Origin of the sequence: Mesorhizobium sp. M2A.F.Ca.ET.046.03.2.1 (assembly GCF_003952425.1) — a bacterium.
Taxonomy (GTDB): Bacteria; Pseudomonadota; Alphaproteobacteria; order Rhizobiales; family Rhizobiaceae; genus Mesorhizobium.
This window is the reverse complement of the sequence record NZ_CP034449.1, coordinates 1483533-1541203: the sequence shown is the minus strand read 5'-3', so window position 1 is coordinate 1541203 and position 57671 is coordinate 1483533. Positions and strand designations below refer to the sequence as shown.

The window sequence follows — 57671 nt, the reverse complement described above, 5'->3', positions numbered from 1 at the left end:
TAATTGTGCAGATAGTCGGCCGCGCAGCCCGCGAGCAGACCGGTGCCGAGAAGGACGAGCAGGAGCTTACTTTTTGACATAGAGCAGCTTGTCCTTCGATTTCACATCCAGCATGTGGCCATAGGGCCCGGTGACGCCGTCGCCATGCTCGTACATGCGGATCATGTCCTTGCTGACTTCCAGTTGGCCGAGCAGCATGAGTTCCGGATCGTTGGCGGGCTTGGTCTTGTCGAAAGGCGTCGCCAGTTGCTCGCCGGGTTTCACCGGCCGCACGAGATGTGGCGTCACAATGACGACGAGCTCTGTCTCTTCCTTCTGCGTGCTCGAATTGCGGAACAACACGCCGACGATCGGCACCTGGCCAAGCCATGGCACCTGGTCTTGCTGTATTGTGTTCTTGCTCGAAAGCAGGCCACCCACGGCGAAGCTCTGGCCGTCACGCAGGTCGACGACGGTCGAAAGCTTGCGGTTGGTGAAGATCGGATCGCCGGCGGCGGTGAAGCCGGTCAGGTCGCTGACTTCTGGTGCCAGCTTCATGTGAATCTTGCCGTCGTCCAATACCACCGGCGTGAAGTTCAGATTGACGCCGAACTGCTTGAACACAATCTCGACTTCGCCTTGCGCGTTGACACTGCGCACGGGCACTTCACCGCCGGCATTGAAGCTGGCCGTCTCGCCGGAAACCGTGGTGAGATTCGGTTCGGCAAGAGTTCGCACGACACCCTTTGCCTCCAACGCCTCGATGATCAGATCAACCTTTAGGTTGTTGTCGATTACCCTCGTTATCAGCGCTGCAAATGGGCTGGTGTTCGATAGAAGGCCGGAGAGGATATCTCCCGGGCCGAGCACCTTATTGTCCTCATCGACTGCCGCATCGCCGGTACCGGTTCGAGTCGTGCCGCGGCTATTCGTGCTTCTGATCGACACCCCGAGATCGCGGCCGGCATTTCGCTTCGCCTCAAGGATGCGCACCGAAAGATTGACCTGCTCGCTGTCATCGATCGTAACCGAATTGATGATCGCGTCGGGACCATATTGCTGGGTGACCTCGACGATGGATGCCAACGTCGCCGCGTCCTTGACGTGGCCGGAAAGCCTGACCTTGCCGTTGATGGAGCCGATCTCGATGCGTGCTTTCGGCGCTACCTGGCGAATGGCGACCGCCATGTCGCTGACATCCTGGCCGACCTCGATCTGAATGGCGCCAAGCGAGCGCTTGTCCTCGGAAAACAGATTGACCGTGGTGGTGCCGACACTCTTGCCGATGATGTAGAGCGTCTTGTCGGTCATCGGCTGCGCGTCGGCGATCTTCTCGTCGCCGACGACGATGTCGCCCAAAGTGGCGTTCACCTGGATCGTGGCCGATTGGGAGATCGGTACGAAGACGCGGTGCAGCGACGGGCTCGACACGTCGATGAAGCGGTCGGCAGCCCTGGCCGAATGGCCAAGCATCGCCGGTGCAACCACGAAGGATAGCGCGACCGCCACTATCCTGAGCCAAAACCCCTGCATTCCCCGTCTCCCCGTTTGCTGCCCTTGGCAGCCCGCCGCGCCGACCTTCGTCAGTCTTGTCGCGGCACCTCGTATGTTTCCAGCTTGATGCCCCGGAACACGCCGACCGTCGCTTGCTTCGGCGGCTCCGGCTGGACGTATTTGATCACTTCTTTCACTTGCGGCTGCGCCTGAGGTGCGGCGGCCACGACCGTGACCGGCTTTGCCTTGCTCATCTGATCGATCTGGCTGCCGACTCGTTCCACCGCCTTGGCCAGGCCATCGATCTTCTCGTCGGCCTGCTTGCGCGCCGCTTCTTCGGCGGCCTGCCTGTCAAGCTCGGCCTGGCGCTTGGCGACATCCTCCGGCGTGTCGCCGGTCAAGTCCGCAAGTGTCACCCTCTCATTAACCTCGCCCCTGCTGCCGGCAGCCTGGCGCAACGCCAGTGACAACTGCCCCGCGCCCGCCGCGAGCGTCAGCTTCTGGGCGTCCTTGGTGCTGACTTCGACCGTGACGGCCTTTACGACCTGCGGGTTGTCCTTGCTTTCATCGGCGACCTGGTCGACGGCAAGCACTTTCACGCTTTGCAGCAGAACATCGACGAAGCTTTTGTCGGCGCCATCTTCGCCGCGTGTGGTGCGGGTCAGCAATACGTCGACCCTGTCGCCCGGAAAAACAAAGCCCGCGACACCGAGCACGTCGTTGACGCGGATGGAGACCGCCTTCATGCCCTCGCTAAGCACCGCCGACAATGTAGCACGCTGGCCCGGGCCGGTGATCTTGGTCGCAAGAATAGGTTCATTGGCGCTGATCGCTTGGAGCGCTTGGCGCGCGCCGCTGCCGGCCATCGCCTCTTTGACGGTCTTGAACGAGCCCGCCGGAACCGCCCCCGCCGGCCAAGGAATTTCGCGCAGCTTGTCCGCGCTGAGCGCGTCGCCGAATTTCAGCGGCATGGCCGCGACCACGACGCTGCTTGCTTGCACGCCGTTCGATTGGGCCAGTGCGTTGCGCTGGCCGGCCAGCCAAATGTTGACGAGGACAACCGCCAGCACACCGAATATGCCGGCGAGAACGATCATGATGAGTGTGTTGGCGCGCATAACCCAAGCCCCGAGCCAATAATGCGGGATTCGCCCCGCCATCACTTAAGTTCAGGCCCGGATTGCATAGCCCGGGCCTGATGTTGATCAAGCGATCAAGAACCGGCGCCGCTAGCGCAGGAGCCGACGCCCGAGTTATCCATGGCGGTGCACAGTTGGGTGAAGCGACCCGTGACCCAACCGCCGATGCCGATGATGATTCCGATCGCCGCGACCGCGATGATGCCGATCAGGATCGAATATTCGACCATAGCAGCGCCGTTTTCATCGTCGCGGAACTGCCGGGTCATCGTCATGAGCTTTTTCATGCCAATTTCTCCCTTTGGAGGTTTGAACCCGACGAGACAGAGCAAAGGAATGAACCCCAAACCCAAGCATCCCCCGTCACGTTCAATCCTAGGTCGCACGAAAAAGCCGAGTCAAACGGATTAACAGTTCCTTAACCCTCCAATACTCGATTTGAGACTTTCCCAATTTCGACAACAGCTTGATTCGGCTCGTTTTTCAAGTCATCTTAACCATTCATTCACAATTATGCCACGCCCGTGGCCAGTGGCTGCCACATTAGAAGCACGACATATCCGTTTATATTAAGTGGGTTAGCAGGGCGACTCCGCGGGAGTCGTCAAAGGTCTTAGGACTTTGGTCCATGTTCGCGAAGCAAACGAAAAATAGAACGATTTATCAGACTTTGATTTCTTAACTATGTCGCAAGTAATACCTTTAGTGTGTCCTCCAAGCCGCTTGTGCCCCCCGTGGTTAACGCTTAGTTTCGCGCTGGGGAAAATATAAGGGGGTAAGCGGCATGCTGGGTCGCTTCATCAAAGGGCCGAACGAACACAACACGTCGTTGGCGCCGATCATCGCCGCCGCGCCGAATGGAGCGGCCACGGCTCCCGCAGCCGAAGCGGAGCCGCAGGGCGCTGATTTCCTGACCCTCAAGGTCGAGCTGCATCGCCATCTTATCGACCGCTTTAATCTGACCGCGCTGGAAAATGCGTCGAAGGACGAGATCCTGAATGAGATCCGGCCGATCGTGCGCGAGTTCGTCCGCGGCCGCAACGTGCCCTTGAATGCCCGGGAGCTCGATCAGCTGACCAGCGACACGGCCGATGAGATGCTGGGCCTTGGTCCCATCGAGCCGCTGCTGAAGGACGACTCGATCACCGACATCATGATCAACACGCATGAGCGCGTCTTCATCGAACGCCGCGGCATCATCGAGGAAACCTCCATCCGTTTCCGTGACGAGGCGCATCTGCTGCGCATCATCAACAAGATCGTCTCGGCCATCGGCCGCCGCGTCGACGAATCAGCGCCGATGGCGGATGCGCGCCTGGCGGACGGCTCGCGCGTCAACATCGCCGTGCGGCCGGTCTCTGTCGACGGCCCGCTGGTCTCGATCCGCAAATTTTCGAAGAACCCTTACTCGCTGGAACGCCTGATGGCATTCAATTCGATCCGCCAGCCGATGATCGACATGCTCAAGATCGCGGTGCAGGCGCGCAAGTCGATCCTGGTTTCGGGCGGCACCGGCAGCGGCAAGACGACGCTTCTCAACGCGCTGTCCAGCCATATCCCGGCCAAGGAACGCCTGGTCACCATTGAGGACGCGGCGGAATTGCAGCTGCAGCAGCCGCATGTCGGCCGGCTGGAAACGCGCCCGCCCAATGTTGAGGGCAAGGGCGAGATCCGCCAGCGCGAGCTGGTGAAGAATGCGCTGCGCATGCGCCCCGACCGCATCATCGTCGGCGAGGTGCGCGGCGAGGAAGCCTTCGACATGCTGCAGGCCATGAACACCGGCCATGAAGGCTCGATGACCACAATCCATGCCAACACCCCGCGTGATGCCATCTCGCGCCTGGAGCAGATGGTTGGCATGGCCGGCATGCCGATGACCCACGAATCCATCCGGGCTCAGATCGCTTCCGCCATCGACATCATCGTGCAGACGCAACGCCTTTCCGATGGTGGGCGGCGCGTGATCTCGATTTCAGAGATCACCGGCATGGAGGGGAATGTCGTCCAATTGCAGGAAATCTATCATTTCGTCAGGCGTGACGTGACCGCCGACGGATCGATCATTGGTGATTTCCGTGCGACCGGCGTGCGTCCACGCTTCGCGTCGGAGGCCGCGACGCTTGGTCTCCACTTTGCCAAGGACGCCTTTAACCCGCAGGTGGCGCTGTAATGCTCACAGGACAGGCGCTACTCTATTTTATCTACGCCGTTGCAGCGGCGTCTGTCATTCTGGCCGGTGAAGCTTTCTATCTTTCACTGACCAGTCGGCGCTCACGTTTCGCCGCGGTCAATTACAGGCTACGTCGCCTGGCTGACGAAGCGCCGGCGGAAAAGACGTTGAAGAGCTTGCTGCGTGAACGCGGCCTGACCGAGTCCGGAGACTTTGTCTTCGGTTTCGTTTGGTTGAACCGGCTCTATACGCAATCCGGCATCACCGGGAACCCGCTGATTTTCGCGGCGGTATTCCTGCTCGCCGGGTTGGCGATTGCGCTGACGCTGACACTGCTTTTCGGCTTTTCGGTTGTCGCGGCTCTGATCGCGTTTTTGATCGTGGGTCTTGCTCTGCCCCTTGTTGTCCTTCGGCGCGCGCGCAACAAGCGAATCGAAAAGTTCGCCAAGCAGCTCCCCGATGCCCTGGACATGATCGTTCGTTCGCTGCGCGCAGGGCACCCCGCCTCCGTTGCCATAGGTCTCGTCGCCCGCGAAATGGCTGACCCGCTCGGGACGGAATTTGGCATAGTTGCCGACGAAATCACTTTCGGGCTCAGCATGGAGCAGGCTGTAAAAAAGCTGTCGGAACGAGTGGGTTTCGAAGGATTGCATTTGCTGACGGTTTCTCTTTCGATCCAGTCGAAAACCGGCGGCAATCTCACCGAAATTCTCGCCAATCTTTCATCCGTCCTTCGTGAGCGGCAGAAATTGCGGCTGAAGATCAGAGCGCTCTCAGCCGAAGGGCGAGTTTCCGCATGGATAATCTCGTTTTTCCCGGTTGCAATGTTTCTGATACTGCAGGTCATTGCGCCCTCTTTCTATGGAAAGGTCTGGCACAGTCCGGCTATCGTCCCGATATTCACCGTCTTCGGTTTTTGGGCGTTGCTTGGTGATTACATTATGTATCGGATGGTCAACTTCGATTTTTAGGGGTGGCCATGAGCCTGCTTTCGAACATTAACGATCTGACCTTTCTGGTCTCCCTTGCCGTCTTCGCGGCGGCGGTGGCTTTGTTCCTGTTCGCGGCGCTGGTCCTCATGCCTGCAATGCAGACTCGTAAGCTTGTTTCGGACAGCCTTTTGGGTGAGCGCTCAGTCGACCCGCGATCCATACTGGCCCGGGACGAGCGCGCCAGGCTTGCGGCGCAGAAACCGATCGAGGCCTATTTCAAAGCTGTCGAAAAGGAACACAGGCAGCCGGATGCGCTTGAGGCAAAACTGTTCCGCGCCGGCTTCTATCAGAAGAGTGCGCCTTTAATTTACACGCTCAGTCGTCTCGCTGCTGTCGCCACAGGTTTTCTGGTGATGTACGCGCTTCTATCGAACGTCTTACCATCGAAATTGCCCGGCTTCTTCACTTTCGCCGGCGCTGGCCTGATTGGTCTCGGCTGTATCGTCATCCCGAGCATCATGCTCGACCGGTTCGAGAATACGCAAAAGAAAATCTATCGTCGCGCCTTTCCGGATTTCATGGATATGATGATCACCTGCGCCGACGCGGGCATGAGCCTCGAGGCGGCGGTCGAGCGGGTCAGCCACGAACTGGCCGGTACCCATAAGTGGCTTGGCATCCAGCTCTCGATCATGAATCTGCAATTGCGCGCCGGCAAGCCGCTGCGTGAGGCGCTACGCGAGCTTGCCGATCGCATCGGCCTGGATGAGGCAAAGGCCTTGGCGGTGCTGTTCCGGCAATCGGAAGAACTGGGCACCAGCCTGACCGATGCTTTGCGCGTCTACAGCGCCGAGATGCGCGACCAGCGCGTTCTTCAGGCCGAGGAGCGTGCCAATTCCTTGCCGGTCAAAATGATGATTCCGCTGGGGCTTTGCATTTTCCCTGTGGTGATGATGGTGATCATGCTACCGGTCATCATTCGCATGAGGGGCATTTTCTTCTGAACCGTCATATGATTAGGTTCTAAATTGAGTCGGAGGGCTTCTTGGGGCACAAGATGACAAAGCCGATGCGCCTAGCCGCCGCAGCCGGTGTGCTGCTGGTCATGCTTGCTGGTTGTCAGTCGACCGACACCACGGGCGGGGTCGTGCGCACCAACGAACCCGCCAAGGGCGACTACACAGCTTTTGGCGATACCTTCGACGGCCTGAAGACCATCAGCGATGTCGACTACTACGCCTCCGATCAGGCCATCACCGAGGCCAAGACCCAGTTCCGCTCCGAAAACTACGGCAATGCTGGTGCGCTGTTCTACAAGGCGACCCGGCTGGCGCCGAATGACGGCGTTGCCTGGCTGGGCCTTGCCGCCTCCTGTGATCGCATCCGCCGCTTCGATCTCTCCGATTTGGCCTATAGCCGAGCCTTCAAGCTGCTCGGCGCGACGCCGGAATACTACAACAATCTCGGCTACTCCTATCTGCTGCGCGGCAAGCTGCAGGAGGCGCGAACGAATTTCCTCAAGGCCTACGAGCTCGCGCCCAACGATCCGACCGTGGCCAACAATCTGAAGCTTCTGTCGTCAAGCGTGCGGAACATCGAGCGGTCATGAGCCTTTTGCTCGCCGCGTCGCTGTTGCTCAGGGCGCTGGCCATCCCGCTCCTCGGCAGGATCGCCTGGACCGATTTCACGACGCAGAAGATTGCCAACCGTGACGTGCTGCTGCTGATATGCCTCGGTCTCGGCTCACTCCAGCTCGTGTCCGTGCAGAGCGGATCATGGTGGGACATGGGCCTGAGCGCGATCGGCTGCGTGCTGCTGTTCGTGGCGCTGTTTCCATTCTGGGTCCTGCGCAAGCTCGGCGCCGGCGACGTGAAGCTGATGGCGGCGGTGCCGCTTCTGATTGGCGGAAACGGCCTTGTCGTGTTCACGATTTTCCTGCTGGTCTTCGCGCTGGCAACCGCGGCATTGGTCAAGAACCCCTTTCTCCTGCCGGCGGGCGCGTTCCGTCTCTATGTCCAGCACATGGACAGGAAAGGCGTCGTGCCGTTCGGCGTGCCGATCTCGGCCGCCGCGATCTGCGCGATCCTGTTCCAGGTCTATGGCGGTGTGATGCTGGCCAGCAGCTCGGGAGAACTGCAGCAGCTTAACTAGCGTTTAGGTCCGCGGGGTCCTTCCATGTCAATAGCGAGGCTGGCGGCTCGCAGCAGTTCGGCGGTGTGGCGCGCCAATCAATTCTTCTTCTTGACGGTAATTACCTATATCCTTGTCGCGCTTATCGCTGCGGTGCATTGGAAAATTGCCATCGATGTAAAATTATACAACAAAAATTTCCTGTTTTTTGGGTCCGTAGTAACTCTCATTCTTGTTGTCATGGTTTCCGGTCGGTTGCTCATTGAGCGGCCAGCGGAGCCGTTGCGCGCCATAAGGAATCTTATGATTTCCAACAGGCTGGCGGACCGAATTATAGTCGGATTGCCGGTTGCGCTCGTCTTCCCGATCTTTTTCTCGGTGTTCACCAGCATCAAGGGAGGCATCGGCAAGATCCAGCCATTCTATGCCGACCCGGGCCTGACCGCGGTCGACAGGGCAATTCATGGCGGGATCGAAGCCTGGAGGTTTTTTCATCCTATCCTCGGCTTTGGCCCCGTCACCTTTTCACTGAACGTTCTTTACAATCTCTGGTTCGCAGAGGTTTTCATCGTTCTGTTTTGCGTCGTTTTTTCCACCGGGAACGAGCGGCTGCGTTCCCAGTTTTTGGTCACGTTCATCCTGAGTTGGGTGCTGCTCGGCAATGTCTTGGCGGCGGCCTTCGCATCGGTTGGACCGGCATTCGTTTCGCCATTTTACAGCGACAGCACGTTTTCTCCCCTGATGGACTACCTTCGGACGACTAATATTACCTACCCTGTCTTGGCGTTGGACACCCAGAATTACCTGTTGGCCGACGCCAGCCTTGATGGCCCTCGCTTGGGTAGCGGCATTTCGGCCTTTCCATCTGTGCATGTGGCGGTGGCTACCCTCAACGCAATTTACTTGTGGCGCTTTGGTCGAGTGCTGCGGTGGGTTGGCCTGATCTTCTTGCTCTGCATTCAATTGGGTTCAGTGCATTTGGCCTGGCACTACGCCGTCGATGGGTACGCGTCTATGCTATTGACGCTAGCCATCTGGATCTTCGTCCGATGGCTTCAAAGGGCGTTAAGCCTGTCTGCCGACAAATATGTGAGATCCGGTGCCGATTTCGGCTGACCCTGCCTTCAAGCCGCTTATGTCGACGGCATAGCGCCATCCCCGATGCGCTGCCCGCTATAGCGCCATATCAGAACGGTCGCGATGATCGAGAAATAACCTGGCATAGTGCCAGCCGAAATAGACCGACCCGAAGAGGATCACGCCGGCATAGGTCCACGCTAAAGCGCCGACCCGTCGATTGAGGCTTGAAAGGAAAAGGGCGTTCAGCACGGCAATAGCCACGTGGAAGCTGGGCATCGCCGAAATGCCTGTCCCTATCGAGGCTCTGTGGGTCGTATACGACGCATACAGGTGATCGGTGATCAGCAGGGTGTCCGGTCCGGAATCGCTTGCCTTGAGCGATCGGATAAGGTCCTCGAATCTGTCTGGATCGAACAGCCGATCATAGAAGATCGGTCCTGCCGATGAAGCGGCCAGTCTCACGATCACACCCAGAACGACTGCGGTGGTGATAAGCGACAGGAAATAGCGCTGGCGCTTCGATGCATCGTCCAGCCAGGCCGCCACGACGACGACGGTGGCAAGCACGACGAACCAAAGCTGCGAATACAGAATGTAGAGCGCTCGATCCGCGATGCCTGGAACCGGCAGGGCGCGCGCCCATCTCCACGGATCGCCGAAATGCAGGTCAGCGTCGATCCTTGCCAGGAATTGATCGGCGAAGAACGGCACCATCTGCGAGAATTCATGCTTATAGGCAGTGAATGCAGCCAGACAAAGTATGAAGACCCCAAGCGTTGATGCCGCTCCGACGCCTCGCGATGCGAGTTTGTGCAGCAGCCAGCTTGCCGGGGCCCGTGGTTGGCTGACGACTGCTGCGACGATCAGCCCGATCAGGATCAGAAAGGGCAGCAACAGATAAAGCAGCAGGAGCCTGAAGGTGCCCAGCGCGGCGAAATAGGTATCGGGGTACAGATAGGCCGCAAGCCCGGCATAGCACAGGCAAGCAACCGCGAGCTTTGCGGAGACCGAGAACCTTGATTGTTCGGCAGCTATGTCAGGCGCCATTTCCATTGCCGCACCGGCTTTTTCTTGATGACGGGCAAAGGCGGCGGCTCGCCCGAAACGGCTGGTTTGGGCGAGTCGAATATGAAGCGTTCGGTGAGGGCCACCGCGCCAGCCGCCACCGCGCCCACAACAGCCAAAATGAGAAGCGTTCGAAGAAAACCCAACGAGACCCCCAGAGCCCGATTTTAGAGCGATTCAGCGTTTGATGGAATCGCCAACCCGCTCTAGCTCTTTGTTTTTAAGCAATCCGGACAGCAAACCGCTGCGCACTTTTCCTGGAATTGCTCTCAAAACCCCGACGTCTGCTTCTCTACCAGCTTCAGCTGGCCCTTCTCCAACTTGAAAAACGGCATAGACCTTTGGCTTGAGCCGTCGCTGCGGAAGCGGAACAGGCCGGTCGAGCCGCGGAAGCCGATCGCGTTTTCCAGCACCTGCTTGCTGAAGCCGTCGGGGCCGGCGGAGCTCGCTATGCCCGCGCTCAGCGCCACCATGTCGTAGGCATAGGCCACGTTGACGTCTGGCTGGTAGTTGTAGGTCGCCTTGAAGCGGTCGGCGATCGGCCCGGTCTCGCTCTGGTCGAGCGTGGCGATATAGGCGCCCTCATAGAGCGGATCCATCGGGCGCTCGAGCCAGCGGTCGGTGCCGATCAGCGTCACCGTCTTGCCGGGAATGCCCTTGGCCTTCAGCGCCGCAAGCACGGCGGCCGGGCTGCCGTCGCCGCAGGCGACGACCACGGCATCCGGCGCCTCAACCAGCGAGCCCATGTCGGACACCACCTTGGCGCCGCCATCCGTCGGCGAATAGGGCAGCGTCACCGCAAGCGTGGCGCCATAGATGCTGAGCGCGTTGGCCACCCGGGATTCGACGGCGCTTGAATTCGCGCCCGCCGGCACCATCAGCACGAATTTCCTGGCGCCCTTGCCGGCGATTGCCGCCGCGCCGGCCGCGGCACTATCGGCTTCGCTGAGCCGCACGGAATAGACGCCGGGGCCGCCGGCGAAATTGTCGGCCAGCGCCAGCACCGGCGGCCGCTTGGAGCCGGAGAGCTTGGCAAGGTGCTGCGCGGCCGCAAGCTCGGAGGGGCCGAGGACGACCTTGGCCGTGCCCGAGGTGATCGCCTTCACCGCGAGGTCCTTGGCGTAGCCGCTGTCGCCGCGCGTATCCTGGATCGTCAGCGTCAAAAGCTTGTCGCCGAGATCGGCCATTGCGAGCCGCGCGCCGTCATACATCTTCCGGCCGTTCTCGCCGGTGCTTTCGGGCGCCGAAAGCGGCAGCAGCATGGTCACCTTGGTCGGCCCCGTGCCGAGCGTCAGGTTGGCCTTCGCTGCCACGGCCGAGGTCGGGCCGCTCGACGTCGCGCTGGTCGCGGTTCCGGCGCCCTGTGCCGCGGCGGCCGGGTTGCCAGGGGCCGCGCTGCTTGCCTGCTGCGCCGCGGCGGCGCCCGCCCGGCCAGCCGGCGCCGCGATCGCCGACGGATCGAGCACGTCCGACGCGCCGCTCTTGGACTGGCATCCAGACGCTGCCGCCGAGACTGCAAGGGCGAGCGCCATGGCCCGCCAACGCTCGCGTCGGAGATCAGTTGGCGGCGTCCTGCCGGCATGCGCGGCAGCCGGCCGCGCGGTCGCCGAGGCGTCCGCCCGGGCTTGCATCGTCATCATTGCAAACGGTCGGCGCGGCGCACGCCCGTCAGCTCAGTGCATGTACTCGACCATGCGGTCGTGGAAGCACTCGCATTTGTTGAGCGTGTCTTCGTCCTTGTAGTTCGTCTTGAGGTAGCCATAGGCCATGCCGCAGGCGACCTTGGCTTCCGACGCCCAGACGAAGGCGGGACGCGACGAGTTGATCCATTCCGGGCTGTTGGCGACGGCGACCGATTCGTCCATCAGCTTCACCACATGGTCCTTGAGCTCGACCATGTTGTCGGTCAGCACCAGGTCCGATGTGCCGACGGTGCGGCAATAATTCACCGCCGGCTCGCCGATGATGTCGGCGGCGAAGCCCGTCGACCCGGCCAAAAACAGCGCCGCGGCCGAGGCCAGCAATCGTGCGGAATGTCTCATGTAAGCCCCTCTTCGAATTGCGAATTCACGTTTCGCTAATGTCTAGCATGGAAGCGTGGCTTTGCGCCACGCCCCCGAGCCACCAAAGTTTGCGTCATCCAGACGATCGCATCGTCAGGTCACAGTCTCCGTATGGGTCGGCTGATTGTGATCATAGAGGATGCTGATTACAGAGCCGCTTGCAACTCCCGTCAACGAGGCCACCTCGACCATGCTTCCGCCAGCCGCCGTGCCATTGTTGTCAACCATCACATGAGCCGCGCCGCCCGAGAAGGTAACATCGATCGAGGAACCTGCCTGCGCATCGGTAGTCGGCGCGCCGGCACCTAGTGATTTGAGGAGATCAGACAGGTCAATAACATCCTGGCCGGGTGTGTAGTCCGCGATTACATCGGCCACGTGGACCGAAAGCTTGGATGGATCGATCACAAACGTATCGTTGCCCGAGCCGCCGGTGAGGTGATTGAAGCCCAGCCCACCGATCAGGATGTCGTTGCCAGCGGCACCGTCCAGGAAGTCGTTGCCTGCGCCGCCGACCAGCGTGTCATTGCCGCCGGTGCCAAGGAGATTGTCGTCTCCGGAAGTGCCCGCGATGGACTCGACCGTCAGCTGACTGCCTGCTGTGCCATCGATGTGGACATTGAAGGTCTGCGTCGAGACATCGCCGTCGCCATCCGTGATCGATACGTTGATGCCGTTGAAGTCCAGATCTGACGGCGGCGCTTCTGACTGCGAGCCGACCTCGACGCCGTTTAGACGGAATCCGCCGCTATTTGAGGCATCGCTGAGGACTTTGACCGCGTAAATGTCGTCGCCGACTACATAATTGGCGGTACCCGCGACAGCCGACCAGTTAAGCTGGCTGATCTGAATTACCTGGCCGGACGTCACGTTGAGCGTCACCTGGTCATAATGCGTGGCATCGGTGTAAACCAGGACGGTGATCTGGCCGTCGACATGCCGCCGTGTAGCCCTCGGTCGTGAACTTGAAATCGTCGACGCTATGGGGGGTCGTATTGTTACTATCGGTTGACGATGCGTTATGGATCGCCGGAGATTCGCTGTTGCCGGCCGCTCGCTGCCCGCCGGCAGCCTTCTATGACCAGCGCGTCGGTGGGGGCCGGTGACGGTGACGTTGTGACAGTGATGTCGGCGTCACGTCAGGTGTCGGTCGCCGTCGGTGATGGTGTAGACGAAGTGGTCGACCGCATTGCGGTGACCGCGTTGGGTGGCTGTATAGTGTAGGAGCCGTTGGCGTGAGCACCAGCGTGCCGTACTGGCCACGATGCGGCGCGCCGAGATTGCCGCTCACCGTTGGACGTTCGAGCCGTGGCAGCGGTCACCGCGCCGCCGGTCCGCGCCGTCGGCGCAACTGCCGTTCGTCGGTCAGACGTGCCGGACTTGCGACCTTCCGAGACGCTGTTGTGTCGGCATGCGCGTCGGCACGTCGTCGACGATGTCGACCAGGATGGTGCCGGTGGTGGTGTTGCCGTGAGCGTCGGTCACCGTATAGGTGAAGCTGTCCTTGTCCTGTTCGGTGGTGATGCCGTTGTTGGCGGTCGCGCCGTCATAGGTCTTGGTCAGCGTGTAGGTGTAGGTGCCGTCGGCGTTGAGCACCAGGTTGCCGTAGCTGCCGGTGGCCGATGAGTTGAGCGTGTAGGTATATGGTCCAGTGCCGCCGGCCGGCGTGATGGCGCCGTTGAAGATCTCGCTGTTGCCGGCCGCGTCGCTGCCCGCCGGCAAGCCCTTCTCATAGACCAGCGCGTCGGTGTCGGAGGCGGTGACGGTGACGTTGTTGACAGTGATGTCGAGCGTCACGGTCGAGGTGTCGCCGTCGCCGTCGGTGATGGTGTAGACGAAGTGATCGACCGCATTGGCGGTGACCGCGTTGGGGTTGGCTGTATAGGTGTAGGAGCCGTTGGCGTTGAGCACCAGCGTGCCGTACTGGCCCAGATGCCGGCGCCGCCGAGATTGCCGCTCACCGGGTTGGAGACGTTCGAGCCCGTGGCCACGCCGGTCACCGCGCCGCCGGGTGCCGCGCCGTCGGCGCCAAGCACGTCCGCCGTTCCGTCGGTCAGCACGTTGCCCGAGACTTGCGAGCCTTCCGAGACGCTGTTGGTGTCGGCATGCGCCGTCGGCACGTCGTCGACGATGTCGACCAGGATGGTGCCGGTGGTGGTGTTGCCGTGAGCGTCGGTCACCGTATAGGTGAAGCTGTCCTTGTCCTGTTCGGTGGTGATGCCGTTGTTGGCGGTCGCGCCGTCATAGGTCTTGGTCAGCGTGTAGGTGTAGGTGCCGTCGGCGTTGAGCACCAGGTTGCCGTAGCTGCCGGTGGCCGATGAGTTGAGCGTGTAGGTATATGGTCCAGTGCCGCCGGCCGGCGTGATGGCGCCGTTGAAGATCTCGCTGTTGCCGGCCGCGTCGCTGCCCGCCGGCAAGCCCTTCTCATAGACCAGCGCGTCGGTGTCGGAGGCGGTGACGGTGACGTTGTTGACAGTGATGTCGAGCGTCACGGTCGAGGTGTCGCCGTCGCCGTCGGTGATGGTGTAGACGAAGTGGTCGACCGCATTGGCGGTGACCGCGTTGGGGTTGGCTGTATAGGTGTAGGAGCCGTTGGCGTTGAGCACCAGCGTGCCGTACTGGCCCACGATGCCGGCGCCGCCGAGATTGCCGCTCACCGGGTTGGAGACGTTCGAGCCGGTGGCCACGCCGGTCACCGCGCCGCCGGGTGCCGCGCCGTCGGCGCCAAGCACGTCCGCCGTTCCGTCGGTCAGCACGTTGCCCGAGACTTGCGAGCCTTCCGAGACGCTGTTGGTGTCGGCATGCGCCGTCGGCACGTCGTCGACGATGTCGACCAGGATGGTGCCGGTGGTGGTGTTGCCGTGAGCGTCGGTCACCGTATAGGTGAAGCTGTCCTTGTCCTGTTCGGTGGTGATGCCGTTGTTGGCGGTCGCGCCGTCATAGGTCTTGGTCAGCGTGTAGGTGTAGGTGCCGTCGGCGTTGAGCACCAGGTTGCCGTAGCTGCCGGTGGCCGATGAGTTGAGCGTGTAGGTATATGGTCCAGTGCCGCCGGCCGGCGTGATGGCGCCGTTGAAGATCTCGCTGTTGCCGGCCGCGTCGCTGCCCGCCGGCAAGCCCTTCTCATAGACCAGCGCGTCGGTGTCGGAGGCGGTGACGGTGACGTTGTTGACAGTGATGTCGAGCGTCACGGTCGAGGTGTCGCCGTCGCCGTCGGTGATGGTGTAGACGAAGTGGTCGACCGCATTGGCGGTGACCGCGTTGGGGTTGGCTGTATAGGTGTAGGAGCCGTTGGCGTTGAGCACCAGCGTGCCGTACTGGCCCACGATGCCGGCGCCGCCGAGATTGCCGCTCACCGGGTTGGAGACGTTCGAGCCGGTGGCCACGCCGGTCACCGCGCCGCCGGGTGCCGCGCCGTCGGCGCCAAGCACGTCCGCCGTTCCGTCGGTCAGCACGTTGCCCGAGACTTGCGAGCCTTCCGAGACGCTGTTGGTGTCGGCATGCGCCGTCGGCACGTCGTCGACGATGTCGACCAGGATGGTGCCGGTGGTGGTGTTGCCGTGAGCGTCGGTCACCGTATAGGTGAAGCTGTCCTTGTCCTGTTCGGTGGTGATGCCGTTGTTGGCGGTCGCGCCGTCATAGGTCTTGGTCAGCGTGTAGGTGTAGGTGCCGTCGGCGTTGAGCACCAGGTTGCCGTAGCTGCCGGTGGCCGATGAGTTGAGCGTGTAGGTATATGGTCCAGTGCCGCCGGCCGGCGTGATGGCGCCGTTGAAGATCTCGCTGTTGCCGGCCGCGTCGCTGCCCGCCGGCAAGCCCTTCTCATAGACCAGCGCGTCGGTGTCGGAGGCGGTGACGGTGACGTTGTTGACAGTGATGTCGAGCGTCACGGTCGAGGTGTCGCCGTCGCCGTCGGTGATGGTGTAGACGAAGTGATCGACCGCATTGGCGGTGACCGCGTTGGGGTTGGCTGTATAGGTGTAGGAGCCGTTGGCGTTGAGCACCAGCGTGCCGTACTGGCCCAAGATGCCGGCGCCGCCGAGATTGCCGCTCACCGGGTTGGAGACGTTCGAGCCCGTGGCCACGCCGGTCACCGCGCCGCCGGGTGCCGCGCCGTCGGCGCCAAGCACGTCCGCCGTTCCGTCGGTCAGCACGTTGCCCGAGACTTGCGAGCCTTCCGAGACGCTGTTGGTGTCGGCATGCGCCGTCGGCACGTCGTCGACGATGTCGACCAGGATGGTGCCGGTGGTGGTGTTGCCGTGAGCGTCGGTCACCGTATAGGTGAAGCTGTCCTTGTCCTGTTCGGTGGTGATGCCGTTGTTGGCGGTCGCGCCGTCATAGGTCTTGGTCAGCGTGTAGGTGTAGGTGCCGTCGGCGTTGAGCACCAGGTTGCCGTAGCTGCCGGTGGCCGATGAGTTGAGCGTGTAGGTATATGGTCCAGTGCCGCCGGCCGGCGTGATGGCGCCGTTGAAGATCTCGCTGTTGCCGGCCGCGTCGCTGCCCGCCGGCAAGCCCTTCTCATAGACCAGCGCGTCGGTGTCGGAGGCGGTGACGGTGACGTTGTTGACAGTGATGTCGAGCGTCACGGTCGAGGTGTCGCCGTCGCCGTCGGTGATGGTGTAGACGAAGTGGTCGACCGCATTGGCGGTGACCGCGTTGGGGTTGGCTGTATAGGTGTAGGAGCCGTTGGCGTTGAGGATCAGCGTGCCGTACTGGCCCACGATGCCGGCGCCGCCGAGATTGCCGCTCACCGGGTTCGAGACGTTCGAGCCGGTGGCCACGCCGGTCACCGCGCCGCCGGGTGCCGCGCCGTCGGCGCCAAGCACGTCCGCCGTTCCGTCGGTCAGCACGTTGCCCGAGACTTGCGAGCCTTCCGAGACGCTGTTGGAGTCGGCATGCGCCGTCGGCACGTCGTCGACAATATTGACGGAGAGCGTGCTGTTGGCGCTCTGGCCGTCAAGGTCGGTCAGAGTGACGTCGAAATTCTCGAACAGGCTGTTGGTGCCCTGAATGGCGGAATGCTCTTCATTATCGACGAGCGTGTAGGTGTAGGTGACCTCACCGGTGGCGGCATTGTAGGCCGTCACCTCCAGCGTGTTGCCTAGCGCCGTCGTGAAGGAACCGCCGGTAAACTGGCCATTGGTGATGAAGTCGTGTCCGCCGATGTTCAGCGAGGCAATGCCGTCGGGCGAGTGAATGGTGAAGGTGCCGCCCTGGGTGGTGCTTTCCTTTGAAGGGTCGGAGCCGGCTGACTCGCCGGGGCCGCGGCCGGCCAAGAGGTCGTCCTCGTTGACGACGACGTCGCCGCCGTTGGCTTCCGGCGTCAGGTCGCTGATCTCCGGGGTCGAATTGCCGATCGAGATCGTCAGCGTAGTGTGCGAGGTGTCGCCGTCGCCGTCCTTGATCGTATAGGTGAAGACGTCGTTGACGCCTCCCGGCGTGTTGGCGTCACGCACATAGGTGTAGGTGCCGTCGGCGTGGAGCGTCAGCTTGCCGTAGGCGCCCTGGACCTGCACGTCGAGCGTGCTCGCGTCGTCCAGATCGGCGTTTGTCGTGCCCTTGGCAACGCCGACGACCTTGGCCCCGTCCGCACCCTGGACGTCCTTGACGCCGTCCGTAGTGTTGCTGTCGCCCGCATCGGTGCCGCCGAGTAGCACATTGCCGGTCGCCGGGCCGAGCTGGCCTGCCGCCACGCTGTCGGTGTCGGCGACCGCCGTCGGCACGTCGTCGATGATGGCAACGGCAAACGTGGTGCTGGCCGTATCGCCGTCGGAATCGGTGACGGTGATGCTGAAATTGTCAGGAATCGTGTCGTTCTGGTCGTATCCGTCCGTATTTACAGGATGCGTGACCGATTCGGTGACGGTATAATTGTATTCGACGACCCCGGTGCTCGTGTTCAGCGAGACGATGGTGATGTAGCCAAACTGGCCCTGGATCTGCTGTCCGACGGCGGTGACGGCAACGCCGTTGATGACGATCGATCCGATGCCGTCCGGCGCGTCGATGGTGATCGTTCCATTGCTTGACGTTTCCGCGTCGCTCGGCGCGTCGCTGCCCGGCGACTGTTGCGGCCCACCGTTCAAGCCGGTTTCGCTGGCCGCCTCGGTCGGGCTGAGCAGCGACACCGCTACGACGGAAATGCCCCTGTCGACGAGCCCCGGGAACAGCTCGCGATGCTCGGGCTGGCCGAACTGCAATGCGGTGGGCGGCAACAACGCCGTCAGGCCGAAGCCGTCGCCGATACCGCCGGGAGGTACCGAAAAGTTTCCGCCCGCGCTACCTGGCGCGCCATTTCCGCCGGCCGAGATCGAGCCGTCGGCGCCGAAGGCGACATCGACATGGCTTGTCTCCAGCGCGGCGATGAGCGCGACGCGCGGCACCTCGACATCGCCGAGGATGAAGGTCGGCACGTTGAGTGCGCCGTCCTTGATGACGATCTCGGATCCGTCGGGCTGCACCAGCACCAGATTGTGTCCGTCGACCTTGATGTTGTCGATCGAGACATTGGCCGGGAGCTTCACGACATTGCCGGCTTCGGCGTGATATTCATGCGGCACGTTCGCGGCCGCGGCATTCGTCGCCGGCGCGTTTGCGGCCGGTGCGTTTCCTTGGACGGCATTGGAAGCCGGAGCGTTCGAGGCAGGCGCATTCGCATCGGCTGCCGGCTGGTTCGCTGCCGGCGCATTGGCCGCGCCCTGCGTCGGCGCGCCGCTGCCGACATCGACCGGCACGGGCTCGCTCGCCGCCTGGCCGGTGGTCGCCTGCGCCACCTGGACACCCGTCGAGTTATGGTTTTCAGCGGCGCTGCTGTGCTCGTCCCAGGAATTTGAAACGGCGTCGAATTCGATATTGGTCGTCATAGCTCAAGCCCCTCCGGCATTTCCCGGCAAGAGACATGTGAGGCCCGGACTTTGCAACAGACCTTCCATCTATTTCATATATCCAAATATGTAGAGAATCGCATTTTTTACACTTGGTAAATTGCGATGATATATCCAGTTATGCACGATCCTAAGCGGCGCGGGATAGGCCGCGGCGCGCGGTGCTGGTTTGGTAAATGAAAGTATAAATTTGAATAAAATTTGACAAAAAATGGAATAGCGTGATTCGCCGAAACTTACCCACCTTCCTTTCCGATAATTTGAGACAAGATTGGTAGTGTCCACAGTCAAAGGTGGGCGTTATGAAAATACAAAAAGCAGCCCCGGGAATGACGGGGATCAAGGTACTCTTGCTGGCTGCCGGCCTTGCCGGCTTCGCAAATCCATCATCCGCCAGCGCGAATTCGAGCCCGGAACCGGCCCTGCAGAAGGTGGTTGCGCCGGCGAGCCTCGGTGGCGTTTCGCTGGCCCGGCCGCAGCCCTGGCAGCCAGCTGTCGCATACCGCACCGCGGACATTTCGACTGGCTACGCGCCGGCGGCCGAGGTTGAAGCGCTTTCCGCCGCCAAGGCCGAACCCGGCATAGACCCGATCCATACCGCCGCGATCATCCCCGGTGTCTTCGGCTCCGTCGCCTTGTCGATGCGCAACTTCCCGGTAGCGGCGCGCTGGGCTCCCGTCTACAAGGCCATCGTCGACTGCACGGCGGGCAGCCCTTGCGACCATGAGAGTCCGGCTTTCTCCGAGATCATCGACATTGCCGCCGGCAAGGGCTTTCGCGACAAGCTGTCCTTCGTCAACTCAAGCATCAACCGCCTGATCGCCTATCGCAAGGACAGCGCCGTCTACGGCAAGCTCGACTATTGGGCAAAGCCTTCGGAAATCCTCGAGCATCGCGCAGGCGATTGCGAGGACTTCGCCATACTCAAGATGGCGGCGCTGCTCAGGGCCGGCATTCCGGCGCAGAGCATGTCGCTGGTGGTGCTCCAGGATCGCCGCCGCAAGTTCTTCCATGCCGTGCTGTCGGTCAGCACGGGAAGCGGCGCCTTCATCCTCGACAGCCTGGGCAATGCGGTCCTGCGCGACAGCGACCTGCCCGACTATGTTCCGCTCTATTCCTTCAGCACCGATCGCGCCTGGATCCACGGATCGAAGTCCGGCGCGCAGATCGCCGACATCGCCGGCGGCTTCGCGACGGTGGCGCCCGGCGAAGGATCGCCGGAATCGTCATTGGCTTCGGATATGAGGCAATAGACTGGGGCGGGTCGCCTTTTCGCGACACGCAGAAGCACAGGAAATCGCTGCGCGTTCTTCCTGAGGTACGCTACCCGTTGAAGACAAAGGCCATCAGAAGTTCCGGCTCGGCGACAGGCGCGCGCACGGCGCTGAGCTGGCCACGATAGCGCCGCTCGCCGGCGCCGATGACGAAGCCGCTGGTGACCGGCGTTTCGCCATTGGCGTCGAGCCTGGCGAAGATATCGGTGACGTTGAGATCGAGCGCCAGCTTCAAATCCTGCCGCCCATCCTCTCCGGGCGCGCTCGGCAACTGTCGCCTGACCAGTTGCTGGAACGGCGTGTTGAAGGCCAGGATCTTCTTCGACGACGACAGCGCGAAAGCCGGTGATGGGCAGGCGACCAGGATCGCGTTGATCGTGCGGATCGAGGCGAGCTTGCGCAATTTCATGCTTTCCTCGGCAAGACCGCGCATGCAGGCGACCCGGATCGCCGAGGTGAGGTTGCCCTCGGGATGATGCTCGGCGATCTCCTCGACCAGCATACCGATCGTGCATTTGCGGCTTTCCGCCATGTGCTTCAGCGACACCCAGAAGGCGCGCTCCAGCCGGATGCCGCGACGTACGCCGCCGCGCGCCACGACGCGGAATTCCGGGCCGAAATCCTCGGCCGCGAGCGCCGGCAGCAGCCGTTCGCGCGGAGTGTCCGGGCGCATTGCGCTATCGTTCACTCATCGCCTCCTGACGCGCCTTGTTGATCGGCTTCAAGAGATAGTTGAGGATCGTCTTGCGTCCGGTCTTGATGTCGACCGAGCAGATCATGCCGGGGATGATCGAATAGGTCTTGCCGTTCCTCGTCAGCGTCGACTTCTCGGTGGCGACGCGCACCTGATAATAGGGCTCGCCGGTCTTCTGGTCGACGAGACTGTCGGCGGTGATGTTGGAGACCTTGCCCTCGATGCCGCCGAAGATCGAGAAATCATAGGCCGTGACCTTGATCAGCGCCTCCTGGTTCGGCTGGATGAAGGCAACGTCGCGCGGCGAAACCCGAGCCTCGACCAGCAGCGTCTCGGATGTCGGCACGATGCCGGCCACGACCGCGCCCGGCTGCACGAAGGCGCCGAGCGTGTTGACGTCGAGCGTGTTGACGATGCCGTCGACCGGCGAGCGTATATCGGTGCGCGCGACCTTGTCGGTGGCGCCGCGGATGGTTTCGTCGACGACGGAAAGGTCGGCAAGCGCCTGCGTCAGGTCGCTCAGCGCCTCTTGCTGCAATTGCAGGCCGAGCTCGTTCACCTGAAGCTGCGCTTCGGTGATTGCCGCCTGGGTCTTCTTGATGGTCTCTCCGGCGAGTGCCAGCTGTCCGTGCAGGTCGGTCTGCTCGCGCTCGACGCGGATCTGCTCGGTCCTGGCCATCAGGCCCTTCTTGACCATGGGTTCCACCAGCGCCGCTTCCTGGTCGGTCACGGCCAGGCTCTTGGCCAGGCGGTCTGAATTGGCGGTGGCCTCGTCCAGCTCCTTCTCGCGCTGGTCGAGGCGCGATTTGAGAACCGACAACTTGACCTCGAAATTGTCGCGGCGCGCGACGAGCAGCTTTTGCTCGTTGTCGCAAATTTCCGGCGCAACCGTCTGGATTTCCGTGGGGCAGGGGAAGGCCCCTTCGACATTGCCGCTCTGCTCGAACTGCAGCCGCGCGATGCGTGCCTGCAGCGCTCGCGCCTTGGCCTTCTCCTCGCCCAGGCTCGACGTGTTGCCCGAATTGTCGAGACGGATGATGAGGTCGTTCTTCTTGACGGTCTGGCCGATCTGGACGGCGATCTCCTGCACGACGCCGGGTTCGCTGGCTTGGATGACCTGCGTCTTCGAGGCGGGTATCACCTTGCCTTCGCCGCGCGCGATCTCGTCCACCTCGGCAAATGATGCCCAGCCCGTGAAGCACACGAACAGGGCGCCGACGATGTAGACGGACGCGGAGGCGAAAAGAGGTGGCCGGTCTTCCCTTGCAAGCATGTCTGCGTTCCGGTCAGGCACTGCCTTTCTGCAGCGCCTGGATGACTTGTTCCTTTGGCCCGTCGGCGACGACGCGGCCTTGCTCGATGACGATGAGGCGGTCGGCAAGCTCCAGCATGCTGTAGCGATGGGTCGATACGATCAGCGTCGTGTTGCGGTCGAACGCCACCTTGAGCTGCTTGATCAACTGCCGTTCCGAGGCGAGGTCCATCGAACCCGACGGCTCGTCGAGGAAGACGATCGTCGGCTTCGTCAAAAGCAGCCGGGCGATTGCCACCGACTGTCTTTGCCCGCCCGAGAGATTGGTGCCGCGCTCGCCGACATTCATGTCGTAGCCGCGCGGGTGCCGCGAGACGAAGTCGTCGACGCCCGCGGCCTTCGCCGCGTCGATGATCTCCCCGTCGGTCGCTTCCGGCGCCGCCATCAGGAGGTTCTCCTTGATGGTTCCCGAAAACAGGTCGCCGGCCTGCGCGACGATGCCGACCGCGGCGCGAACCTCCGACGGATGGTATTGGCGGATGTCGATGCCGTCGATGAGCAGTTCCCCCGACGTGGGCAGGAAAAGCCGGCCGATCAGGCGGCCCATCGTGGTCTTGCCGGAACCGATGCGGCCGATGATGCCCACCCGCTCGCCGGGCCTGACCGTGATGTTGAGCCCGCTCAGAACCTCGTTTTCCGTGCCGGGATAGGCGAAACCGACATTCCTGAAGACGAGCGCGCCGCTGCGGATCGGCCGGTTGACGAAACCGACCGTGTCGGGGCGGTCCTCCGGCTGCGACATGATCGTGTTGATGATCCTGAGCGACAGCATGGCCTGCCGAAAACGCGCAAGCGTGATCGCGATCTGGCCGAGCGGCGCCACGGCGCGGCCGGCGAGCATCACGGTGCCGATGATGGCGCCCGTCGAGACCTGTCCCTCGGAGAAGGCATAGGCGCCGGCCACAACCAGGGCGACTGTCACGAATTGCTGGATGGCGCCGGTGATGTTGCCTGCCGCCGCCGAGAGCTCCTTGATCTTCTCCGAGGTGTTGGCCGCGTTCTTCGAGTGCTCGCCCCATTTGCGCAGCAGATAGGCCTCGGCGCGCAGCGACTTGATCGTCTCCAGCGTGGAAATGGATTCGACCAGCAGGGCCTGGCGCTGCGATGCCTCGTTCATCGAGGCCGCGACCCGCTTGCCGATCCGCCGCTGCGTCATCAGCCCGACGATGACGGAGATGATGAAAGCCAGCGCCGGTATGATCACCAGCCAGCCGCCGATGGCATAGATCACAGCCAGGAAGACGAACACGAACATCGTGTCGATGAAGACGCTGATGGTGTTCGAGGTGAAGAACTCGCGCACGAACTCGTATTGCGTGACACGGTTTGCGTATTCGCCGGTCGATCCGGGCCGGGCCGAAAGCGAGGAATTCAGCACCTTTTCGAACAGCAGATAGGATATCCGCAAATCCGCCTTGCGTCCGGCATAGTCGATCAGCGACGCCCTGGCCGTCTTGAGCAGCAGGTCGAACAGGATGGCCGCGCCGATGCCGAGCGCCAGCACCCAAAGCGTGGAGATCGCCTTGTTCGGCAGGATGCGGTCGTAGACATTCATGGTGAAGATCGGCGAGGCGATCGCCAAAAGATTGATGAAGACCGCCGACAGCACCACCTTGGAATAGGTGCGCCAGAACGCCCCCATGGTGCCGGTCAGCCAGTGGCGCCTTTCGATCCGCGCGGCCGTGCCGACGGTCATCTCTTCGGCCGTGTTGCCATAGGTGATCGAAAAGGACGTGCCGCCGCTGATGTAGTTCTCGGCGAGTTCCGCCCTGTCGATCGTGGTGCGGCCGTTTTCCTGGGGCGCCGTCAGATATTGCCCGCCCTCCACTTCCGCCAGCAGCGCGATCGGCAATTGGCTGACGCGGAAGACAATCGCCGGGAGATCGAAGCGGCCGCGCAGGAAATCGCGATGGCTGAAATCCTGGACCTCCAGTCCGATGCGCTCGGCCAGATGGCGGATTTCATCCGGCTCGATGCGCGTCTCCGAAATCGGCACGCCGGCAAACAGCACCGTTTCCGCGCTCGGCCTGCCGAGATAGGCCGCAACAGCGCAGAAGCAGGCTTTGAAAGCCTCCTTGGGCGATAAGATATGAGGTTGTTGGTTCACGATCCGCCCCGAAGGACTGCAAGATCGATGCTTACATCGTCTACTTTTTCCTGACCGGCGCGAGGATGTCGAACGGCAGATCGTTCTTCTGCTCCGACGGCGTGCGCGCATAGGTCTCGGTATCGGCCGTGGCCGGCACACCGAATTCCTCACGAGCGTAGGCCGCGGACTGCTTGGCCGGCTGGATGTTGAGCGTCTTCAGCAATTCGCCGGTCGCGGCCAGCAGCCGGTATTCCGCGAACAGCGATGCGTAGGACGACGTGTCGGCCAGTGTCGCGGTGTTGAAGCGCGTGTTCTGGGCATCGAGCACATCGAGCAGCGAGCGCTGTCCGACCTTGAACTGTTCGCGATAGGACGCGACGAGCTTTTCGTTGGTGGCTGCCTGCTGCCGCAGCGTCTTTGCGAGATCCGCCTGGCGGAAGCGTCGGTCCCACGAGGTGCGGACGGCTTCCTCGATTTCGCGCAGCACCTGGTGCAGCGCAAGACGCTGCTCGCTGGTGCGGCGGATCTGTTCCTGCTCGTTGGCCTTGTCGATGCCGCCGCGGTACAGATTCCAGCGCAGCACCACCCGAGCCTGCAGGTCGCTGGTGTCGCCATTATCGCCATCGATATCAGACCCGCCGCGGGCAACACCCTCGGCGGTGATCGTCGGACCGTATTTCGCCCGCGCCGCATCGACCAGCGAGGCCGCGGCGTCGATATCGCTGTTGGCCATATGGACACGCGGATTGTTCTGCCTGGCAAGCCCGATCGCGTCGTCCAGCGACCGCGGCAGGGCGGCCGAGACATCGGCCGGCCGCGATGGGCTGGTCAGCGGCTTGCCGACATTCTTGAAGAAGCGGATCTTGGCCGCCTCGAGTTCTTCGGTTGCCTCCTGCATCCGCGCCTTGGCGGCAAAAAGGCGTTCCTCGGCCTGCTGCCGGTCGGCGTCGTTGAGCGCGCCGCCCGCGATGCCTTGCTTGATGTCGCTGAGAATGGACTGATGGAAGCCAAGGTTCTTCTTGGCCTCGGCCACGATCGAAGCCTGCAGCATGTATTCCAGATAGTCCTGGACGACCGCGAGCCCGATGAACTCGGACCGCTCCAGAACCCTGAAGGAAGCTCCGTCGACCCGCGAGGCCTGGCGGTTCAGCTCCGCGCGTCGCGCGCCGCTGTCGTAAAGCGTCTGCGAGACGGTGAGGTCGGCCTCGTTCGGATAGAGGGCTCTGTGATCCTCGTCGAGCGCGCGCCGTGTGTCATTGTCCAGGCGGCGAACGCCGGTCGAGGCTTCCAGATCGACGCTGGGAAGATAAAGGCCTTTCGCCTGGCGCAACTCGAATTCGATCGCTTCGCGGTTTTCGATCGCCTGGCCAATCTCCGGATTGGATTCCACTGCGACGGCAACGGCTTCTTTGAGTGTGAGTGCGCTGGCGCTACCGCAAGCCAACATCGACACCGTGACGGCAAGCGCAAGGCGCCAGCCGACGGTCACTTTACCCGTCCTGGTCATATCTACCCCGTGACTATCCCCGCGCCATTGTTTTTTATTGGCGCTTATTTGCCCAAGCCTGCCACCGGAGCTTTCGACCAGTGTCTATCAGATTTTTCGCGGTTGTGAGCATATAATGGATTAGACACCCCTCAAAATTGCAATTCCAGGCATTAGGGCCGGAGCCTGTAGCAAAAATGGCACAGAAACCGAGTGCGCCCGTCCGAGCTTTTCCAGCTCAAAGCGCGCTGCAATGGTTAACGGTCTGAAAGAAACGGCGAATCGTGCGGCCGCCATGCACAAGCTCCCGCGAAATCTGCCGCGGCCTTGCAAAGCATTCGCAAGAAATCGCCATCTCGGGCTGGTTTGATTTGGCAAACGCGGATCGTTCCCTGTATTGCGGGCCGGAGCAAAAAGCCGTGAGTTTTCTTGCATGACCAATATCGCCTTGACCGGGCTTGCCCGCGATCTCGCCCGCCGCGCCGCCGAGGGCAGGCCGGTGCGCGTCGGTGTCATCGGCTCCGGCGAGATGGGGACCGATCTGGTTACCCAGGGTATGCTGATGCCGGGCATATCGATCGCCGCCATCTCCACGCGGCGCCCGCATACCGCCCGCGAGGCGGTCCGCATCGCCTATGGCGACGAGGCGATGGCGGTAGAGGCCGAAACCGCTTCCAAGGTCACCCGGGCGATCGAAGACGGCCGGATCGCCATCACCTCGAACGAGATGCTGGTCACCAACCCGCTGATCGACGTGATCATCGACGCCACCGGCAAGCCGGGCGTCGCCGCCGATTTCGATCTGATGGCCATGGAACATGGCAAGCATCTGGTGATGATGAATGTCGAGGCCGACGTGACCATCGGCTGTTACCTGAAGCAGCAGGCCGACCGGCTGGGAGTGGTCTACTCCGTCGGCGCCGGCGACGAGCCGTCAAGCTGCATGGAACTGATCGAATTCGCCTCGGCGCTTGGGTTAAGCATCGTCGCGGCGGGCAAGGGCAAGAACAATCCGCTCAACCATGACGCCGTTCCGGACGACTACCGGGAAGAGGCCGCGCGCCGGAACATGAACCCGCGCATGCTGGTCGAATTCGTCGACGGCTCGAAGACCATGGTCGAGATGTGCGCCATCGCCAATGCCACCGGCCTGGTCCCGGATATCCCGGGCATGCATGGCCCCAGGGCCGATCGCGATCAACTGGCCAAGGTGCTGATCCCGAAAGCCGATGGCGGCCTCCTCTCCCGGAAAGGCGTCGTCGACTACACGATCGGCAAGGGCGTGGCGCCCGGCGTCTTCGTCATCGTCGAGGCGATCCATCCCCGCGTCGTCGAGCGCATGGACGATCTCCATGTCGGCAAGGGCCCTTATTATGGCCTGTTCCGGCCCTATCACCTGACTTCTCTGGAGGTTCCGCTGACCGCCGCCCGCATCATGCTCTATGGCAAGCCCGACATGGTGCCGCTGCCGAGGCCGGTGGCGGAGGTCTGCGCGGTGGCCAAGCGCGACCTTGCCGCCGGGGAGACCTTCGATGCCATCGGCGAGACCTGCTACCGCTCCTGGACCATGACCGTTGGCGATGCCCGGGCAAGCCGCGCCGTGCCGGTCGGCTTGCTCGAAGGCGGCAAGGTGCTGAAGCCGGTGAAGAAGGGCGAGTTGTTGACCGAGGACAATGCCGCGCCGGACCGGACGACGAGGCTCTACGCCCTGCGCCGGCTGCAGGACGACATGCTCCACGGAGCGAAGATCGCTTCGCCGGCCCTGTCAGGCTGAACCGGCTCTATCCCTTTGTTTTGACGCAATTCCGGACGGAAGGTTACGGCGAAGGCGCCGAATTTAACCGCTCACACTTTTTCCTGGAATTGCTCTATTTGCGCAGTTCCGCCTCGATCTCGTCCAGCGCCTTGTCCTTGCCGATGCCGGTGAGGAAGGGGAGCCCCTTGATCACCGGCTTCTTCACGGATGCCGAGATCGGTGTGGTGGCAACGATGAAATCGACGTTGTCGGCCAGTCCGGGCACTTCCGTTGCCTTGGCCTGCTGCGCATGAAAGGTGAGGCCGCGCTTCTTCATCGCTTCGGTCACCGCCGCATTGACCGCGGTCGAGGTCGCGACGCCCGTGCCGCAGGCAAAAAGAATGGTTTTCTGTCTGGACATGTTCTTTCCTTTGTCAGCCGAGAATGGCGCGGACGTCGTCGAAGGTCCTGGCCGTCCTCAAGCCATCCAGCGCCGCGGGATTCTGGATGGTGACCATGACGGTCTGCAGCGTGTCAATCTGCTTGTCCTTGTCATTGATGGCAAGCAGGAAGACGAGGCCCACCGGCAGCTTCTCGTCGGGATCTTCCATATTGGCGAAGGTGACGGGCCGCTTGAGCGTGCCCATCGCGACACCCGGCTTCAGCACATGTTCGGGGTCGGTATGCGGAACCGCGACATTGTCGGCGCGCTCCAGCGGCAGGCCTGTCGGGATCGTCATCTCACGCCGCACGACAGCGTCGGCGTAGCTGCTCTTGACGTAGCCCAACGCCTCCAGCCTGGCGGCCAGGATGCGGATGATCTCCTCATTGGTCGAGGCGTCGGAGCCAAGGACGACTGCCTCGGGGTCCAGGAGTTGGATCAGGCCGTTCGACAAGGGTCACTCCATTGATGCGGACCGTGCGCCCGCCGTGTGGCTCGGGCGCACAGGTCATTGTCAGTTCAGGATGGGGCCGGCTCAGGCGGTGCCTTCGGCCGGCTCGTCCTCGGCGCCTGCCGCGCGCTCCCAGCCGAGCGGATTGCGGCGGTAGAACAGGAACAGCGCAGCGATCACCACCGCGATGACGACGATGCCGATCACGCCGAGCCCCTGGATCGCTTCGATGATCACATAGGGAACCCAGAGGAAGCCGTCGACCACCGAGGTGATCTGCAGCGCATCCGCCGGCAGCTTGAAGCCGGAGGCGACGGCTGCACTCGTGAACAGCGGCGCCAGCGCGTTGGCGACGTAGAAGCCGACGGCGAGCGTCACCGTGCCGATGACAACCATGCGGAAGACATTGCCCCTGACCAGCGGCGCGGTCATCGCGACGATGAACGGGATGACGGCAAGGTCGGCGAACAGGATGACGCGGTTGCCGGGCAGGATGATCGACAGGATGATCGCGATCGGCACCAGGATCAGCGACGACGAGATCGCGGCGGGGTGACCGATCAGGATGGCCGAGTCGAGCCCGACCTGCAGCTCGCGGTCGCCTGTGCGCTTGCGCACGAATTCCTGTGCGGCGTCCGAGACCGGCAGCAGGCCCTCCGTCAGGATCTTCACCATGCGCGGCAGGAGCAGCATCACCGCCGCCAGCGTCATGCCGGTGCCGAGCACCTTGGCCAGCACCGTGCCGAGATCGCCAGCGTTGTAGAAGGCGATCAGGCCGAGCACCAGGCCAATGATCAGCCCGAGTATCACCGGCTCGCCGAACACGCCGAAGCGGCGTTCGATGGTTTCGGTGCTGATGTTGATGCGGTTGATGCCCGGGATGCGATCCATGATCCAGTTGAGGATGATGGCGATCGGGAGGATCTGCGCCGAGGCGAGATGCGGCACGGAAATGCCCGGCACGCCGTAGAACTGCTGCACCGCGCGCGCCGACCAGTCGGCGAAGAGCAGCGCAAGTGCCGCGACAAGCGCCGCGATGATGATGCCGTAGGCCAGATTGTTGGTGGCGGCGACGACCAGCGAGCCGACGAAGGCGAAATGCCAGAAGTTCCAGACGTCGACATTGAGCGTGCGTGTCATGCGCGTGAGCAGGAGCGCGATGTTGACCAGGATGCCGACCGGGATGACCCAAAGGCCGACCGACGAGCCGAAGGCGATCGCGGCGGCAGACGGCCAGCCGACATCGATGATGTCGCGATGGATGCCGGTGTTGGTGACGATCGCCTTGGCCACGTAGCCGATAGAGGCGAACATCAGGCCGAGCACGAGGTTGATGCCGATGAAGGCGACGCCGATCGTGATGGCGGCGCGGAATGCCTTGCTGACCTTGGCTCCAAGGATCACGGCGATGATGAAAATGACGATCGGCAAGAGCACAGTCGCGCCGAGCGTGTCGATGGCTCCCTTTAAGCCTGCAAGTATGGTGTCCATTCTACCTCCCCAGGGGCATCGGCTTCGGCTCGAAGCGTGAATGATGCCCGCAACTCAATGACGCCTCGACCCTCCCGGCCAAGGCACTCCCCACTCGCCGACGAGGACGGAATGCTCAGTCAAGATGAGTGAACATTTGCCTTTGTCAGCGAACGAAAGTTTTATCTGGGCGGTCTATGCCAAAGTCAATCGGCAATCCTTTGGGCCAAAGGGAAACCCACCGATTGTTCGGGAAATCGGTTAGCCGATATGGCAATCGTCGATCAGGCCTGGTGGATTTGGCGCATCCCAGGCTGGATTGTTTGTCGGATCGCTACTTGCCGAGCTCTATCGACCGCAGCCGCGCCGCTTCCACGGCTTCGGTGACGAGCTTTGTCAGGCGGTCGCCGCCCATCAGCACGCCGAGCGCGGCGGCGGTCGTGCCGTTGGGGCTGGTCACCTGCTGACGCAGCACGCCCGGCTCCTCGTCGCTTTCAGCGGCGAGCGAGGCGGCGCCGAAGACGGTCTGCATGGCGAGCAGCTTCGCGGTCTCGGCCGGCAGGCCGGCCTTCTCGGCCGCAACGGTCAGCGCTTCGATGAAGTGGAAGACATAGGCCGGGCCGGAGCCGGAGACGGCCGTCACCGCGTCCATGAGGCCCTCGTCGTCGATCGTCGTCACGACGCCGCTTGCCGAAAGCAGCTCAAGGACGAAGCGCCGGACGTCATCGGAGACCAGCGGGTTGGAAAACACCACCATCATGCCCTTGCCGATCGCGGCCGGCGTGTTCGGCATGCAACGGATGACCGGCGCGAGCTCGCCCAGGATTTCCTCGAAGGTGGCGACCGGCGTGCCGGCGGCAATGCTGACGAAAGTCGTCCTGCCATCGCCGAAGCGCTTGTACTGCGCCGTCACGTCGCGGATCACCTGCGGCTTTACTGCGATGACGACGAGGTCTGGCACGGCATCGGCCGGAATGGCCCCGGCGTCGGCGGAAACGCGGCAGCCGAGATGTTCGGCCCGCTGGCGCAGTTCCGCGTTGGGCTCGACCACGAACACCGCCGACGGCTCGAGCCTTGCGGACTTCAGCCAGCCCGAGAGCATGGCGTAACCCATATTGCCGCAGCCGGCGAGAACGAGCCTGATCGTCATCAAGATCTCCTTAGCATGGCTCTCCTTAGACGCTTGCGCGGCCAGCGAAAAGCCCAGCATGAGGAAGATCGATCGTCCAGGATTGAGTGCAATTCCGCGGAAAGGGCGAGCGGCTTTCCGCACGCAACTGCGTCAGGACGGAGATAGCGGGGTTCGCCGTTCCGGTGAAATGGTGAAACGCTCTATCGCGACAGGCGAACCGGGATCGGCCGCAGCGAGACTTGCCTGAGGCCAAGCACGCCGAGAACGAAAAACAGCCAGACCGGATCGCCGCGATGGAAGAAGAAGCTTTCCAGGAAGCCGTTCAGCGCCGTGAACAGCACCACCATCATGAAGAAGTCGCCGAGGAAGATGTTTTCCTTGCGCGGCAGGATGCGCATGTAATCGCGCAACGGGGCGATCAGGAAGGTGTAGACGGCGACGCAGAGCGCCGGGATGCCCATCAGCACGGCGATGTCGAGATAACCGTCATGGCCATGCACGATGGTGCGGATGTCCCAGGGCCTGTCGAAGGGCTGGTCCTGGTTGAGCAGCAGTGGCGTCCCCCAGAAGCTTTCGTAGCCGTAGCCGGTCCACGGCTTCTTCGCCAGCATCTCGCCGGCGAACTCCCAAAGCGTCGTACGCCCCGTATAGGTGAGATCGGGGAAATAGATCGCCGCCAGATGCTTCACCGGCGGGATGAAGACGATGCCGAGCGTGCCGACCGCGGTCGCGACGATCGCCAGCGCGAACAGGATCGGCGTGCCGAGCCGCATGCCGATGAGGCTGGGCAGCACGACGATCATGATCGAGAACGGCACAAGTCCGGCGGTCGTCTTGGAGCCGGTGTGGAGCATGAAGATCATCGCGGCGCAGAAGATGCCGGCGCCCCACCAGCGCTGGCCGCGTCGGAACAGATAGAGCCCGGCGAAACTGAAACAGGCCATCACCGGCCCGGCGATGTTCTTGTGCGTGAAGACCCCGCGCCACAGGCCGGCATGCTCCGGCTCCTGCGAGTCGGCGGTGTGCAGGGCCTCATGCGGGAAGACGACCAGGCCGATATAGGAAAGGCCGATCACCACGACGGCGGTGAAGATGATCACGCGGGCGAAGGAATCGGCGTCGCGCGGCAGCACCAGGATCGTCGCCATGGTGATGATGCCGATCATGGTGAAGGAGGCGGCGCGCATCGCCACCGGCGGATCAGTGGCGAGCACCACCGACAGGAAGAAGAAGCCCAGCATCAGCGCCCAGGAGGGGCTGACCAGCGAACGCACCACGCGCGGATCGGCAAAGGCGAGCAGCGAGAAGATCGAGATCGCGCCGAGCGAGCCGAAGCCGAGCTGGTTGACGATGTCGCCGCCGTCGCCGGTGAGTTCCGCTCCCGCCGGCTGGAAAGGCCGGAACGAGACCATGATGACGGTGAACAGGAGCGCGGCGATCGCCGTCGCCACACCTTCCTTGGTGAAGGCGGCGCCGAGCGGCGCGCGCTCAATTCTTCTCAGGCTGTCGGTACTGCTCATTGGCATATCCGAATTCGGCAAGCACCCGGCCGAGCGCGACATAGACCGGGTAGAGGCCGGTCGTCAGCGAGCCGGTTCGCGCCAGCCGGATGGCGCCACGGAGCGGTGAGGCCGCGAGCAGCGCCAGGCTTTTGAGAAACACTTTGAGGCCGGCAAGCGGCGTGCCGGCGCGTTTCTTCTTTTCGACCAGCGTCGAGATCACGCCATTGCGCAGGCTGCGGGCGCGGATCCAATCGGCCTCGACGCGCCGGGCCGGCACGGTCTCGTTGACTTTTGCCTCGGCGCACCAGCCGAGCACGAAGCCTTTCTGCGCGGAACGGCTGAGGAAGTCGGAATCGCCGCCGCCCATGAAATTGAACCTGAGATCGAGGAAGGGCGGTCCCATGGCCTTCAGCACGTTGCGTCCCACCAGCAAATTGCCGGACGAATAGAGCGCCGGAACGCGACCGGTTTCCCGGTAGGGCGGCGCGAACACCGGGTGCTCGGCCCATCGGGCGTGGCTCGGATCGGCGAAGACCGGCACTTGCGGGCCACCGACGATGTCGGCGCGAAGCGTCTCGGCGGCCTTGCACATGCGCTCCAACCAGTCCGGCTCGGCGATCTCGTCATCGTCGATGACAAGAAGGTGCTTGAAGTTGGGAAACTGCAGGATCGCCGTCTGCCAGCCGGCATTGTAGGCGCTGCAATTGCCGCGCTCATGCGCGACGATCACAAGTCCCGGCATCTCGCCGCTCTCGAACAGCGGCAGCACGGCGGCGGCACCCTCGCGCGCCTCGGCCTCGTTTTCCATGACGATGACGGCGAAGCGCCGGCCGGTACGCTGCGCCTTGAGCGAAGCCAGGGTTTCCAGCACCTGCTGCGGCCGCTTGAAGGTCGGCAGCGTCACCACCGCCTCGACAGTCTCGGCGGCAAGCTCCGGCGACCGTCCCGCGATCGATACAGAAGCGTCGGACGGCAAAGGGATCATCCGTTTTTGAGCAGCGTGGGTTTGCGCCCTCGATAGCATCGCGGTGATAACGTTTCGTTAATCACCTTCTCGCCCGGCTGTCGGAAAAGCCGGGTCTTTGGCCTTTGACGGTGCCATTTAATCAAGGCTTCACCGCGTTTTGCTACCGGCTGCACCTAAGGATAGGTGAGATGCATCTGCTGTTCGCCACATCGATCGTGCCCGATGGCGCTCTCGCCTCAGGCTACGAGATTGCCAATGCCGCGACCATCGACGCGCTGCGGCGCGCCGGCGTGCGCGTGACCGTGATCGGCTTCATCTGGCCAGGCAAGACCCCGTCCGATCCGCAAAACACCATCGTGCTCGACGCCGTCGAGGTCCGCACCGAAAGCGCTTCGCCGCTGCAAAAACTTGTCTGGCTCGGCAAGGCGGTTTCCTCCGGCCTGACCTTTTCGTCGGTCAAGCTGCGTGTCGTCTCTGAGGCGCAAACCCGCGCCGCCATCGATCGCGCCGGTCCCTTCGACGGCTATATCCTGAATTCGGTGCAGTTCGCCGGCGCGTTCGAGAAGGTTCTCGCTGACCGTCCATTCGTCTTCGTCGCGCACAATGTCGAGCATCGCTCGGCCGAGGAAAATGCCGCCGCGGCGGGCAGCGCGCTGCAGCGCTGGATGTTCCGCCGCGAGGCCAGGCTGCTCAAGGTCATGGAGGAGCGCCTTTGCGGCGCGGCGCGCTTCGTCTTCACGCTGGCCGAGGAAGACCGCGCGGCACTTGGCGTCGCCTCCGACACACGCTCGGCGGTGCTGCCGCTGGTGACCCGTGCGCAGGCGCCGATAAAGGCGACGCGACATATCGATTGCGACGCCGCGCTGATCGGCACCTGGACCTGGCAGCCCAACCGCATCGGGCTCGACTGGTTCCTGACCAAGGTCGTGCCGCATCTGAAGCCGGATTTCCGCATCAGGATCGCCGGCAGCATACCTTCCAGCATCAGTTCGCCGCATCCTGGCGTCTCCTTCGTCGGCAGGGTTCCGGACGCGCAGGCCTTCGTGCGCGGCGCCGCCGTTATTCCCCTGATCAGCACCGCCGGCAGCGGCGTGCAGTTGAAGACCATCGAGGCCTTCGAGCTCGGCCTGCCGTCCGTCGCCACCAGCCGCTCGCTGCGCGGCATCGGCTATCGCCCCGACAATTGCGTGGTGACCGACGACCCGATCGCTTTCGCCGCCGCCCTCCAGGCGGCCGCGGCCAATATCCGCGACGTCGATGGCAGCGCGTTCCACCGCCGCCAGCTCAAGGCGCTCGACGCCGCGATCGGGCATGGCCTGGAGAAGCTCGGCGCCGTCAGGCAGGAGGTCGCCGCATGAACATGCACACCGCGCGCGCCGCCTTCGGCTTCGATACGCTCAAGACCATCCTGGGCATTCCGGTGCTGGCCATACGCTGGGACGAGGCCATCGCCTTGCTCACCAGGCTGATCGACGAGCGCCGCTTCACCAAGGTGAGCTTCCTCAACGCCCACAACGCCAACCTGACCTGCACCGACCCGGTCTTTGCCGAGGCGCTGGAAAACTTCCTTATCCTTCCCGATGGCGTCGGCGTCGACATGGCGGCCAAGCTGCTTTACGGCGCCCCTTTTCCCAGCAATCTCAACGGCACCGATTTCATTCCGGCTTTCCTGCAGGCCGCGTCGCACCCGCTGACGGTGGCGCTGCTCGGCACGACGCGCGCCAATGCCGAAGCTGCATGCGCGAAGCTGTCGACGCTCGCCATGCAGCACAATTTCGTCGTCATCCATGACGGCTTCTTCTCTGCCGCTGAGGAGCCGGCGATCCTCGAGCGCATCGCCAGGCTGCGGCCGGACGTGCTGCTTGTGGCGATGGGCGTGCCGCGCCAGGAATTGTGGATCGAGCGCCATATCGACAGTCGCCATTGCACGCTGCCGGTCGCCGTCGGCGCGCTGCTCGATTTCATGAGCGGCTCGGTGCCGCGCGCGCCGTTATGGCTGCGCTGCCTGCGGCTGGAATGGCTGTTCCGCCTGTGGATCGAACCCGGCCGCCTGTGGCGGCGCTACATCGTCGGCAATCCGCTCTTCCTGTGGCGTGTCGTCAAGCAGAAGCTGTCGCTCGGGCCACGACCGCTGGGGGCACGCCGGTGAACAGCCGCTTCGTGCCGGATACGTCTACCGCAATCGAACCGCTGCCGCGCGTACCCCTGGCCGCGATCGTCACGGCAAGCTACGCCCCCGATTTCGAACGCTGCCGGCTTTTGTGCGAAACCATCGACCGCCACGTCGCCGGCATGGCGCATCATTACATCCTGACCGAACATCGCGACGTCGCGTTGTTTCGCCAGCTGGAATCCGGCCGCCGCAGCGTTGTCGACGAGCGGGACCTGTTGCCGCGCTGGCTGCGCGCGTTTGACGATCCGCTGAGCGGTTTCCGCCGCCGCATCTGGCTGAGCCTGAAAACACAGCCGCTGCGCGGCTGGCATGTGCAGCAGCTGCGCCGCATCGCCATTGCCGGCCACGCCAAGGAAGACGTGCTCGTCTTCTGCGATTCCGATGTCGCCTTCCTGAAACCCTTCGACGCGAACGCCTTCTGGCGCGACGGCAAGGTGCGGCTGTTCCGCCGCGACGGCATGCTATCGAACGACGGCCATGACCAGCATCGCATCTGGTCGCGCAATGCGGGCACAGCACTCGGCATCGATCCCGCCAATCCATCGTGCCACGACTACATCTCGACGCTGATCGCCTGGCGCCGCGAGACGGTCAACGCGATGTGCGAGCGCATCGAGAAGGTGCATGGCCGCGAATGGGTCAGCGTGGTCGGTTCGGCGCGAAAATTCTCCGAATGCATGATCTATGGCCGCTACGTCGACGATGTGCTCGACGGTGCCGGCCATTTCCACGGCTCGGAGGAGTTCTGCCGCGTCCACTGGAACGGCGCGCCGCTCTCGGATGACCAGTTCCGCCGCTTCGTCGACACCATGGCGCCGGAACAGGTGGCGATCGGCATGCAGTCCTTCATCGGTACCGACATCGGCCGCATCCGCCGCCTGATCGGGCTTGCTGCGTAAGGCTCAGATGGCTTTGGCCGGCCGGCGCATCGCCGAATAGGTCAACAATGTCGAGGCAAGATAAAGCAGCAGGAAGACGATGTTGAGCGACAGGACCAGATTGGCCGTGTCGGGGATGGTCGTCAGCACATAGGTGAGCAGAACCGCCTTGAATCCGGCGAGCAGGCCAAGATTGATTGCCCTGACCGCCGTCTGGCCACGCGCGAACAGAAGCTCGGCCTGGTATTCGACAAGGTTGCGCAGTCCCGGCACGCAGACGGCGAGCGCCACCAGCGGCGCTGCCTCGGCGACATTCCTGCCGAGCGCGTTGGGGAAGAAGTGCAGCACGATGCCGAGCGACGCCAGCGCCAGCGTCGAGACCAGGAACACGCCGCACTCGATGCCGCTCTTCACCGCCAGCCGCGACAGCAGCTCCGGCGCCCGCATCATGCGCTGCACCAGCATCATCGAGAAAGTGCGGATCGGGATCGCGGTGAGATCGACCAGCCGCATGATGATGGCGTAGATGCCGGCCAGATGCGGCCCGCCGATCGACAGCACCAGCAGCTTGTCGAACTCCATCTGCAGGTAGAACAGCACTTCGGATCCGGCGACATAGATGGAATCGGCGAGCCGCCGGAAATACAGCTCGGCGCGCAGCCTCAGCCGCTGGCCCGGATAGAAGAAGGCGAAGGCGACGATCAGCGAAGCGGCATTGGCGCCGATGTAGAACAGCGACCAGACGCCGATCGTATGCTGCGCGGCTAGCATGAACAGGATGGCGCCGACTGCCCGAAGCGCTGTCGCCAGAATGGCGAGCACCGCCGCCCGCCCGAACTTGCCGAGCCCGTTGTTGACGATCAGGGCCACCTCGACCGGCCGCCACAACAGCGCCTCGGCGAAGACGATCGCCGCAAAGGCCGTCAGCGGCACGGTGTCGGCAAAGAAGATCAGGTAGACGATGTAGGAGGCGGCGGCGAGGAATGGCAGCGAGAGGACGCCGAGAAGCAGGAAACCGGCGGTGAATGTGCCGATCAGGTTGGGGCGGATCGTGGCGGTGCGGTAGAGCGCCGAGATGAAGCCGAAGGCGAGGATGCGTGACAGCATGATGCCGGCGGCCGAGGCTGTCGCGAACATGCCGAATTCGGCGATCGAAAGCGTGTTGGCCAAGGCGACGAAATAGGCAAGCGAGAACACCAGCCGGCCGCCGGCGCCGCTGATGGCCGAGAGATAGTCGAATACCAGTTTCCGGCGGGTGGCCACGAAGTGGCCGATCCGCGCGAAGCTCCGCCTTTGCGGCATGTCGCTGGCCTGGGTCATATCCGGGGCGATAGATAGGCTGGAAAGTTTAACGCGGCGTTCTGGCGCCTGTGCTGGCGGCGCCGGAATGCCGCGAGCAAGGCGAGAAACCGTGGGAGTGCGGACGCAAAATTAACCCTTTGTTTCCTATGCCCGTTTAGCGTGGCTTAACGATTGGCCCATCCGCCGCGCCCAAGCCGCCAGAGAGCAAGTTCCAGGATAATGGTCGACAGGGATAACCGTGATGACTGGAGGCGCGAGCGTTCCCTGCTCGCGCTCGGCCAAGCCATGCGTGGCGACGACAACACGGTTTCGATCGGCGACCGGGCCAACTCCTCCTGGCGCGAGGACGCCGCGGCGCGCCATCGCGCCGCACGTTCCGAACGCGAAGGGAAGTTGAATCCGCAGTCCAATGAAACCGGCGAATTTGGCCGCGATCAGGGACAAGCGGAATCCCAGCCGGTCGAGACCGAACATGACTGGCGCGCAAGAAGTCGGCCTGCGTCGTCCGGGCCGTTCTATGAAGCCCCGGCGGAGAGCCAGCAGTCGCAAGCCGCTCCCGAACCTCAGTCGAGCCGGCCATCCGCCGGCGACGTTTCCGAGGAATGGAAGCCGCTGATCGACCCGATGCAGGTCGTGCACGGCATCACGCGATCCAAGGCGCTGATCCTGTCGACGACCGTCCTGGGCGCCGCGCTCGGCGTCGCCATCGCCTTGTCGACGCCGAAGAAATATGAGGCCACCACCGACGTCATCGTCGACCCGCGCGACCTCAAGCTCACCGACCGCGACCTGACGCAGAACGTGGTCGCCTCGGATGCGACGCTTGCGATCGTCGAGAACCAGGTCCGAATCCTGACATCGGGCACCGTTCTCAACAAGGTCGTCACCGATCTCAACCTTACCAACGATCCTGAGTTCAACGGCCAGGGCAGTGGCGGCTTCGGCCTGATGTCAACACTCCGCTCGATCCTGTCGCGGCAGGATGCGGGTGCCGCGGACGAAGCGCGCAAGCGCTCGCTGGCGGTCGGCAAACTGTATGACAGCCTCGACGTCGAACGTGGCGGCAAGACCTTCGTGGTCTCGGTCAGCGCCACGACGCAGAACGCCGAGAAATCCGCCCTGATCGCCAACACCATGGTCAAGGCCTTCAAGCAGATATCCAGTGAGATCCAGTCGAGCACCGCGGGCCGCGCCAATGACGAGCTCACCGCCAGGCTCGACGAATTGCGCAAGGGCGTCGAGACGGCCGAGCGCGCCGTCGAGGATTTCCGGGCGACCCACGACCTCGTCGACGCGCAGGGTCACCTGATCAGCGACGACCAGATGCTGAAGCTCAACGAGCAGCTTTCCGTCGCCCGCGCCCGCACGCTGGAGCTCAATGCACGCGCCGCCTCGGCACGCTCGCTGAACGTCAATTCGGTCCTCAGCGGCACGTTGCCCGAGGAAATCAACTCCAACATGATGAGCGAGCTGCGCTCGCAATATGCTGCCCTGAAGCAGGAAGCCGACCGCGCCGAGGTCAAGCTCGGGCCGCGCCATCCGGAGATCGAGGCGCTGAATGCCCAGCTTGCCGGCGCGCGCGAGCGCATCAGCGCCGAGCTGCAGCGCATCGCATCCTCGCTGCAGGTCGACCTCAAGCGCTCCGTCCAGCTCGAGCAGGACCTTTCCTCGCGCTTGGCGCAGGCCAAGGTGCAGAGCGGCGACGTCAACAACAACCTCGTCTCGCTGCGCGAGCTGGAGCGCGAGGCGGCCGCCAAGCGTTCTGTCTACGAGCAGTTCCTGCTGCGCGCCAAGGAAACCGGCGAGCAGAAGGACATCAACACCGCCAATATCAGCGTCATCTCGGAGGCCTATGCGCCGCTGCAAGCCAAGGGTCCGTCGCGCGCCGTGATGGCTTTGGCCGGTCTGTTTGCCGGCCTCTTCGCCGGTATCGGCCTCGGCGCGCTGCGTGGCATCCTTGCCAGCCTGCGCGAGACGGCCGACACGCGCTCGCGCCGCCGGGCCGGCGATCGTGCTCCAACGGTGGGGAACGTTTTCAACGGTGCCGCTCCGCTGGCGCCGCCGCCAGTTACACCGCCACCGGCCCCGCCAGTCGCTCGACCGCCGGCCGCGTCTTTCACGTCGGAACATCCCGCGCCCTCTTTCACGCCACCTCCGGCCAAATCATTTACGCCGCCTCCGGCTCCGGCATTCACGCCATCGCCAGCCGCGTCTTTCACACCGCCGCCTGCCTCGCCTCCGGCCCCTCAACCGGTGTCGATGGCCGCGCCGCCCGCGGCCCAACCCGTCACACCGCCACCGATGCCGGACGATGACGCCGTCCGTCCCGGGCTTTTCGGGTCGCTTGCCTCGGCGCTCCGCTATTTCGTGCGCCGCGAGCCGGCTGAAACGGCGGATTTGGACACTGTGCCGCCCGAAAGCGCCTGGCGCGCGCCCAGCCGGGAGGAACGCTACCCTGGGGCTGAAACCTCGGCGCGGCAGAATATTCAGCCGCCATATGAGCAGGGCTATTCCTATCGGCCGGCCCATGGCCGGACCGACCCGTACGAAGATCATTATTCGGCATCGCCCGCCTCTTACGATCCGCAACCGCCAGTCCCGGGCGACGCCCGCCAGTCGTCGTCCGACCAGGGTGAGATCGACGAGATCCGCGCCAGCCTGCGCGAATTCCGCGAGGCGGTTCGCGAGCTGACCGAAAGCCGCTCGCGCCACCGCTATTTCTGAAGCGTCATATTATTGACACCCCATATTTCTTGACCGCTTGCGGTTCGATAAAAGCTGCCGGTTTCGGGTTTACGGCATCAGACGACGCTTTGACGGGATTGCCCTGTCGAATTTTCGTGAAAATGCCGCCCTGCATTTCGGCCGCAAGCATCTCGCTTTGGCGGATCGACAATGCCGATCGAGGAATGAGGCCATGCATCGGCCTCGGAGCGAAGCTGAGGGTTGGTGATGGCCGAAGTGATTGACGGAAAGAGTGTCGCCGAGGATGTGGTTTCGAAGGTCAAGGCTTTGACCGCGGAGCTGTCGGCCAAGGGAGCCACCAAGCCTGGCCTTGCCGTGGTGATCGTCGGCGAAGACCCGGCAAGCCAGGTCTATGTCGCTTCGAAATCGCGCACCGCCAAGGAATGCGGCTTCCATTCGCTCCAGCATACGCTGCCGACCGACACCAGCGAGGAACAGTTGCTGAAGATCATCGGCGATCTCAACGCCGACAAGTCGATCCACGGCATCCTCGTGCAACTGCCGCTTCCAGGCCATATTGACGCCGGCAAGGTGATCCAGACGATCGCGCCGGAGAAGGATGTCGACGGCTTCCACTTCATCAATGTCGGCAAGCTCGGCACCGGCGAGCTTGACACGGCCTTCGTGCCCTGCACGCCGGCGGGCTCCATGCTTTTGATCGAACGCGTGCGCGGCAAGGATCTTTCCGGCCTCAACGCCGTTGTCGTCGGCCGTTCCAACATCGTCGGCAAGCCGATGGCCAATCTGCTGCTCGCCGCCAACTGCACGGTGACCATCGCCCACAGCCGCACCAGGGATCTGCCGGCGCTGGCACGCACCGCCGACATCCTGGTCGCCGCCGTCGGCCGCCCCGAGATGGTCAAGGGCGATTGGGTGAAGCCCGGTGCCACCGTGATCGATGTCGGGATCAACCGCATCCCGGCGCCCGAAAAGGGTGAAGGCAAGAGCCGCCTGGTCGGCGACGTCGCCTATGTCGAGGCGGCCAAGGTCGCCGGCGCCATCACGCCGGTGCCCGGCGGCGTCGGGCCGATGACCATTGCCATGCTGATGGCGAACACTGTAGCTTCCGCCTACCTCGCGGCCGGGCTGAAGCGGCCGTCCTTCTGATCGAAAGCAGATCCTTGCCGAACCTTACTGCTCCTGTCGAACGGCCGATCACGAACGATCCCGTTCAGGGCGGCCGTCAGTTCGGCTTCCTGCTCGTCGACAAGTTCTCGATGTTCTCGCTGGCCGCCGCCATCGACTGCTTCCGCTCGGCCAACCGCCTGCTCGGCCGCGACTTCTATGGCTGGACGACGATTTCGGCCGACGGCGATGCGGTCATGGCCTCCAACGGCCTGCCGCTGAAGATCGACTATTCGGTCGCCGACATGCCGCCGGTCGACATCCTGTTCGTCTCGGTCGGGCTCACCACGGAATTCCCCGGCAAGAGCAAGGTGCTGGCGGCTTTGCGCAGCTGGGGCCGGCGCGGCAATGCGCTCGGCGCGCTGTCGGTCGGCTCCTATCTCCTGGCCGAGGCCGGGCAGCTCGACGGCTACCGCTGCACCATCCATTGGGAGAACCGCGCCGGCTTCATGGAGCGTTTTCCAGACATCAACTGCACCGGCAATGTCTTCGAGATCGACCGCAAGCGCTACACCTGCGCCGGCGGCACCACCTCGATCGACCTGATGCTGGAGATTGTGCGCGGCGATTTCGGCTCCAACCTGGCCAATGGCGTCGCCAATCAATTCCAGCACGAGCGCATCCGCTCGGCCGGCGACCGCCAGCGCGTCGGACCGGAGCGCGATCTCACCGGCAAGTCGGAGAAGCTCAGGCGCATCGTCGAGCTGATGGCCGACCATCTCGACGAGCCGCTGTCCGCCGTGCAGCTCGCCAAGTCGGCGGGCCTGTCGGTGCGCCAGGTCGAGCGCCTTTTCCTGCGTCACCTCAGCGTGACGCCCGGTCGCTATTACATGCGGCTGAGGCTCGAACGGGCGCGCGAATTGCTGCGCCAGACCAACATGCCGATCCTCGACGTGGCGATCGCCACCGGCTTCACCTCGCACTCCTATTTCGCGCAGAGCTACCGGCTGCAGTTTGGCCGCCCGCCATCGGAAGAGCGCCGCACCACTTATTAGAGCGCTCCGCCTTCCGCCCTCGGCCGGGCTTGTTTCCAGGACCCGCCTCAAATAGCTTTCGCAACGCGGACGAGGGTTGCTCTCAGGAGATTTTCATGGCGGGACTGATACGGAGCGTCGCTGCGGCGGCCTTCCTTTTGTCGATGACCAGTTTCGGCTTTGCCGCCAACAAGGTCATCATCATCCTCGATGCATCGGGTTCGATGTGGGCCCAGATCGATGGCAAGCCGAAGCTCGAGATCGCGCGCGAATCGCTGCGCACGGTGCTGCAGTCGGTACCGGCCGATGATGAGATCGGCTTCATGGCCTATGGCCACCGCACCAAGGGCAGCTGCGACGACATCGAGCTGATCGTGCCGCCGCAAGCCGGATCCGCCAGCGCCATTTCGGCCGCCGCCGACAGCATGAAATTCCTGGGCAAGACGCCGCTCACGGCCGCGGTCAAGCAGGCCGCCGAGGCGCTGAAATACACCGAGGACAAGGCAACGGTGGTGCTGATCACCGACGGGCTGGAGACCTGCGGCGGCGATCCCTGCGCACTCGGCAAGGAGCTCAAGGAAAGCGGCGTCGACTTCACCGCCGACGTCGTCGGCTTCGGCCTGACCGCCGACGAGGGCAAGCAGATCGCCTGCCTCGCCGAAAACACCGGCGGCAAATACATCCAGGCCTCCGACGAGAAGGCGCTGCAGGACGCGCTGGTCGAGACCGTGGCGGCTCCGGCTCCGGCTCCGGCGCCGGCGCCAGAGCCGGCTCCGTCACCCGCGCCAGCGCCCGAGCCCGCCAAGCCTGAATTCAATTTCATGCCGAGCGTGGTCATGGCCGAGGGGGGTCCCGAGATCTCCGACAACAGCAATGCCTGGGAAATCTACAAGGCCAATGCGGACGGCTCGCGGGGCGATCAGGTCATGACCGAGTACGGCGAGCTGAAAACCAATCTCGAACCGGGCGACTATATAGTCGTCGGCCGCGATGACGAGGCAAGAAGCGAGCAGAAGATCAAAATAGAGGCCGGCCAGGTTTACAAGCCGCTGTTCACGCTCAACGGCGGTACGCTGGTTATCCATCCGCATGCAAGCCAGGGATCGGAGATCAGCGGCGAGGCGCGTGTCGACTTCGCCTATCCGGGCGGCAGCACCACCCACTATGGCGACGCCAAGGCGACTGTCCCCGCCGGCGAGCAGAAGGTGACGGTGCAGATCGGCGCCGGCACGGTAACCGAGACCATTCAGCTTGCTGCCGGACAGACGGTCGAGAAGGACGTCGTCGTTGGCGTTGGCCACGCCGTGCTCAACGCCTTCTATACGGCAGGCGGTGACAAGGCCGACAATTCCGGCATTAGCTTCGAAATCGTCAAGGCTAAGAAGAAGATCGACGGTTCCCGCGAGAGCGTCGAGCACTCCTATGGTCCCGACAGCAAGTTCTGGCTGCCGCCGGACGACTATGTCGCGCTCACCACGCTCGATCTTGCCATTGCCGAGCAGCCCTTCACCATCAAGGCCGGCGACAACCAGGACATCAAGGTCACGCTCGACGCCGGCGTGCTGGCCATGTCGGCGCCAGGGGCTTACTCGATCGAGGTGTTCTCGTCGAAGAAGGATATCGAAGGCAAGCGCAAGTCGCTGGGCTTGAGCTATGGCGACAGCTGGCAGCAGACGATTCCCGCCGGCGATTATGTCGTCGTGCGGCACGCCTCCGACCAGGGCCAGGACAAGGAAATGCCGGTGACGATCAAGGCCGGCGAACGGAGCGAGATCACCGTGCAGTAGTTGTTTCGGCCGGAACAAAGACAAAGGGCGGCTCAAAGCCGCCCTTTGTCTTTTGAACCCGCAACGTCAGGCGCTTCCGAATGCCGCCGCCCCGTGGTCGGCGCGGCCGACCAGTTGCCGGAAGCCGGCGAACAGCTCACGGCCGAATCCGAACTCGTTGCCGATGAGGTCGGCGTCCGCCGTGCGGCGGAGCGCGAATTCGGTTCCCGGCACCAGCACCTCGAGTGTGCCGGCATCGGCGTCGAGCCGGATGACGTCGCCGTCATGGATCCTGGCGATCGGGCCGTCCTCGACCGCTTCCGGCGTCACGTGGATCGCCGCCGGCACCTTGCCGGAAGCGCCCGACATGCGCCCGTCGGTCACCAACGCCACGCGCTGGCCGCGATCCTGCAGGATGCCGAGCACGGTGGTGAGCTTGTGCAGTTCCGGCATGCCGTTCGCCTTCGGGCCCTGGAAGCGGATCACGGCGACGAAGTCGCCGGTGAGCTGGCCGGCCTTGAAGGCGTCGTTCAGGCCTTGCTGGCTGTCGAACACTTTTGCCGGCGCCTCGATGATGCGACGTTCCGGTTTGACGGCCGAGGTCTTGATGACGGCATGGCCGAGATTGCCTCCAAGCACTTTCAGGCCACCGGTCGGCTGGAAGGCTTTCTTGACCGGCGCCAGCACCTTCTCGTCGCCGCTCACGAGCGGCGCCGCTTCGCGCACCACGCTGCCGTCCTCGCCAAGCCTCGCCTCGACCGCGTAGGGCCGCAGGCCTTCACCCCACACCGTCTGCACGTCCTCATGCAGCAGGCCTTCGTCGAGCAGCTCGCGGATCAGGTAGCCGAGCCCGCCGGCAGCATGGAAGTGGTTCACGTCGGCGAGCCCGTTCGGATAGACGCGCGCCAAGAGCGGCACGGCTTCCGACAGGTCGGAAATATCCTGCCAGGTCAGCGCGATGCCGGCGGCCGCGGCCATGGCGATCAGGTGGATCGTATGGTTGGTCGAGCCGCCGGTGGCGTGCAGGCCGACCACGCCGTTGACGATCGAACGCTCGTCGATCATGCGCCCGACCGGCGTATAGGCATTGCCGAGCGCGGTGATCGCCAGCGCCCGCTTGGCCGCTTCCCTGGTCAGCGCGTCGCGCAGCGGCGTGCCCGGATTGACGAAGGAGGCACCCGGCGTGTGCAGGCCCATGATCTCCATCAGCATCTGGTTGGAATTGGCGGTGCCGTAGAAGGTGCAGGTGCCAGGCCCATGATAGGACTTGGACTCCGCTTCCAGCAGTTCGGCGCGGCCGACCTTGCCTTCGGCATAGAGCTGGCGGACCTTGGCCTTCTCGTCATTCGCGAGCCCGGTCGTCATCGGTCCGGCGGGGATGAAGACGGCAGGCAGATGGCCGAAGGTGAGCGCCGCGATCACCAGTCCGGGCACGATCTTGTCGCAGACACCGAGGAAGACGGCGGCGTCGAACATATTGTGCGACAGGCCGATCGCCGCCGCCATGGCGATGACATCGCGCGAGAACAGCGACAATTCCATGCCGGGCTGGCCTTGGGTGACGCCGTCGCACATCGCCGGCACGCCGCCGGCCACCTGGGCGATGCCGCCCGCTTCCCGCGCGGCTTCCTTGATCAGCGCCGGGAAGGTCTCGAAGGGCTGATGCGCCGACAGCATGTCATTGTAGGAGGTGATGATGCCGAGATTCGGCACGCGGTCGCCGCCGAGCGCGATCTTTTCCGACGGGCTGCACACGGCAAAACCGTGGGCGAGGTTGCCGCAGCCCAGCACCGCCCGATTGGCGGTATTGCTTGACGCTCCGGCGATGCGGCCGAGATAGGCTTCTCGCCCGGCTTTTGAACGTTGGCGGATGCGTTCCGTGATGGCTTCGATATCGCGTCTGGCTGTCATGGTCCGTCCTTTCAAGCCCGGTAAGCGTCCTCCCCTGCCACCGGGCTGTCCTCAAATGAAATCAGGGTGCCCAGAACACCTCTATCCGTCCCGGCGCCGCTTCGAGCACGCTGCGGATGGGCTTTTTCGCGCCTGGACCCATCGCGCCGTTGAACGCTGTGCGCTTGTCCTCGCCTTCGATATGGAGCGCGACGAAGCCGGCCGCGACGATGCGCGCCATCGACAGCGTCAGCCGCGGCTCGCCCCCGCTCGCCGCATGCACCGGCAGCACGATGCGCTGGGACGCGGGATCGAGCAACTCCTCGAGGTTGCCGGCATCGGGAAAGAACGAAGCCGTGTGGCCGTCGCCGCCCATGCCGAGAATGACCACGTCGAGCGGCCAGGGCAGCGACCGCAGCGCTTCGCTATCCGCCGCCGCGGCGTCCTCGATGCTTGCCGCCTCATGGTAGAGCGGCACGAAGCGCGCCGCCGCGGCCTTGTTCTGCAGCAGGTTCGCCGCCACCAGCCCGGCATTCGATCGCGGCGAGGACGGCGGCACGAAGCGCTCGTCGACCAGCGTCACAATAACCTTGTCCCAGGCGATCGGCGTCGTCGAGAGCGCGGCGAACAGCTTCGCCGGCGTGGTCCCGCCGGACACGGCGAGCAGCGCGGCGCCGCGTTCCGCAACGGCCCTGGTCAACCGGTCCGCGATCTCACCGGCAAGCGCCGTCGCGAGATCCTGGCGATCGGCAAAGCCGTTCCAGCCGTAGCTGACCTCGCTCAATTGCTCTCGTGCCATGTCCGTCCGTCACGTTCGATAAGCGCGATCGAGGCCGACGGCCCCCAGGTGCCGGCCGTATAGCCCTGGGCCTCCTGCCTGGCGCTCTCCCAGGCGTTCTGGATCGGATCGATCCATTTCCAGGCCGCCTCGACCTCGTCGCGGCGCATGAACAGCGTCTGGTTGCCCCGCACCACATCCATGATCAGCCGCTCATAGGCGTCCGGCGCGCGCGTGTCGAAGGACTGAGCGAAGCTCATATCGAGCGAAATCTGGCGCAGGCGCATGCCGCCCGGGCCGGGATCCTTGATCATGATGTATTGTTTGACGCCTTCGTTCGGCTGCAGCCGGATCACGAGCTGGTTGGCGAAGATCGGTCCGGCGCTGTCGCCGAAGATCGAATAAGGGATCGGCTTGAACTCGATGACGATTTCCGAGACGCGGGTGGCGAGCCGTTTGCCGGTCCTCAGATAGAAGGGAACGCCGGCCCAGCGCCAGTTGCCGATCTCGGCCTTGATGGCCACGAAAGTCTCGGTGTTGCTATCCTTGCCGAGTTCCTCGACATATCCCTTGACGGGACCGCCCGCCGAGGCGCCGGCGCGATACTGGCCGCGCACCGTATGCTTGGGCGCCCCGTTGCCGTTGATGCGCTTCAGAGCCCTGAGCACCTTCAGCTTCTCGTCGCGCACGGCATCGGCGTCCATGGACGACGGCGTTTCCATGGCGACGAGGCAAAGCAGCTGCAGAATATGGTTCTGCACCATGTCGCGCAGCGCGCCGGCCTTGTCGTAATAGGTGACGCGGTCTTCGAGCCCGACGGTCTCGGCGACGGTGATCTGAACATGGTCGATATGCGCCGAATTCCACAGCGGCTCATAGAGCGCATTGGCAAAGCGCAGCGCCATCAGGTTCTGCACCGTTTCCTTGCCGAGATAGTGGTCGATGCGGAAGATCTGGCCTTCGTCGAAATCGCCGCCGACCGCGTCGTTGAGGGCGCGCGCCGAGCTGAGGTCGCGGCCGATCGGCTTTTCCAGCACGATGCGCGAATTCGGCGTGATCAGCTTGTGCTCCTTGAGCTTGTGCGAGATGTCGCCGAACAGCGCCGGTGCCACCGCAAGGTAGAAGGCGCGGATCCGGTCGCTGTCGCCGATCGCCTTCTTGAGCTCGCCGAAGCCGGCGCCTGTGGTCGCGTCAGCCGACACGTAGGAAAGCCGCGCCAAGAAAGTCTCAAGCTCCTTGGCATCGACATCCTCCGGTTTCACGTGCTCGGATATCGCCTTCTTGGCGAAGGTCCGGAATTCGGCATCGCTCATCTTCGCGCGCGACGTTCCGATGATGCGCGTCGGTTCGGAGAATTGATGGTCGCGCTGGCGATGGTAGAGCGACGGCAGGAGCTTGCGTTCCGACAAGTCGCCGGTGCCGCCGAAGATGATGAAGTCGAAGGGATCGACAGGAATGATCTGGCTGGTCATGGTCAGTCCGATTTGATGCCTGATGGCGGCAGCGTGGTTGGTATATTCTAATCGATTTAAATTTTCCAGTGCCATGGTGTCACAGGCAGGACCAATCGCTTGCACTTGCATCGGTCCACATGTTTCCCGACACTCGCGCGCTGCCGGCAGGCTTATCGGCAAGCCATGGCTTCCGGCAGCGTTCGCGCCTGCACCATAGAACGTGAATGTGACGAAAGCTAAGGGAGATGGCTGCGGAAATCCAATGAGCGGGAAAGCCATGCGTCTGGAAAACAAGGTCGCCATCATCACGGGTGCCGCGTCGGGCTTCGGCGAGGGCATGGCGAAACGCTTTGCCGAAGAGGGTGCGCGCGTGGTCGTCGCCGATCTCAACGCCAAGGGCGCGGAGCGGGTGGCCGACGAGATCGGCAAAGACGCGATCTGGACCCAGACCGACGTGTCCCTGCGCTCCGAATTCGACGAGATGATCTACGCCGCCAAGAGCGCGTTCGGCCGCATCGACATCATGGTCAACAATGCCGGCTTCACCCACCGCAACGGCGATATGCTGGGCGTCGACGAGGAAACCTTCGACCTGATCACCGCCGTCAACATGAAGGCGATCTACCATGCGGCGCTTGCCGTCGTGCCGATCATGGACCGGCAGGGGGGCGGCGTCATCCTGACCACGGCCTCGACCGCAGGGCTTCGGCCGCGGCCGGGGTTGACCTGGTACAATGCTTCCAAGGGCTGGGCGATCACGGCCACCAAATCGATGGCCGTCGAACTGGCGCCGAAGAACATTCGCGTCAACTGCCTTTGCCCGGTTGCCGGAGAGACCGGCATGCTGGAGAAATTCATGGGCGACGACACGCCGGAGATACGCGAGAAGTTCCGCGCCTCGATTCCGCTCGGCCGGCTCTCGACACCGCTCGACGTCGCCAATGCGGCACTGTGGCTGGCTTCGGACGAGGCCGCCTTCATCACCGGCGTGGCGCTGGAGGTCGATGGCGGCCGCTGTGTCTAAAGCATGTCTCCCGAAAATGGGAACCGGTTTCGGGATAAAGACATGCGTAAAACCAAAACCTAAAGCGCGGGGAGCGAGCCTGAAAGATCGCGACGCGCTTTAGTCGATGACGTGCGGCTTGAGTTTGACTTGACGATCCGGCGAAAGGCATAACGGTGCCTGGATGGGGCGGGTGCCATGAATGCCGGACTGCGGAGAATTCGCAAGGAACTGGGGCAACGCCTCAAGATCTACCGGGCGAGGCGTGCAAGGGCGCGGAGCAAGGCCACCTTCATCGGCGTAACCGGCAGCTCAGGAAAGTCGACCGCGGTGAGCCTGCTCGGGCACATTCTGGCCGGCCACGGGCGGACCTACACGCGGGTTCTGGCCAACACGATAAATTCACTGGTCAGCACACTTTACAGGCACATGAACAAGCACGGCGAGGTCGACTATGTCGTCTTCGAGGCGGGCGCCTCCGGCGTCGATACGATCAGGCCCATGGCACAGCTGCTCAAGCCGCATGTGGCTGTTGTCACGATGGTGCAGCTCGAGCATTTTTCCAGTTTCAAGGCCTTGGAGAACGTCGCTCGGGAAAAACGCGCTTTGGTCGAGGCGCTGGGGCCTGACGGGCTGGCGGTACTGAACGCCGACGATCCCAATGTATTGGCCATGGCATCCGGCGGTGCGCATCGCCTCGTCACGTTCGGCGAGTCGGAAACGGCCGACTATCGCGTCGCCGACATCAGCGCCGCCTATCCGCGCACGCTCAGCTTCACGCTTCACTGCCGGGCCGGGGTGTTGAAGCTCAAGACGCCGTTTCCGGGAGAGCATTTCTGGCTGCCGACGGCTGCCGCGGCCGCGACCGCTCTCGAGCTTGGCGTACCAGCGCGAATGGTGGAGGACAGGATCGCGGCATTCGAGCCGTTGGCGAACCGCTGTCGCGTCCTGGTCGTCGATGGAGGACCGCATTTCGTCGTCGACACCGCCAAGGCCCCTTGGCATTCGCTGTCGCTCGCCTTCGACATGATGGCAAGATCAACGGCTGGGCGAAAGCGGATCGTGCTTGGCCAGCTGTCGGACTTTGCCGGCTCGAACGCAAAATATGCGCGCGCCTATGAAAGTGCGCGCGAGATTGCCGACCAGGTGATCTATGTCGGGGAGCATGCCCATCGCTCGAAAGCCAGCCAGGCCGATCGCGACAGCGGCCGGTTCGTGGAACTGCGGACGCCGAAAGAGGTTTCCGATCATCTCAGGCGCACTGCCGCGCCAGGCGAACTCATCCTTCTCAAGAGTTCTTCGAGTCTTCACCTGGAACGTTTGGCGCTCGCCTGGACATATGATGTGAAATGCTGGATCCCCGCTTGCGGGAAGAAGGAAGGCTGCCAGACTTGCGGCCTTTTCGAAGTGCCGTTCGAGGAGCATCGGGAGTTCGTCAAAAAGCGCAGGCATGATCGCTGGCGGCAGGGACTTCGTCACCTCTTCGGCGGCTGACGGCATCGCGGTTCGGCCGCGGGCGCCGCCGGCACAATGGCCTCACGCGCCGGTCTTGACGTAGCTCTTGTAGACCCAGCCGTGCTTGCCGTTATAGACGATCTCGCACCACCGCTTGCAGTTCATCACCTGCACCGATGCCTTGGCTGGCACGGTGACGATCGCGGCTGCGCCCTTCTTCGGTCCAGAGCGCATGGTGACGGCCCTCAAGATGCGTCCATTGGCGGCCGCACCGACCTTTTGAGGTTTCGGTTCGGACTGCGCCGCGTCATCGGTTGCCGGCGGATCGGCATCGGGAGCCTGTGGCTTGGCCTCAGGAATGGCGGCGGTCTGGGCGCCGTCCATCTTGTCGCCCGGCGTCTTCGCGGCCGTCTCGCCCGACGGTGCGGGCGCGGCAACCTGCGACAGTGCGTCCGAGGCGTCGTTCTCCGCGGCTGGTTCGGCGAAGGCCGTGTCGGTTGATTGCGCAGCGCCAGGCTCGGCGGCCTGCTTCGATGGAGCTGGTTGATCCCCTGCCGGCTCCGACGGGGATTTGGAGTCGGGAGCCGTCCAGCGGGGGCTGTTCGACGCCAGCGCCGGAATGTTGGCTTCGCGGGCCGCCGTCGCCGGCGAAACCGCATCCGCCTTGCGCGCGGCCTGTGGTGCCGGGGCCACGGTCACCGCCGCCGCCACCGGAGCGATCTTCGTGGTCTTCACCGGGATTGTCGGCACGGTCTGCTCGGCGCTGGCCGCGGCAACCTGCCGGCCGCTGCCCGGAATGCACAGCCAGAGCGCCACCCCGGCCACGCCGAGCAGCGCGACCGTGCCCACCGCTGCAATGACCAGATGCGCGTTCGACTGCACCTTCTGCCAGAAGGATGGCCGTACGTTATAGCCGAACTGCATTGTGAAGCGCTGCCGTTCCGGCGTGCCGAAACTGAAGGGCTCGTTCACTCAAACCACCTCCAACAAGCGGGCCGACGTTCTTTCGATCATTGCCGCGAGGGTTGGCATCGATCGGCATCGGTCCCGAAGTCACAGCGGACAAGGCCCGCGAAATCCCCGGAATTTTCGCCCATGATCGCATCTTTTACTGCTGATTATGGCATGAGTGAGCCAGATTGCGAAATTCTGCGCGTCCGTTAAGGCTTCCACAACCTGCCTCGTGGAAGCCGCCATCGTCGAATCGGCGCCTCGACCGCGCGCCAGCCTCAAATCCTGTCGCGCAGCGCAAACCAGCTGAGCGCCAGAAACAAGAGCGGCGCGCGAAAGCGGCGGCCGCCCGGGAAGGGGGGGATATTCAGGTCCTCGATCAGTTTCAGGCGGTCGCGATTGCCGGCAACGGTCTCGGCATAGAGCTTGCCGAAGAAGTTCGACAGCATGACGCCGTGGCCGGAATAGCCTCCGATCGAGATCACATTCGGCATCACTTCGCGCACGAACGGCTTTCTCGGCATGGTGATGCCGACATAGCCGCCCCAGCCATGCGTGATTTCGACATCCTTGAGGTCCGGGTAGAGTTCGGCGATCTGCCTGCGGATGTGGATATGGATGTCCTTTGGATCGTTGACGGCATAGACCTCGCGGCCGCCGAACAACAGCCTGCCGTCTTTTGACTTGCGGAAATAGCGCACCACGAAACGGGAATCGTCGACGGACTCGCCGCCCGGCAGCACTTTGGAAGCAGCGAGCGGCACGGTCGCGCCGATGAAAGAGCCGATCGGCATGATATGCGCCGCGCTCACCGGCTCGAGATTGCCGCCATAGGCATTGACGCCGATCAGGCATTTGTCGGCCGTGATCGTGCCCTTGGGCGTCGTGACCTTCACCTTGCCGCCGCTGGAAATTATGCCGGTGGACGGCGTCTGCTCGAAGAGATGTGCGCCGGCGGCGGCCGCCACTCTCGCCGTGCCGATCACCAGCTTCAGCGGATGGATGTGACCGGTGCCGATGTCGCGGGTGCCGCCGAAGTAGCGCGTCGAGCCCAACCGCTGCGCCGTCTCCGCCTGGTCCATGAAGCTCAAATGCGGATAGCCGAAGCGGCTCGCCATGATCTCGGCGTGTCGCTTGTAGTCGTCGACGTAACGTTTCTTGTGCGCCACGGAAAGCTGGCCCGGCATATAGTCGATGTCGATCGTGTTGGTGGCAGCGAAGTCAAGCAGATGCGCCTTGGCCTCTTCCGCCATGTCGAACAGCGCCCTGGCGCGGGAAAGGCCATATTCGGCCTCCAACTCTTCCGCCCAGGCACGCTGCCCGGTGCCGAGCTGGCCGCCATTGCGTCCGGACGCGCCGTCGCCGAAGCGATTGGCCTCGATCAGCACGACATTTGCGCCCGCCTTGGCCAGATGCGCTGCAGCCGAGAGGCCGGTAAAGCCGCCGCCGATGATGACGACGTCGCAGGTCCGGTCGCCGTCGAGAGGCGAGTACTCGGGGCGGGGTCCAACCGTATCCTCGTACCAGGACCGGCCGGGAGAGATGGGGGATTGGTAGGGCATGATGCTCGCAGTAGGGCAGTAGGGCAGTAGGGGAGTAGGGCAGTAGGGGAGTAGGGGAGTAGGGGAGTAGGGGAGTAGGGGAGTAGGGGAGTAGGGGAGTAGGGGAGTAGGGGAGTAGGGGAGTAGGGGAGTAGGAGCTACTCGGGCGCTAATTTACGGATGAGGAGCCGCAAGAGTGTTCCTACGCTCTCACTTCGCACCATCAATTGTTGAGCTGCTTCGTTGGAGGTGATTCCGACGCGCTGCGCGATCAGCAAGTGAGTTTCCAACTCTTTGAGTGATCCCTGTGCAATCTAAGAAACTGTTGATAGGACGCTCGGCTTTCTCGTCCATAGCCCTCAGCGATGTTGGCAGGCACGGAAGCGGCTGCCCTGCGTAGCTGAGTTGTCAATCCATAGAGTTCTTCCTTCGGCCAGGCCCTTGTCGTTTCGTAGATCGAAACTGCGAGGTCCATAGCCTGCTGCCAGACGACCAAATCCCTGTACGATTCGATCTTCGCCATCGTTCCCCCTACTGCCCTACTGCCTTACTCCCCTACTGCCTTTCCTCACACATTGAGCAGCAGATATTCCCGCTCCCATGGGCTGATCACTTCCATGAAGGTCTCGAACTCGGCGCGTTTGATCGCGGTGTAGGTAGCGGCGAAGGATTTGCCGAGGATGGCGCCGAGCTCCGTATCGTCCTCGAAGAGGCCGACCGCCTCCAGAAGGCCGCGCGGCAGGTCGATTTCATCCGCGTTGGCGGTCGTCAGCACCGGCGGTTCCGCCTTGATCTTGTTGTTCATGCCCACCAGCCCGCAGGCCAGCGACGCGGCCAGCGCCAGATAGGGGTTGGCGTCCGACGACGGGATGCGGTTTTCGACGCGCCGCGCCGCCGGGTCCGAGCGCGGCACGCGGAAGGCGGTGGTGCGGTTGTCGTAGCCCCATTTGTTGTTGACCGGAGCCGAGGCCTGTTGAGTCAGCCGGCGGTAGGAGTTGACGTAGGGCGCGAACATCACCAGCGCGTTCGGCACATGCTTTTGCATGCCGCCGATGAAGTGGAAGAATGCGTCTGTCTCGGAGCCGTCCTCGGCCGAGAAGATGTTCTTGCCGGTCTTCTTGTCGACCACGGACTGGTGGATATGCATGGCCGAGCCCGGCTGTCCCTGGATCGGCTTGGCCATGAAGGTGGCGTAGATCTCGTGCTTCAGCGCCGCCTCGCGGATGGTGCGCTTGAACATGAACACTTGGTCGGCGAGCTCGATCGGGTTGCCGTGCCGCAGATTGATCTCGAGCTGGCCGGCGCCTTCCTCATGGATCAGCGTGTCGATCTCCAGGCCCTGCCGTTCCGAGAAATGGTAGATGTCGTCGATCAGCTCGTCGAACTCGTTGACGCCGGCGATCGAATAGCCGGCGCCGCCGCCGATCGGCCGCCCCGAGCGCCCGACGGGCGGCGTCAGCGGATAGTCCGGGTCGGGGTTCTTGCGTACCAGATAGAATTCGATCTCCGGTGCCACGACCGGTTTGAGCCCGCGCTCGTCATAGGCCGCAAGCACGCGCTTCAGCACGTTGCGCGGCGTGAACTCGACCGAGCGGCCGTCCTGGTGCACGAGGTCGCAGATCACCGCCGCCGTCGGGTCCTCTTCCCACGGCACCACGGTCAGCGTCGAGAGATCGGGCAAGAGCTTCAGGTCGCCGTCGTCCTCGGGATAGTGGAAGCCGTTGCCGTCTTCCGGGTAGCCGCCGGAGATCGTCGTCATGAACACGGCTGACGGCAGCGCCAGCGAGGTGTTGGAGGTGAATTTCTTCGACGGCATCATCTTGCCGCGGGCAACCCCGGCCTGGTCCGGCGTGATGCATTCGATGTCCTCGATGCCGCGCCACTCCAGCCAGGCGCTGGCTTCCTTCCAGTTCTTCACACCGCGTTCGTTTTTCAGGAAGGCAGGCGTGCGGGCGCGTCCCCCCCGGCTTGACGGACGGACTTCCTTTTTCTCAGGCGGCATCATTCACCAGATTGTGTTGCGGATTTCGGACTATAGCCGGGCACCACGGGGAAAGGAAAGGGGAGGCGGGACAACCAGCCATCCGTCTTCAGGCTGGCGGCGCGCCGCAACAGCAGGTACACCGGCCGTCATGAAGAACGGGCCCGCCTCTCATTTGACCACAATCGGCTTCGATGCAGACGACACGCTGTGGCACAATGAGCAGTTCTTCCGCATGACCGAGAAGCGCTTTGCCGAAATGCTGGCGGAGCACGGCGACCATGAGCATATCGCCGCAAGGCTGCTCGAGGCGGAAAGGCGCAACCTCGCCCTCTACGGCTTCGGCATCAAGGGTTTTACCCTGTCGATGATCGAGACGGCGGTCGAGATCACCGGTGGTGAGGTGCCTGGTTCGATCATCGGCGAGATCCTGGCCGCCGGCCGCGAGATGCTCAGCCACCCGATCGAGCCGCTGCCGCATGCGCGCGAGACGGTCGAGGCGCTGGCGGGCTCCTATCATCTGGTGCTGATCACCAAGGGCGACCTCTTCGATCAGGAGCGCAAGCTTGCGCAGTCGGGAATGGGTGACCTCTTCGACGCGGTGGAGATTGTCAGCGACAAGACCGCCGCCACCTATGCCCGCATCTTCAGCCGCCATGGCCGTGGTCCGCAGAGCAGCATGATGGTTGGCAATTCCCTCAAGTCCGACGTGGTTCCCGCCATCGAGGCCGGCGGTTGGGGCATCCATGTGCCGCACGAATTGACCTGGGCGGTCGAACATGCCGAGGCGCCTGTCGAGGCGTCGCGTTTCCGCCAGATTGCCCATCTCGGCGAGTTGCCGAGCCTTGTCGAGGCTATCGCAAAGGTTGGTTGAAGGTCCTACGGTCTAACCGCGCCCTGTCAGGCGATCGACCACCGGTTGCAGCCTCTCTGGCGTAATCGGCTTGGCGACGACCGCATCGACTATGCTCGACAGGCCAAGGCTCTCCGATGTGCCATTCCTGGTTGAGAGCAGGATAACCGCGGGCAGCGGTTTGCCGGAGACGCGCCGCAGCGCGTCGATGGCCGACATCAGCCGGTCGCAATCCTTGTTGTCGGGGCCGCCGTCGAGGATGACCGTGCCGGGCAGTTGGCCGGCCAGCGTCTTCTCGGCGGCCTCGGGCGATTCCGAGATCGGCTTCAGGCCCGATTTTTCGACGATTTTCGACACCACGACCCTGTTGATCGATGATTTTCCAACGACCAGCACCTTCGAGAAGTCCGCCGCCATCGCACCGGCGCGGGCTGCCGGTCTTGGATGTCTTTCGGAGTGGTCGTCACGGTCGGCGGGACACATCGGCGGGCAGGCACTCTGGTTCAATGCAGGGTTGAAACCTAAGGCAGAATTGAGTGAGATCGCAGCCGGTGTCAAGCTGAAACGGTCGAGGCTGAGAATATAGCAAGAAAATCCTGAATTCAGCGCAAGTCGTGCCTCTCGACGGCGAGACAAACCGAAAAAATGCGACAGTCTCCCGAACGTATAACGCGCGGGAGACTGTCGCCGAGACTGTTGACGTTACGTCAAGTATGGCTCTGATGGGTGACGATCACGGGGATCAGCAGGTCACCCCAGTTGCCGTCGCCGCCATGGTGCCTGGCCGAGCGCACCAGCTCCACCGAGACGCCGGCCTCGACTGCCTTCATGACCGACTGGTTGAGCCTGTGCAGATCGTTGGCGAGCATGCGGATCGTCGCCTGCTGGTCGACGCTCATCGCGCTCGATTGCTCTTCCGCCCTTTCCTTGACGCGGCTTATCGATGCCATTGGTCTTCTCCCCGATGTAGATGCCCTGCGGGCGTTTCCTCTGGTTGTTATCCGTTACTCGGCCGCCGGCCTGAACTGGGCGTGCTCGGTCGATTCATGCATGGCGGTGGTCGAAGACTGGCCGCCGGTGATCGCCATCGACACGGCGTCGAAATAGCCGGTGCCGACCTCGCGCTGGTGCTTGGTCGCGGTGTAGCCGTTGGCTTCCGCCGCGAACTCTGCCTCCTGCAGTTCCGAATAGGCCGCCATCTGGCGGTCCTTGTAGCCGCGCGCCAGCTCGAACATGCCAAAGTTCAGCTGGTGGAAGCCGGCCAGCGTGATGAACTGGAACTTGTAGCCCATCGCGCCAAGCTCCCTCTGGAACTTCG

At 63.3% G+C, this 57671-nt stretch carries 50 protein-coding genes and 1 pseudogene (2 of these 51 cut by a window edge); 18 read left to right on the top strand and 33 right to left on the bottom strand.

Going from position 1 to position 57671, the window contains the following annotated elements; translation table 11 throughout:
• From EJ072_RS07335 to EJ072_RS07320, 4 genes are all read right to left on the bottom strand, one after another.
• Positions 1-80: the start of a hypothetical protein gene (locus EJ072_RS07335; protein ID WP_126079121.1), read on the bottom strand. It extends 226 nt beyond the left edge of the window; only the first 80 of its 306 coding nucleotides appear in the window; it begins with the start codon at positions 78-80; its stop codon lies off the left edge, out of view.
• Positions 67-1512, bottom strand: coding sequence for a type II and III secretion system protein family protein (locus EJ072_RS07330; RefSeq protein ID WP_126079120.1), 1446 nt, complete (start codon positions 1510-1512; stop codon positions 67-69). The genes EJ072_RS07335 and EJ072_RS07330 overlap by 14 nt, the downstream gene beginning before the upstream one ends.
• A 50-nt stretch (positions 1513-1562) precedes the next feature.
• On the bottom strand, positions 1563-2591 hold the full coding sequence (gene cpaB, locus EJ072_RS07325; protein ID WP_126079119.1) for a Flp pilus assembly protein CpaB: 1029 nt from the start codon (positions 2589-2591) through the stop codon (positions 1563-1565).
• Between the two features lie 95 nt (positions 2592-2686).
• On the bottom strand, positions 2687-2899 hold the full coding sequence (locus tag EJ072_RS07320; RefSeq protein ID WP_126079118.1) for a Flp family type IVb pilin: 213 nt from the start codon (positions 2897-2899) through the stop codon (positions 2687-2689).
• A 497-nt stretch (positions 2900-3396) separates the two neighbouring features.
• Here EJ072_RS07320 and EJ072_RS07315 point away from each other — a divergent pair, with 497 nt between their 5' ends.
• From EJ072_RS07315 to EJ072_RS07290, 6 genes are read left to right on the top strand one after another with little or no spacing between them, the layout of a single operon-like run.
• The gene (locus tag EJ072_RS07315; protein ID WP_126079117.1) at positions 3397-4782 is read left to right on the top strand and encodes a CpaF family protein; all 1386 of its coding nucleotides are present in this window, start codon (positions 3397-3399) and stop codon (positions 4780-4782) included.
• A complete protein-coding gene (locus tag EJ072_RS07310; RefSeq protein ID WP_126079116.1) occupies positions 4782-5753 on the top strand; it encodes a type II secretion system F family protein in 972 nt (323 codons plus the stop codon). Before EJ072_RS07315 ends, EJ072_RS07310 begins: the two co-directional genes overlap by 1 nt.
• 8 nt (positions 5754-5761) lie before the next feature.
• Positions 5762-6718 (top strand): type II secretion system F family protein, encoded by a 957-nt coding sequence (locus tag EJ072_RS07305; RefSeq protein WP_189343243.1) that lies wholly within the window; start codon positions 5762-5764, stop codon positions 6716-6718.
• A gap of 53 nt (positions 6719-6771) precedes the next feature.
• Positions 6772-7323 carry a tetratricopeptide repeat protein gene (locus EJ072_RS07300; RefSeq protein WP_189343242.1) on the top strand — a complete coding sequence of 184 codons (552 nt, stop codon included), beginning with the start codon at positions 6772-6774 and terminating at the stop codon, positions 7321-7323.
• Entirely contained in the window at positions 7320-7865 is a 546-nt protein-coding gene (locus EJ072_RS07295; RefSeq protein ID WP_126079115.1) for a prepilin peptidase, read from the top strand. The genes EJ072_RS07300 and EJ072_RS07295 overlap by 4 nt, the downstream gene beginning before the upstream one ends.
• 24 nt (positions 7866-7889) lie before the next feature.
• A complete protein-coding gene (locus tag EJ072_RS07290) occupies positions 7890-8960 on the top strand; it encodes a phosphatase PAP2 family protein (protein ID WP_126079114.1) in 1071 nt (356 codons plus the stop codon).
• 57 nt (positions 8961-9017) lie between these two features.
• On the opposite strand, the gene EJ072_RS07285 is transcribed toward EJ072_RS07290, so the two are convergent.
• The 7 genes from EJ072_RS07285 to EJ072_RS37270 form a co-directional block, all read right to left on the bottom strand.
• A complete protein-coding gene (locus EJ072_RS07285; RefSeq protein WP_189343241.1) occupies positions 9018-9971 on the bottom strand; it encodes a phosphatase PAP2 family protein in 954 nt (317 codons plus the stop codon).
• Positions 9956-10135, bottom strand: a complete 180-nt coding sequence (locus EJ072_RS07280) for a hypothetical protein (protein WP_126079112.1) — start codon at positions 10133-10135, stop codon at positions 9956-9958. The genes EJ072_RS07285 and EJ072_RS07280 overlap by 16 nt, the downstream gene beginning before the upstream one ends.
• A gap of 123 nt (positions 10136-10258) precedes the next feature.
• The gene (locus tag EJ072_RS07275; RefSeq protein WP_348639279.1) at positions 10259-11629 is read right to left on the bottom strand and encodes an ABC transporter substrate-binding protein; all 1371 of its coding nucleotides are present in this window, start codon (positions 11627-11629) and stop codon (positions 10259-10261) included.
• Between the two features lie 33 nt (positions 11630-11662).
• The gene (locus EJ072_RS07270) at positions 11663-12031 is read right to left on the bottom strand and encodes a hypothetical protein (protein ID WP_042640852.1); all 369 of its coding nucleotides are present in this window, start codon (positions 12029-12031) and stop codon (positions 11663-11665) included.
• 114 nt (positions 12032-12145) lie between these two features.
• Positions 12146-12934, bottom strand: a complete 789-nt coding sequence (locus tag EJ072_RS36680) for a type I secretion C-terminal target domain-containing protein (protein WP_245467242.1) — start codon at positions 12932-12934, stop codon at positions 12146-12148.
• A gap of 483 nt (positions 12935-13417) precedes the next feature.
• Positions 13418-13963: an Ig-like domain-containing protein gene (locus EJ072_RS07260; RefSeq protein WP_126079111.1), complete on the bottom strand. Its 546-nt coding sequence runs from the start codon at positions 13961-13963 to the stop codon at positions 13418-13420.
• Positions 13846-18909: an Ig-like domain-containing protein gene (locus EJ072_RS37270; RefSeq protein WP_189343240.1), complete on the bottom strand. Its 5064-nt coding sequence runs from the start codon at positions 18907-18909 to the stop codon at positions 13846-13848. The genes EJ072_RS07260 and EJ072_RS37270 overlap by 118 nt, the downstream gene beginning before the upstream one ends.
• Positions 18910-19259: 350 nt before the next feature.
• Between EJ072_RS37270 and EJ072_RS07250 the strand changes: the two genes are divergently transcribed.
• Positions 19260-20183, top strand: coding sequence for a transglutaminase-like cysteine peptidase (locus EJ072_RS07250; protein ID WP_348526231.1), 924 nt, complete (start codon positions 19260-19262; stop codon positions 20181-20183).
• A 70-nt stretch (positions 20184-20253) separates the two neighbouring features.
• Here the strand turns inward: EJ072_RS07250 and EJ072_RS07245 are convergent, their stop codons facing one another.
• Genes EJ072_RS07245 through EJ072_RS07230 form a run of 4 tightly spaced genes read right to left on the bottom strand, consistent with a single transcriptional unit; the run spans position 20254 to position 25806 of the window.
• On the bottom strand, positions 20254-20892 hold the full coding sequence (locus EJ072_RS07245) for a ribbon-helix-helix domain-containing protein (RefSeq protein ID WP_189342137.1): 639 nt from the start codon (positions 20890-20892) through the stop codon (positions 20254-20256).
• Entirely contained in the window at positions 20882-22171 is a 1290-nt protein-coding gene (locus EJ072_RS07240; protein ID WP_042640892.1) for an HlyD family type I secretion periplasmic adaptor subunit, read from the bottom strand. Before EJ072_RS07240 ends, EJ072_RS07245 begins: the two co-directional genes overlap by 11 nt.
• Before the next feature lie 13 nt (positions 22172-22184).
• Positions 22185-24317, bottom strand: a complete 2133-nt coding sequence (locus EJ072_RS07235) for a type I secretion system permease/ATPase (protein WP_126079109.1) — start codon at positions 24315-24317, stop codon at positions 22185-22187.
• Between the two features lie 40 nt (positions 24318-24357).
• Entirely contained in the window at positions 24358-25806 is a 1449-nt protein-coding gene (locus EJ072_RS07230; RefSeq protein WP_126079108.1) for a TolC family outer membrane protein, read from the bottom strand.
• Between the two features lie 412 nt (positions 25807-26218).
• Here EJ072_RS07230 and EJ072_RS07225 point away from each other — a divergent pair, with 412 nt between their 5' ends.
• Positions 26219-27559: an NAD(P)H-dependent oxidoreductase gene (locus tag EJ072_RS07225; RefSeq protein WP_126079107.1), complete on the top strand. Its 1341-nt coding sequence runs from the start codon at positions 26219-26221 to the stop codon at positions 27557-27559.
• Positions 27560-27653: 94 nt separating this feature from the next.
• Here EJ072_RS07225 and EJ072_RS07220 read toward each other — a convergent pair whose 3' ends face one another.
• From EJ072_RS07220 to EJ072_RS07195, 6 genes are all read right to left on the bottom strand, one after another.
• Complete coding sequence (locus EJ072_RS07220) at positions 27654-27941, bottom strand: PTS sugar transporter subunit IIB (protein WP_126062533.1); 288 nt, start codon at positions 27939-27941, stop codon at positions 27654-27656.
• A 13-nt stretch (positions 27942-27954) separates the two neighbouring features.
• Positions 27955-28416: a PTS sugar transporter subunit IIA gene (locus EJ072_RS07215; protein ID WP_126079106.1), complete on the bottom strand. Its 462-nt coding sequence runs from the start codon at positions 28414-28416 to the stop codon at positions 27955-27957.
• An 81-nt stretch (positions 28417-28497) separates the two neighbouring features.
• On the bottom strand, positions 28498-29904 hold the full coding sequence (locus EJ072_RS07210) for a PTS transporter subunit IIC (protein ID WP_126079105.1): 1407 nt from the start codon (positions 29902-29904) through the stop codon (positions 28498-28500).
• 313 nt (positions 29905-30217) lie between these two features.
• Complete coding sequence (proC, locus tag EJ072_RS07205) at positions 30218-31033, bottom strand: pyrroline-5-carboxylate reductase (RefSeq protein ID WP_126079104.1); 816 nt, start codon at positions 31031-31033, stop codon at positions 30218-30220.
• Between the two features lie 182 nt (positions 31034-31215).
• Positions 31216-32535: an O-antigen ligase gene (locus EJ072_RS07200; protein ID WP_126079103.1), complete on the bottom strand. Its 1320-nt coding sequence runs from the start codon at positions 32533-32535 to the stop codon at positions 31216-31218.
• Positions 32504-33502 (bottom strand): glycosyltransferase, encoded by a 999-nt coding sequence (locus tag EJ072_RS07195; protein WP_126079102.1) that lies wholly within the window; start codon positions 33500-33502, stop codon positions 32504-32506. Before EJ072_RS07195 ends, EJ072_RS07200 begins: the two co-directional genes overlap by 32 nt.
• A gap of 170 nt (positions 33503-33672) precedes the next feature.
• Between EJ072_RS07195 and EJ072_RS07190 the strand changes: the two genes are divergently transcribed.
• The 3 genes from EJ072_RS07190 to EJ072_RS07180 are packed head-to-tail and all read left to right on the top strand — an operon-like array spanning position 33673 to position 36556.
• Entirely contained in the window at positions 33673-34842 is a 1170-nt protein-coding gene (locus tag EJ072_RS07190) for a glycosyltransferase family 4 protein (protein ID WP_126079101.1), read from the top strand.
• Positions 34839-35633 (top strand): WecB/TagA/CpsF family glycosyltransferase, encoded by a 795-nt coding sequence (locus EJ072_RS07185; protein WP_126079100.1) that lies wholly within the window; start codon positions 34839-34841, stop codon positions 35631-35633. Before EJ072_RS07190 ends, EJ072_RS07185 begins: the two co-directional genes overlap by 4 nt.
• Complete coding sequence (locus EJ072_RS07180) at positions 35630-36556, top strand: DUF6492 family protein (protein WP_126079099.1); 927 nt, start codon at positions 35630-35632, stop codon at positions 36554-36556. Before EJ072_RS07185 ends, EJ072_RS07180 begins: the two co-directional genes overlap by 4 nt.
• Positions 36557-36559: 3 nt before the next feature.
• On the opposite strand, the gene EJ072_RS07175 is transcribed toward EJ072_RS07180, so the two are convergent.
• Positions 36560-37855 carry a lipopolysaccharide biosynthesis protein gene (locus EJ072_RS07175; RefSeq protein ID WP_126079098.1) on the bottom strand — a complete coding sequence of 432 codons (1296 nt, stop codon included), beginning with the start codon at positions 37853-37855 and terminating at the stop codon, positions 36560-36562.
• Positions 37856-38056: 201 nt separating this feature from the next.
• Between EJ072_RS07175 and EJ072_RS07170 the strand changes: the two genes are divergently transcribed.
• A complete protein-coding gene (locus tag EJ072_RS07170) occupies positions 38057-40561 on the top strand; it encodes a GumC family protein (RefSeq protein WP_126079097.1) in 2505 nt (834 codons plus the stop codon).
• Between the two features lie 4 nt (positions 40562-40565).
• On the opposite strand, the gene EJ072_RS35855 is transcribed toward EJ072_RS07170, so the two are convergent.
• Positions 40566-40760, bottom strand: coding sequence for a hypothetical protein (locus EJ072_RS35855; RefSeq protein ID WP_126079096.1), 195 nt, complete (start codon positions 40758-40760; stop codon positions 40566-40568).
• 29 nt (positions 40761-40789) lie between these two features.
• Between EJ072_RS35855 and folD the strand changes: the two genes are divergently transcribed.
• The 3 genes from folD (at position 40790) to EJ072_RS07150 (ending at position 44468) form a co-directional block, all read left to right on the top strand.
• The gene (gene folD, locus EJ072_RS07160) at positions 40790-41689 is read left to right on the top strand and encodes a bifunctional methylenetetrahydrofolate dehydrogenase/methenyltetrahydrofolate cyclohydrolase FolD (protein WP_126079095.1); all 900 of its coding nucleotides are present in this window, start codon (positions 40790-40792) and stop codon (positions 41687-41689) included.
• A 14-nt stretch (positions 41690-41703) separates the two neighbouring features.
• Positions 41704-42702 carry a GlxA family transcriptional regulator gene (locus tag EJ072_RS07155; protein ID WP_095819786.1) on the top strand — a complete coding sequence of 333 codons (999 nt, stop codon included), beginning with the start codon at positions 41704-41706 and terminating at the stop codon, positions 42700-42702.
• A gap of 95 nt (positions 42703-42797) precedes the next feature.
• Positions 42798-44468 carry a VWA domain-containing protein gene (locus tag EJ072_RS07150; protein ID WP_126079094.1) on the top strand — a complete coding sequence of 557 codons (1671 nt, stop codon included), beginning with the start codon at positions 42798-42800 and terminating at the stop codon, positions 44466-44468.
• Positions 44469-44534: 66 nt separating this feature from the next.
• Here EJ072_RS07150 and edd read toward each other — a convergent pair whose 3' ends face one another.
• From edd to zwf, 3 genes are all read right to left on the bottom strand, one after another.
• Entirely contained in the window at positions 44535-46358 is a 1824-nt protein-coding gene (edd, locus tag EJ072_RS07145; protein WP_126079093.1) for a phosphogluconate dehydratase, read from the bottom strand.
• Between the two features lie 61 nt (positions 46359-46419).
• On the bottom strand, positions 46420-47136 hold the full coding sequence (gene pgl / locus EJ072_RS07140) for a 6-phosphogluconolactonase (protein ID WP_126079092.1): 717 nt from the start codon (positions 47134-47136) through the stop codon (positions 46420-46422).
• Positions 47118-48587, bottom strand: a complete 1470-nt coding sequence (zwf, locus tag EJ072_RS07135; protein WP_126079091.1) for a glucose-6-phosphate dehydrogenase — start codon at positions 48585-48587, stop codon at positions 47118-47120. Before zwf ends, pgl begins: the two co-directional genes overlap by 19 nt.
• Positions 48588-48846: 259 nt before the next feature.
• On the opposite strand from zwf, the gene EJ072_RS07130 reads away from it, so the two are divergent.
• Entirely contained in the window at positions 48847-49593 is a 747-nt protein-coding gene (locus tag EJ072_RS07130) for an SDR family oxidoreductase (RefSeq protein WP_126083533.1), read from the top strand.
• 177 nt (positions 49594-49770) lie between these two features.
• Positions 49771-51066 (top strand): Mur ligase family protein, encoded by a 1296-nt coding sequence (locus EJ072_RS07125; protein ID WP_126079090.1) that lies wholly within the window; start codon positions 49771-49773, stop codon positions 51064-51066.
• Positions 51067-51108: 42 nt separating this feature from the next.
• Here the strand turns inward: EJ072_RS07125 and EJ072_RS07120 are convergent, their stop codons facing one another.
• The 4 genes and pseudogenes from EJ072_RS07120 to EJ072_RS07105 all read right to left on the bottom strand — a co-directional run bounded on the left by EJ072_RS07120 (position 51109) and on the right by EJ072_RS07105 (position 55521).
• Positions 51109-51999 carry an SH3 domain-containing protein gene (locus EJ072_RS07120; RefSeq protein WP_189343239.1) on the bottom strand — a complete coding sequence of 297 codons (891 nt, stop codon included), beginning with the start codon at positions 51997-51999 and terminating at the stop codon, positions 51109-51111.
• A 257-nt stretch (positions 52000-52256) separates the two neighbouring features.
• Entirely contained in the window at positions 52257-53540 is a 1284-nt protein-coding gene (locus EJ072_RS07115) for an FAD-binding oxidoreductase (RefSeq protein WP_126079089.1), read from the bottom strand.
• A gap of 137 nt (positions 53541-53677) precedes the next feature.
• Positions 53678-54042 (bottom strand): annotated as a pseudogene (locus tag EJ072_RS07110) (four helix bundle protein).
• 45 nt (positions 54043-54087) lie between these two features.
• A complete protein-coding gene (locus EJ072_RS07105) occupies positions 54088-55521 on the bottom strand; it encodes a glutamine synthetase family protein (protein WP_126083531.1) in 1434 nt (477 codons plus the stop codon).
• A 130-nt stretch (positions 55522-55651) separates the two neighbouring features.
• On the opposite strand from EJ072_RS07105, the gene EJ072_RS07100 reads away from it, so the two are divergent.
• Positions 55652-56374 (top strand): HAD family hydrolase, encoded by a 723-nt coding sequence (locus EJ072_RS07100; RefSeq protein ID WP_126079088.1) that lies wholly within the window; start codon positions 55652-55654, stop codon positions 56372-56374.
• Between the two features lie 12 nt (positions 56375-56386).
• Here EJ072_RS07100 and EJ072_RS07095 read toward each other — a convergent pair whose 3' ends face one another.
• The 3 genes from EJ072_RS07095 to aceA form a co-directional block, all read right to left on the bottom strand.
• Positions 56387-56770 carry a response regulator gene (locus EJ072_RS07095; RefSeq protein ID WP_189343238.1) on the bottom strand — a complete coding sequence of 128 codons (384 nt, stop codon included), beginning with the start codon at positions 56768-56770 and terminating at the stop codon, positions 56387-56389.
• A 290-nt stretch (positions 56771-57060) separates the two neighbouring features.
• On the bottom strand, positions 57061-57303 hold the full coding sequence (locus EJ072_RS07090) for a hypothetical protein (RefSeq protein WP_042640947.1): 243 nt from the start codon (positions 57301-57303) through the stop codon (positions 57061-57063).
• 54 nt (positions 57304-57357) lie between these two features.
• Positions 57358-57671, bottom strand: the final stretch of a protein-coding gene (gene aceA / locus EJ072_RS07085) for an isocitrate lyase (RefSeq protein WP_126079087.1). It continues 976 nt past the right edge of the window; only the last 314 of its 1290 coding nucleotides appear in the window; its start codon lies off the right edge, out of view — the gene reads right to left on this strand; the stop codon is at positions 57358-57360.

Coding starts and splice junctions, on each gene's coding strand:
- EJ072_RS07220 (WP_126062533.1), bottom strand. CDS start 27,941: ATGTCCAGACAGAAAACCATTCTTTTTGCCTGCGGCACGGGCGTCGCG.
- EJ072_RS07125 (WP_126079090.1), top strand. CDS start 49,771: ATGAATGCCGGACTGCGGAGAATTCGCAAGGAACTGGGGCAACGCCTC.
- EJ072_RS07285 (WP_189343241.1), bottom strand. CDS start 9,971: ATGGCGCCTGACATAGCTGCCGAACAATCAAGGTTCTCGGTCTCCGCA.
- EJ072_RS07210 (WP_126079105.1), bottom strand. CDS start 29,904: ATGGACACCATACTTGCAGGCTTAAAGGGAGCCATCGACACGCTCGGC.
- proC (WP_126079104.1), bottom strand. CDS start 31,033: ATGACGATCAGGCTCGTTCTCGCCGGCTGCGGCAATATGGGTTACGCC.
- cpaB (WP_126079119.1), bottom strand. CDS start 2,591: ATGCGCGCCAACACACTCATCATGATCGTTCTCGCCGGCATATTCGGT.
- EJ072_RS07100 (WP_126079088.1), top strand. CDS start 55,652: ATGAAGAACGGGCCCGCCTCTCATTTGACCACAATCGGCTTCGATGCA.
- EJ072_RS07175 (WP_126079098.1), bottom strand. CDS start 37,855: ATGACCCAGGCCAGCGACATGCCGCAAAGGCGGAGCTTCGCGCGGATC.
- EJ072_RS07095 (WP_189343238.1), bottom strand. CDS start 56,770: ATGGCGGCGGACTTCTCGAAGGTGCTGGTCGTTGGAAAATCATCGATC.
- EJ072_RS07300 (WP_189343242.1), top strand. CDS start 6,772: ATGACAAAGCCGATGCGCCTAGCCGCCGCAGCCGGTGTGCTGCTGGTC.
- pgl (WP_126079092.1), bottom strand. CDS start 47,136: ATGGCACGAGAGCAATTGAGCGAGGTCAGCTACGGCTGGAACGGCTTT.
- EJ072_RS07090 (WP_042640947.1), bottom strand. CDS start 57,303: ATGGCATCGATAAGCCGCGTCAAGGAAAGGGCGGAAGAGCAATCGAGC.
- zwf (WP_126079091.1), bottom strand. CDS start 48,587: ATGACCAGCCAGATCATTCCTGTCGATCCCTTCGACTTCATCATCTTC.
- EJ072_RS07200 (WP_126079103.1), bottom strand. CDS start 32,535: ATGAGCAGTACCGACAGCCTGAGAAGAATTGAGCGCGCGCCGCTCGGC.
- EJ072_RS07130 (WP_126083533.1), top strand. CDS start 48,847: ATGCGTCTGGAAAACAAGGTCGCCATCATCACGGGTGCCGCGTCGGGC.
- EJ072_RS07330 (WP_126079120.1), bottom strand. CDS start 1,512: ATGCAGGGGTTTTGGCTCAGGATAGTGGCGGTCGCGCTATCCTTCGTG.
- edd (WP_126079093.1), bottom strand. CDS start 46,358: ATGACAGCCAGACGCGATATCGAAGCCATCACGGAACGCATCCGCCAA.
- EJ072_RS07315 (WP_126079117.1), top strand. CDS start 3,397: ATGCTGGGTCGCTTCATCAAAGGGCCGAACGAACACAACACGTCGTTG.
- EJ072_RS07310 (WP_126079116.1), top strand. CDS start 4,782: ATGCTCACAGGACAGGCGCTACTCTATTTTATCTACGCCGTTGCAGCG.
- EJ072_RS07195 (WP_126079102.1), bottom strand. CDS start 33,502: ATGATCCCTTTGCCGTCCGACGCTTCTGTATCGATCGCGGGACGGTCG.
- EJ072_RS07275 (WP_348639279.1), bottom strand. CDS start 11,629: ATGATGACGATGCAAGCCCGGGCGGACGCCTCGGCGACCGCGCGGCCG.
- EJ072_RS07185 (WP_126079100.1), top strand. CDS start 34,839: ATGAACATGCACACCGCGCGCGCCGCCTTCGGCTTCGATACGCTCAAG.
- EJ072_RS07225 (WP_126079107.1), top strand. CDS start 26,219: ATGACCAATATCGCCTTGACCGGGCTTGCCCGCGATCTCGCCCGCCGC.
- EJ072_RS07250 (WP_348526231.1), top strand. CDS start 19,260: ATGACGGGGATCAAGGTACTCTTGCTGGCTGCCGGCCTTGCCGGCTTC.
- EJ072_RS07105 (WP_126083531.1), bottom strand. CDS start 55,521: ATGCCGCCTGAGAAAAAGGAAGTCCGTCCGTCAAGCCGGGGGGGACGC.
- EJ072_RS07270 (WP_042640852.1), bottom strand. CDS start 12,031: ATGAGACATTCCGCACGATTGCTGGCCTCGGCCGCGGCGCTGTTTTTG.
- EJ072_RS07240 (WP_042640892.1), bottom strand. CDS start 22,171: ATGCTTGCAAGGGAAGACCGGCCACCTCTTTTCGCCTCCGCGTCCGTC.
- EJ072_RS07320 (WP_126079118.1), bottom strand. CDS start 2,899: ATGAAAAAGCTCATGACGATGACCCGGCAGTTCCGCGACGATGAAAAC.
- EJ072_RS07150 (WP_126079094.1), top strand. CDS start 42,798: ATGGCGGGACTGATACGGAGCGTCGCTGCGGCGGCCTTCCTTTTGTCG.
- EJ072_RS07115 (WP_126079089.1), bottom strand. CDS start 53,540: ATGCCCTACCAATCCCCCATCTCTCCCGGCCGGTCCTGGTACGAGGAT.
- folD (WP_126079095.1), top strand. CDS start 40,790: ATGGCCGAAGTGATTGACGGAAAGAGTGTCGCCGAGGATGTGGTTTCG.
- EJ072_RS07290 (WP_126079114.1), top strand. CDS start 7,890: ATGTCAATAGCGAGGCTGGCGGCTCGCAGCAGTTCGGCGGTGTGGCGC.
- EJ072_RS07170 (WP_126079097.1), top strand. CDS start 38,057: ATGGTCGACAGGGATAACCGTGATGACTGGAGGCGCGAGCGTTCCCTG.
- EJ072_RS07230 (WP_126079108.1), bottom strand. CDS start 25,806: ATGACCAGGACGGGTAAAGTGACCGTCGGCTGGCGCCTTGCGCTTGCC.
- EJ072_RS07305 (WP_189343243.1), top strand. CDS start 5,762: ATGAGCCTGCTTTCGAACATTAACGATCTGACCTTTCTGGTCTCCCTT.
- EJ072_RS07190 (WP_126079101.1), top strand. CDS start 33,673: ATGCATCTGCTGTTCGCCACATCGATCGTGCCCGATGGCGCTCTCGCC.
- EJ072_RS07295 (WP_126079115.1), top strand. CDS start 7,320: ATGAGCCTTTTGCTCGCCGCGTCGCTGTTGCTCAGGGCGCTGGCCATC.
- EJ072_RS37270 (WP_189343240.1), bottom strand. CDS start 18,909: ATGACGACCAATATCGAATTCGACGCCGTTTCAAATTCCTGGGACGAG.
- EJ072_RS35855 (WP_126079096.1), bottom strand. CDS start 40,760: ATGCATGGCCTCATTCCTCGATCGGCATTGTCGATCCGCCAAAGCGAG.